This is a genomic window from Bradyrhizobium tunisiense (assembly GCF_042263385.1).
GTDB classification, from domain to species: Bacteria; Pseudomonadota; Alphaproteobacteria; order Rhizobiales; family Xanthobacteraceae; genus Bradyrhizobium; species Bradyrhizobium tunisiense.
In genome coordinates this window covers 109558-165569 of record NZ_JBHLEV010000004.1, presented here as the reverse complement: position 1 = coordinate 165569, position 56012 = coordinate 109558, and the positions used below count along the sequence as shown (strand labels likewise).

General features: G+C 64.0%; 55 protein-coding genes (2 of these 55 only partly in view). 23 read left to right on the top strand and 32 right to left on the bottom strand.

The features are described from left to right. The 3 genes in view from ACFDR6_RS19610 to ACFDR6_RS19600 are tightly spaced (each overlapping or abutting the next) and all read right to left on the bottom strand, a layout consistent with a single transcriptional unit that may run on beyond the window. Positions 1-75, bottom strand: the start of a protein-coding gene (locus ACFDR6_RS19610) for a xanthine dehydrogenase family protein molybdopterin-binding subunit (RefSeq protein ID WP_375859213.1). The gene continues 2301 nt to the left of window position 1, outside the view; only the first 75 of its 2376 coding nucleotides appear in the window; its start codon is at positions 73-75; its stop codon lies beyond the left edge, outside the window. After that, positions 72-596 carry a (2Fe-2S)-binding protein gene (locus tag ACFDR6_RS19605; RefSeq protein WP_375859212.1) on the bottom strand — a complete coding sequence of 175 codons (525 nt, stop codon included), beginning with the start codon at positions 594-596 and terminating at the stop codon, positions 72-74. The genes ACFDR6_RS19610 and ACFDR6_RS19605 overlap by 4 nt, the downstream gene beginning before the upstream one ends. After that, positions 593-1453, bottom strand: coding sequence for an FAD binding domain-containing protein (locus ACFDR6_RS19600; RefSeq protein ID WP_212080973.1), 861 nt, complete (start codon positions 1451-1453; stop codon positions 593-595). The genes ACFDR6_RS19605 and ACFDR6_RS19600 overlap by 4 nt, the downstream gene beginning before the upstream one ends. Positions 1454-1709: 256 nt before the next feature. Here ACFDR6_RS19600 and ACFDR6_RS19595 point away from each other — a divergent pair, with 256 nt between their 5' ends. After that, positions 1710-2330: a TetR/AcrR family transcriptional regulator gene (locus tag ACFDR6_RS19595; RefSeq protein WP_212080972.1), complete on the top strand. Its 621-nt coding sequence runs from the start codon at positions 1710-1712 to the stop codon at positions 2328-2330. Between the two features lie 5 nt (positions 2331-2335). Here the strand turns inward: ACFDR6_RS19595 and hutU are convergent, their stop codons facing one another. The 3 genes from hutU to hutI are packed head-to-tail and all read right to left on the bottom strand — an operon-like array spanning position 2336 to position 6786. Beyond that, positions 2336-4006, bottom strand: coding sequence for a urocanate hydratase (hutU, locus tag ACFDR6_RS19590; RefSeq protein WP_375859211.1), 1671 nt, complete (start codon positions 4004-4006; stop codon positions 2336-2338). A gap of 9 nt (positions 4007-4015) precedes the next feature. Beyond that, positions 4016-5575 carry a histidine ammonia-lyase gene (gene hutH / locus ACFDR6_RS19585; protein ID WP_375859210.1) on the bottom strand — a complete coding sequence of 520 codons (1560 nt, stop codon included), beginning with the start codon at positions 5573-5575 and terminating at the stop codon, positions 4016-4018. Next, positions 5572-6786: an imidazolonepropionase gene (gene hutI / locus ACFDR6_RS19580; RefSeq protein ID WP_375859209.1), complete on the bottom strand. Its 1215-nt coding sequence runs from the start codon at positions 6784-6786 to the stop codon at positions 5572-5574. Before hutI ends, hutH begins: the two co-directional genes overlap by 4 nt. An 84-nt stretch (positions 6787-6870) precedes the next feature. Here hutI and ACFDR6_RS19575 point away from each other — a divergent pair, with 84 nt between their 5' ends. The 6 genes from ACFDR6_RS19575 to ACFDR6_RS19550 all read left to right on the top strand — a co-directional run bounded on the left by ACFDR6_RS19575 (position 6871) and on the right by ACFDR6_RS19550 (position 12838). Continuing rightward, on the top strand, positions 6871-8229 hold the full coding sequence (locus ACFDR6_RS19575) for a formimidoylglutamate deiminase (RefSeq protein ID WP_375859208.1): 1359 nt from the start codon (positions 6871-6873) through the stop codon (positions 8227-8229). Then, positions 8226-8954, top strand: coding sequence for a histidine utilization transcriptional repressor HutC (hutC, locus tag ACFDR6_RS19570; RefSeq protein WP_375859207.1), 729 nt, complete (start codon positions 8226-8228; stop codon positions 8952-8954). Before ACFDR6_RS19575 ends, hutC begins: the two co-directional genes overlap by 4 nt. An 85-nt stretch (positions 8955-9039) precedes the next feature. Then, positions 9040-9984 (top strand): ABC transporter substrate-binding protein, encoded by a 945-nt coding sequence (locus ACFDR6_RS19565; RefSeq protein ID WP_212080966.1) that lies wholly within the window; start codon positions 9040-9042, stop codon positions 9982-9984. A 73-nt stretch (positions 9985-10057) separates the two neighbouring features. Continuing rightward, complete coding sequence (locus ACFDR6_RS19560) at positions 10058-10831, top strand: ABC transporter permease (RefSeq protein WP_212080965.1); 774 nt, start codon at positions 10058-10060, stop codon at positions 10829-10831. Beyond that, positions 10828-11613 (top strand): ABC transporter ATP-binding protein, encoded by a 786-nt coding sequence (locus ACFDR6_RS19555; protein ID WP_212080964.1) that lies wholly within the window; start codon positions 10828-10830, stop codon positions 11611-11613. Before ACFDR6_RS19560 ends, ACFDR6_RS19555 begins: the two co-directional genes overlap by 4 nt. Then, complete coding sequence (locus ACFDR6_RS19550; protein WP_212080963.1) at positions 11606-12838, top strand: Zn-dependent hydrolase; 1233 nt, start codon at positions 11606-11608, stop codon at positions 12836-12838. The genes ACFDR6_RS19555 and ACFDR6_RS19550 overlap by 8 nt, the downstream gene beginning before the upstream one ends. A 65-nt stretch (positions 12839-12903) precedes the next feature. Here ACFDR6_RS19550 and ACFDR6_RS19545 read toward each other — a convergent pair whose 3' ends face one another. The 3 genes from ACFDR6_RS19545 to ACFDR6_RS19535 all read right to left on the bottom strand — a co-directional run bounded on the left by ACFDR6_RS19545 (position 12904) and on the right by ACFDR6_RS19535 (position 15593). After that, entirely contained in the window at positions 12904-13836 is a 933-nt protein-coding gene (locus ACFDR6_RS19545; protein ID WP_375859206.1) for a helix-turn-helix domain-containing protein, read from the bottom strand. A 116-nt stretch (positions 13837-13952) separates the two neighbouring features. Continuing rightward, complete coding sequence (locus tag ACFDR6_RS19540) at positions 13953-14219, bottom strand: hypothetical protein (protein WP_212080961.1); 267 nt, start codon at positions 14217-14219, stop codon at positions 13953-13955. Positions 14220-14258: 39 nt separating this feature from the next. Continuing rightward, entirely contained in the window at positions 14259-15593 is a 1335-nt protein-coding gene (locus ACFDR6_RS19535) for a PQQ-dependent sugar dehydrogenase (RefSeq protein ID WP_212080960.1), read from the bottom strand. 207 nt (positions 15594-15800) lie between these two features. Between ACFDR6_RS19535 and ACFDR6_RS19530 the strand changes: the two genes are divergently transcribed. Both ACFDR6_RS19530 and ACFDR6_RS19525 read left to right on the top strand, forming a co-directional pair. Further along, positions 15801-16991 carry a urate hydroxylase PuuD gene (locus ACFDR6_RS19530; RefSeq protein ID WP_375859205.1) on the top strand — a complete coding sequence of 397 codons (1191 nt, stop codon included), beginning with the start codon at positions 15801-15803 and terminating at the stop codon, positions 16989-16991. Positions 16992-17142: 151 nt separating this feature from the next. Next, positions 17143-18000, top strand: coding sequence for a VOC family protein (locus tag ACFDR6_RS19525; RefSeq protein ID WP_375859204.1), 858 nt, complete (start codon positions 17143-17145; stop codon positions 17998-18000). 14 nt (positions 18001-18014) lie between these two features. Here the strand turns inward: ACFDR6_RS19525 and ACFDR6_RS19520 are convergent, their stop codons facing one another. Further along, complete coding sequence (locus ACFDR6_RS19520; protein ID WP_375859203.1) at positions 18015-19052, bottom strand: L,D-transpeptidase family protein; 1038 nt, start codon at positions 19050-19052, stop codon at positions 18015-18017. A gap of 175 nt (positions 19053-19227) precedes the next feature. On the opposite strand from ACFDR6_RS19520, the gene ACFDR6_RS19515 reads away from it, so the two are divergent. Next, a complete protein-coding gene (locus tag ACFDR6_RS19515) occupies positions 19228-20205 on the top strand; it encodes a lytic transglycosylase domain-containing protein (RefSeq protein ID WP_375859202.1) in 978 nt (325 codons plus the stop codon). A gap of 42 nt (positions 20206-20247) precedes the next feature. Here ACFDR6_RS19515 and ACFDR6_RS19510 read toward each other — a convergent pair whose 3' ends face one another. Then, complete coding sequence (locus tag ACFDR6_RS19510; RefSeq protein ID WP_375859201.1) at positions 20248-21369, bottom strand: DUF1236 domain-containing protein; 1122 nt, start codon at positions 21367-21369, stop codon at positions 20248-20250. A gap of 194 nt (positions 21370-21563) precedes the next feature. Further along, positions 21564-22547: a Bug family tripartite tricarboxylate transporter substrate binding protein gene (locus ACFDR6_RS19505; RefSeq protein WP_375859200.1), complete on the bottom strand. Its 984-nt coding sequence runs from the start codon at positions 22545-22547 to the stop codon at positions 21564-21566. Between the two features lie 246 nt (positions 22548-22793). Between ACFDR6_RS19505 and ACFDR6_RS19500 the strand changes: the two genes are divergently transcribed. From ACFDR6_RS19500 to ACFDR6_RS19490, 3 genes are all read left to right on the top strand, one after another. After that, a complete protein-coding gene (locus ACFDR6_RS19500; RefSeq protein WP_375859199.1) occupies positions 22794-23651 on the top strand; it encodes a hypothetical protein in 858 nt (285 codons plus the stop codon). Then, positions 23648-23944, top strand: coding sequence for an HGGxSTG domain-containing protein (locus tag ACFDR6_RS19495; protein WP_317240614.1), 297 nt, complete (start codon positions 23648-23650; stop codon positions 23942-23944). Before ACFDR6_RS19500 ends, ACFDR6_RS19495 begins: the two co-directional genes overlap by 4 nt. 307 nt (positions 23945-24251) lie before the next feature. After that, complete coding sequence (locus tag ACFDR6_RS19490) at positions 24252-25499, top strand: MFS transporter (protein WP_375859198.1); 1248 nt, start codon at positions 24252-24254, stop codon at positions 25497-25499. A 268-nt stretch (positions 25500-25767) separates the two neighbouring features. Here ACFDR6_RS19490 and ACFDR6_RS19485 read toward each other — a convergent pair whose 3' ends face one another. Together ACFDR6_RS19485 and ACFDR6_RS19480 are read right to left on the bottom strand one after the other, a co-directional pair. Further along, positions 25768-26112 (bottom strand): hypothetical protein, encoded by a 345-nt coding sequence (locus tag ACFDR6_RS19485; RefSeq protein ID WP_375859197.1) that lies wholly within the window; start codon positions 26110-26112, stop codon positions 25768-25770. An 821-nt stretch (positions 26113-26933) separates the two neighbouring features. Then, the gene (locus ACFDR6_RS19480) at positions 26934-27398 is read right to left on the bottom strand and encodes a hypothetical protein (protein WP_317240617.1); all 465 of its coding nucleotides are present in this window, start codon (positions 27396-27398) and stop codon (positions 26934-26936) included. Positions 27399-27576: 178 nt separating this feature from the next. Between ACFDR6_RS19480 and ACFDR6_RS19475 the strand changes: the two genes are divergently transcribed. The 4 genes from ACFDR6_RS19475 (at position 27577) to ACFDR6_RS19460 (ending at position 32781) form a co-directional block, all read left to right on the top strand. Then, entirely contained in the window at positions 27577-28782 is a 1206-nt protein-coding gene (locus tag ACFDR6_RS19475; protein ID WP_375859196.1) for a M20/M25/M40 family metallo-hydrolase, read from the top strand. Between the two features lie 267 nt (positions 28783-29049). Next, positions 29050-30252, top strand: coding sequence for a calcium-binding protein (locus ACFDR6_RS19470; protein WP_375859195.1), 1203 nt, complete (start codon positions 29050-29052; stop codon positions 30250-30252). 148 nt (positions 30253-30400) lie between these two features. After that, positions 30401-31486 carry a mandelate racemase/muconate lactonizing enzyme family protein gene (locus tag ACFDR6_RS19465; protein WP_375859194.1) on the top strand — a complete coding sequence of 362 codons (1086 nt, stop codon included), beginning with the start codon at positions 30401-30403 and terminating at the stop codon, positions 31484-31486. 146 nt (positions 31487-31632) lie between these two features. Further along, on the top strand, positions 31633-32781 hold the full coding sequence (locus tag ACFDR6_RS19460; protein ID WP_375859193.1) for an amidohydrolase: 1149 nt from the start codon (positions 31633-31635) through the stop codon (positions 32779-32781). A 1-nt stretch (position 32782) separates the two neighbouring features. On the opposite strand, the gene ACFDR6_RS19455 is transcribed toward ACFDR6_RS19460, so the two are convergent. Continuing rightward, positions 32783-32998 (bottom strand): hypothetical protein, encoded by a 216-nt coding sequence (locus ACFDR6_RS19455; RefSeq protein WP_247529554.1) that lies wholly within the window; start codon positions 32996-32998, stop codon positions 32783-32785. A 92-nt stretch (positions 32999-33090) separates the two neighbouring features. Here ACFDR6_RS19455 and ACFDR6_RS19450 point away from each other — a divergent pair, with 92 nt between their 5' ends. Continuing rightward, on the top strand, positions 33091-33813 hold the full coding sequence (locus tag ACFDR6_RS19450) for a DUF72 domain-containing protein (protein WP_375859191.1): 723 nt from the start codon (positions 33091-33093) through the stop codon (positions 33811-33813). On the opposite strand, the gene ACFDR6_RS19445 is transcribed toward ACFDR6_RS19450, so the two are convergent. Further along, positions 33810-34997, bottom strand: coding sequence for a CaiB/BaiF CoA transferase family protein (locus tag ACFDR6_RS19445; RefSeq protein WP_375859190.1), 1188 nt, complete (start codon positions 34995-34997; stop codon positions 33810-33812). The genes ACFDR6_RS19450 and ACFDR6_RS19445 overlap by 4 nt on opposite strands. A gap of 162 nt (positions 34998-35159) precedes the next feature. Here ACFDR6_RS19445 and ACFDR6_RS19440 point away from each other — a divergent pair, with 162 nt between their 5' ends. Beyond that, positions 35160-36047: a hypothetical protein gene (locus ACFDR6_RS19440; RefSeq protein ID WP_212080944.1), complete on the top strand. Its 888-nt coding sequence runs from the start codon at positions 35160-35162 to the stop codon at positions 36045-36047. Between the two features lie 4 nt (positions 36048-36051). On the opposite strand, the gene ACFDR6_RS19435 is transcribed toward ACFDR6_RS19440, so the two are convergent. From ACFDR6_RS19435 to ACFDR6_RS19385, 11 genes are all read right to left on the bottom strand, one after another. Further along, on the bottom strand, positions 36052-36231 hold the full coding sequence (locus tag ACFDR6_RS19435; RefSeq protein WP_212080943.1) for a hypothetical protein: 180 nt from the start codon (positions 36229-36231) through the stop codon (positions 36052-36054). Continuing rightward, positions 36228-36452, bottom strand: coding sequence for a hypothetical protein (locus ACFDR6_RS19430; protein WP_212080942.1), 225 nt, complete (start codon positions 36450-36452; stop codon positions 36228-36230). The genes ACFDR6_RS19435 and ACFDR6_RS19430 overlap by 4 nt, the downstream gene beginning before the upstream one ends. A gap of 280 nt (positions 36453-36732) precedes the next feature. Continuing rightward, positions 36733-37179 carry a hypothetical protein gene (locus ACFDR6_RS19425; RefSeq protein WP_375859189.1) on the bottom strand — a complete coding sequence of 149 codons (447 nt, stop codon included), beginning with the start codon at positions 37177-37179 and terminating at the stop codon, positions 36733-36735. Between the two features lie 7 nt (positions 37180-37186). Next, on the bottom strand, positions 37187-38104 hold the full coding sequence (locus tag ACFDR6_RS19420) for a DUF2950 domain-containing protein (RefSeq protein WP_375859188.1): 918 nt from the start codon (positions 38102-38104) through the stop codon (positions 37187-37189). Beyond that, positions 38101-39759, bottom strand: coding sequence for a DUF3300 domain-containing protein (locus ACFDR6_RS19415; RefSeq protein WP_375859187.1), 1659 nt, complete (start codon positions 39757-39759; stop codon positions 38101-38103). Before ACFDR6_RS19415 ends, ACFDR6_RS19420 begins: the two co-directional genes overlap by 4 nt. Before the next feature lie 113 nt (positions 39760-39872). Further along, positions 39873-41777: an ATP-binding protein gene (locus ACFDR6_RS19410; RefSeq protein ID WP_375859186.1), complete on the bottom strand. Its 1905-nt coding sequence runs from the start codon at positions 41775-41777 to the stop codon at positions 39873-39875. A 93-nt stretch (positions 41778-41870) separates the two neighbouring features. Continuing rightward, entirely contained in the window at positions 41871-42158 is a 288-nt protein-coding gene (locus ACFDR6_RS19405; RefSeq protein ID WP_212080937.1) for a hypothetical protein, read from the bottom strand. Beyond that, complete coding sequence (locus tag ACFDR6_RS19400) at positions 42155-42943, bottom strand: DUF2092 domain-containing protein (protein ID WP_375859185.1); 789 nt, start codon at positions 42941-42943, stop codon at positions 42155-42157. Before ACFDR6_RS19400 ends, ACFDR6_RS19405 begins: the two co-directional genes overlap by 4 nt. An 81-nt stretch (positions 42944-43024) precedes the next feature. After that, a complete protein-coding gene (locus tag ACFDR6_RS19395) occupies positions 43025-43438 on the bottom strand; it encodes a hypothetical protein (protein WP_375847635.1) in 414 nt (137 codons plus the stop codon). Positions 43439-43460: 22 nt separating this feature from the next. After that, positions 43461-44693 carry an HlyD family secretion protein gene (locus ACFDR6_RS19390; protein WP_317240631.1) on the bottom strand — a complete coding sequence of 411 codons (1233 nt, stop codon included), beginning with the start codon at positions 44691-44693 and terminating at the stop codon, positions 43461-43463. Beyond that, positions 44686-45096 (bottom strand): hypothetical protein, encoded by a 411-nt coding sequence (locus ACFDR6_RS19385; RefSeq protein ID WP_375859559.1) that lies wholly within the window; start codon positions 45094-45096, stop codon positions 44686-44688. The genes ACFDR6_RS19390 and ACFDR6_RS19385 overlap by 8 nt, the downstream gene beginning before the upstream one ends. 185 nt (positions 45097-45281) lie before the next feature. Between ACFDR6_RS19385 and ACFDR6_RS19380 the strand changes: the two genes are divergently transcribed. Together ACFDR6_RS19380 and ppk2 are read left to right on the top strand one after the other, a co-directional pair. Continuing rightward, the gene (locus tag ACFDR6_RS19380; RefSeq protein WP_212080932.1) at positions 45282-45734 is read left to right on the top strand and encodes a hypothetical protein; all 453 of its coding nucleotides are present in this window, start codon (positions 45282-45284) and stop codon (positions 45732-45734) included. 28 nt (positions 45735-45762) lie between these two features. Continuing rightward, a complete protein-coding gene (gene ppk2 / locus ACFDR6_RS19375; RefSeq protein ID WP_212080931.1) occupies positions 45763-46563 on the top strand; it encodes a polyphosphate kinase 2 in 801 nt (266 codons plus the stop codon). Between the two features lie 71 nt (positions 46564-46634). Here the strand turns inward: ppk2 and ACFDR6_RS19370 are convergent, their stop codons facing one another. The 5 genes from ACFDR6_RS19370 to ACFDR6_RS19350 all read right to left on the bottom strand — a co-directional run bounded on the left by ACFDR6_RS19370 (position 46635) and on the right by ACFDR6_RS19350 (position 54102). Continuing rightward, positions 46635-47069: a hypothetical protein gene (locus ACFDR6_RS19370; RefSeq protein ID WP_126259941.1), complete on the bottom strand. Its 435-nt coding sequence runs from the start codon at positions 47067-47069 to the stop codon at positions 46635-46637. 33 nt (positions 47070-47102) lie between these two features. Next, positions 47103-48803, bottom strand: a complete 1701-nt coding sequence (locus ACFDR6_RS19365) for an aspartate:alanine exchanger family transporter (protein ID WP_375859184.1) — start codon at positions 48801-48803, stop codon at positions 47103-47105. A gap of 19 nt (positions 48804-48822) precedes the next feature. Then, entirely contained in the window at positions 48823-51576 is a 2754-nt protein-coding gene (locus ACFDR6_RS19360; RefSeq protein ID WP_375859183.1) for a decarboxylase, read from the bottom strand. Positions 51577-51721: 145 nt separating this feature from the next. Next, complete coding sequence (locus ACFDR6_RS19355) at positions 51722-53425, bottom strand: SulP family inorganic anion transporter (protein WP_375859182.1); 1704 nt, start codon at positions 53423-53425, stop codon at positions 51722-51724. Further along, positions 53425-54102, bottom strand: a complete 678-nt coding sequence (locus ACFDR6_RS19350; RefSeq protein WP_212080927.1) for a YoaK family protein — start codon at positions 54100-54102, stop codon at positions 53425-53427. Before ACFDR6_RS19350 ends, ACFDR6_RS19355 begins: the two co-directional genes overlap by 1 nt. A 135-nt stretch (positions 54103-54237) precedes the next feature. On the opposite strand from ACFDR6_RS19350, the gene ACFDR6_RS19345 reads away from it, so the two are divergent. Both ACFDR6_RS19345 and ACFDR6_RS19340 read left to right on the top strand, forming a co-directional pair. Then, positions 54238-55926: an aspartate-alanine antiporter-like transporter gene (locus ACFDR6_RS19345; protein ID WP_375859181.1), complete on the top strand. Its 1689-nt coding sequence runs from the start codon at positions 54238-54240 to the stop codon at positions 55924-55926. Positions 55927-55936: 10 nt separating this feature from the next. After that, positions 55937-56012 carry the start of an alpha/beta hydrolase family protein gene (locus ACFDR6_RS19340; protein WP_375859180.1) on the top strand. Its footprint extends 812 nt past the window's final position, so only the first 76 of its 888 coding nucleotides appear in the window; it begins with the start codon at positions 55937-55939; the stop codon falls past the right edge of the window.

Below are 56012 nucleotides of genomic sequence, written 5' to 3'. Positions count from 1 at the left end.
CTTTGCGTTGGGCCGCGGCACAGAGCGGCCGATATAGGAGTTCGGGCGGTCGATCGAGGTCAGCGGCGCACTCATGTCGCGCCTCCGCTTTCGCGGCGCGCTTTCGCCACAGCATCGATGGCGTCGATGATCGCCTCATAGCCGGTGCAGCGGCAGTAATTGCCCGAAAGTGCGTCGCGGATGTCCTCCCGGCTCGGCTGCGTCGCTTGCGAGAGCAGCTCCTGGGCATTGACCAACATGCCCGGCGTGCAGAAGCCGCATTGCAGCGCATTGCGGCGGTGGAACTCAGCCTGGAGGTCGGCGATCACTCCGCTCTCGGTCAGACCTTCGATCGTCTCAATCCTGGCGCCGTCGGCTTGCACCGCAAAGATCAAGCAGGAATGCGCGGCACGGCCGTCAATCTGCACCAGACAGGCGCCGCAGGCTCCCATCTCGCAGCCCGCATGCGTACCGGTCAGCTCCAGCTTGTCGCGCAGACAATCGACCAGCGTCTCGCGCGGCGCGACCTCACACGCGATCTTGCGGCCGTTGACGACCAGGCGAATGCGCACCGTCTCGTCGGCCTCGTCCAGCAGAGTTTCATCGAAGCCACTCATGCGCCCTCTCCGAGACGTCCGAGCAGGCGTCCCAGCAACACGCGCGCGAGATGCAGGCGCATCGCCGGAGGCACCTCGTCACTGTCGGGCGGCGCGAGATCGCCTTCGAGCGCTCCTTGCGCGGCGGCGATGCGTTCCGCATCCAGCCTCGCGCCGATCAATGTGGCCTCAACCCCCTTCACCCGCGTTGGTGTATTTCCGACCGAGAAGAAAGAGATGCGGATGTCGTCGATACGCTCGTCGGTGCAGGTTGCGAGCATGCCGCACCCGACCAGCGCGTAATCCCCGCGCCGCCGCGCCAGCTCGTCGAAGGCAAAGCGCTGACCGACCTTGAACAGCGGAACGTAGATTGCGGTGATCAGTTCGCCAGCCTGCAACGCGGTCTCGAACAGGTCGATGAAGAAATCGTCGGCCTTGACGCGCCGGCGGCCGGAAGGGCCGGCGATCTCGACCTCGGCATCGAGCGCCAGCGTCATCGCCGGAAATTCGGAGGCGGGATCGGCGAGGGCAATGCTGCCCCCGAACGTGCCGCGGTTGCGGATGGCCGGATGCGCGACGAACGGCGCCGCCGCGTGCAGCAGCGGCGCAAACTCGGCGATCAACGGCTCACTCAGCATCTCGCAATGGCGCGTCAGCGCGCCGATGCGCAAAGCATCGCCTTCGCGCCTGACACCGCGCAGTTCGTCAATGTGGGTGATGTCGATCAGCAGCCGCGTCGCCTGCAGCCGCAGCGACAGCGCCGGCACCAGGCTCTGGCCGCCGGCGATGAAACGCGCATCGTCCCCGGCACGCGCGTGAGCGTCGAGCGCCTGGTCGATCGTCGCAGCACGAAAATAGCTGAAAGCCCTCGCCTTCACTGCCGTTTCCTCGAGATGCCTCGGCCCATCGGCCGCGGACGCCAGATTTGTAACCATCTGGTCTCAAAATCCTGACACGCCCCTCAGGGGCCGTCAACAGGAAATGACCATTTGGTCACAAAAGCACCTTGGGCTATGAAGGAAGCAAGGCGTGCGATTCAGCGACGAAATGGCCCGAAAAGCGCAGAGAACGGCGAAGCGACCGCCCCGCAAGGGGACCGAGACAGGCAGCAAGTCTGCGCCAAAGCGCCGCAACATGCGTGCCGCTGACCGCGAGCGCGCGATCGTGGACGAGGCGATCCGCTTCTTCGCCGAGCGCGGCTTCGAGGGTCAGACCCGCGAGCTCGCCAAGCGCATGGGCATCACGCATTCGGCGATCTATCGCCACTTCCCGAGCAAGGAAGCACTGATCGAGCGGGTCTATCAGGAGGTCTATCTCAGCCGCTGGTCGCCCGATTGGGGACCGATGATCCGCGATCGTTCGTTGTCGCTGGAAGCGAGGCTGACACGCTTCTATCTCGACTATGTCGACCGCGTGTTCGAGTACAATTGGGTGCGGATCTTCGTGTTCTCCGGCATGAAGTCGTTCGGCATCACCAGCCGCTATCTCGACATCGTCAGACGCGAGATCATCGAGCCCGCGGCCGCCGAGCTGCGCCACGAGCTGAAGCTACCCGACGCAAAGGCTCACGCATTGAGTGAACGCGAGACCGAGCTGTTCTGGGGCCTGCACGGCCGCATCTTCTATCTGGCTATCCGCAAGTTCATCTACGAGACGCCGATTCCATCAGACCTCGACGCGATCGTCCGCGACGCCGTCCAGACATTCATGGACGGCGCGAAGACGACGATGCCGAGGCTTCTGGAGAGCGACTGAAGGCGTTACGTGGAAAGGCTCGGCAGATCGAGCCCCTTCTCGCGCGCGCAGTCGATCGCGAAGTCGTAGCCCGCGTCGGCATGGCGCATCACACCGCTCGCAGGATCGTTCCAGAGCACACGTTCGATCCGCTTGGCCGCTTCCGGGGTGCCGTCAGCAACGATCACCATGCCGGCGTGCTGCGAATAGCCGATGCCGACGCCGCCGCCATGGTGCAGCGAGACCCAGGTCGCGCCGCTTGCGCAATTGAGCAGCGCGTTCAGCAGCGGCCAGTCGGACACCGCATCCGATCCGTCCTTCATCGCCTCGGTCTCTCGGTTGGGACTTGCCACCGAGCCGCTGTCGAGATGATCGCGGCCGATCACGATCGGGGCTTTCAACTCGCCGCGCGCCACCATCTCGTTGAAGGCAAGGCCGAGCCGGTGACGATCGCCAAGGCCGACCCAGCAGATCCGTGCCGGCAGGCCCTGGAATTTGATGCGCGCCTTCGCCATGTCGAGCCAATTGTGCAGATGCTTGTCGTCAGGCATCAGCTCCTTCACCTTCGCGTCGGTCCTGAAGATGTCCTCAGGGTCGCCCGAGAGCGCGGCCCAGCGGAACGGGCCGACCCCGCGGCAGAACAGAGGGCGGATATAGGCGGGCACGAAGCCCGGGAAATCGAACGCGTTCTTGAGGCCCATGTCCTGCGCCATCTGGCGGATGTTGTTGCCGTAGTCGAGCGTCGGAATGCCCTGCGCGTGGAAGTCCAGCATGGCCTGGACGTGCTCGACCATCGAGGTCTTGGAGGCGCGCTCGACCGCCTTCGGATCGGAGTCCCGCCTGGATTCCCACTCGGCGAGCGTCCAGCCCTTCGGCAAGTATCCGTTGACCGGATCATGCGCGCTGGTCTGGTCGGTGACGATGTCGGGCTTGACACCGCGGCGCACCAGCTCAGGAAAAATCTCCGCGGCGTTGCCGAGCAGGCCGACCGAAACCGCCTGCTTCGTTTTCGCGGCGTCCGCCATGATCGCCAGCGCTTCATCGAGCGTCGCAGCCTGCTGGTCGAGATAACCGGTGCGCAGCCGCATCTCGATGCGGCTCGGCTGACATTCGACCGCGAGCATCGAGGCGCCGGCCATGGTCGCCGCTAGCGGCTGCGCACCGCCCATGCCACCAAGGCCGGCGGTGAGGATCCATTTGCCGGCGAGGCTGCCGCCGTAATGGCGACGTCCGACCTCGACGAAGGTCTCGTAGGTGCCCTGCACGATGCCCTGGCTGCCGATATAGATCCAGGAGCCGGCCGTCATCTGACCGTACATCATCAGGCCCTTGCGATCGAGCTCGTTGAAATGATCGAGCGTCGCCCAGTGCGGCACGATGTTGGAGTTCGCGATCAGCACGCGCGGCGCGTCAGCGTGGGTGCGGAACACGCCGACCGGCTTGCCGGACTGGACCAGCAGCGTCTGGTCGGCTTCGAGTGAGCGCAAGGCCGCGACGATCCGGTCGAAGCTGTCCCAGTCGCGTGCGGCGCGGCCGATGCCGCCATAGACGACGAGCTCGCTCGGGCGCTCCGCGACGTCGGGATCGAGGTTGTTCATCAGCATGCGCAGCGGCGCTTCCGTCAGCCAGCTCTTGGCGCTGATATCGCTGCCGCGGGGAGCGCGGATGGTGCGGTCATTGTCCAGTCGGCGGTTCATGCGGACCTCTTAATCAAGTCTCGGAAACGGATCTGATGAAAGTGCCGCGATCGCCGCGGCCGGAAGTGCATCGGCCTCGACCAGCGCGGCGGCCTTGGCGAGATCGCCGGCCATGTAGCGATCAGCGCCGAGCGCGGGCACCTGCTCGCGCAGCGCGGCGATGACGGCAATGAGCGGCACGCTGGTCGCATGCGGCGCGCGCAGCGTGATGCCTTGCGCGGCGACCAGCAGCTCGATGCCGAGGATGGCGGCGAGATTGTCGGCCATGTCGGACAGGCGCCGCGCGGCATGCGCCGCCATCGAGACGTGATCTTCCTGATTAGCGCTGGTCGGGGTCGAGTCGATCGAACAGGCAGAAGCGCGCTGCTTGTTCTCGGCATAGAGCGCCGCCGCCGTCACCTCGGCGATCATGAAGCCGGAATTGATGCCGGGGTCTGGCGTGAGGAACGGCGGCAGGCCGAAATTGAGCGCGGGATCGACCAGCGTTGCGATGCGCCGCTCGCTGATCGCGCCGATCTCGGACAGGGCAAGCGCGATCGCGTCGGCGGCAAAGGCCACCGGCTCGGCGTGGAAATTGCCGCCGGAGACGATCTCGCCGCTCTCGACCAGCACCAGCGGATTGTCGGTGACGGCGTTGGCCTCGACGATCAGCGTTCGCGCGGCCTGCGTGATCAGGTCGAGCGCCGCGCCTGCGACCTGCGGCTGGCAGCGCAGGCAATACGGATCCTGCACGCGCTCGTCGCCTTCGAGATGCGACAGGCGGATGTCACTGCCATCCAGCAGCGCCATCAGCGTCGCCGCCGCGGCGATCTGCCCGGCATGGCCGCGCAGCGCCTGGATCTCGGGGCGGAACGGCGCGGTCGAGGCCATTGCCGCATCCACCGACAATGCGCCGGTCACGAGTGCGGCCCGCGCCAGGCGGAATGCACGCAGCACGCCGGAGATCGCATAAGCCGTCGAAAACTGCGTGCCGTTGATCAGCGCGAGACCTTCCTTGGGGCCGAGCGTCAACCGCGCAAGGCCGGCGGCGGCGAGCGCCTCGCTGCCGGACACGGTCTTGCCATCAACGATCGCCTGCCCCTCACCGATCATCACGGCAGTCATATGCGCCAGCGGGGCAAGATCGCCGGAGGCGCCGACAGAACCCTGCTGCGGCACCAAAGGAAAGACACCCCGCGCCAGCATGTGTTGCAACTGCTCGATCACCTCGCGGCGTACGCCGGAGGCGCCGCGCCCGAGCGAGACGATCTTCAGCGCCATCATCAGACGAACGATCGGCTCGGGTGTTGCGGGGCCGACGCCGCAGCAATGCGACACGATCAAATTGCGCTGGAGCAGCTCGGTCTGGTCTGGCGGAATGCGCTTCGACGCCAGCTTCCCGAAGCCCGTGTTGATGCCGTAGACGGGGGCTTCGGCTCGCGCGGCCTTCGCGACAATCTCCGCAGCCGCCTCCACGCGCGGCCAGAACGAGGGATCGAGCACAACAGGCGCGCCTGCAAGCACGCGCGTGAGATCGTCGAGGCTGACCGTTCCCGGCGTGACGACGATCGCTGCCCCCTGCTCCGTCACTGCCCCCTCCAAACTCTGCGATGCAGCGGATTGAATCCGATGCGGTAGACCAGCTCGGCGGGCCGCTCGATGTCCCAGATCGCGAGATCGCACCATTTGCCGGCTTCCAGCGTGCCCGCTTCATCGAGCACGCCGAGCGCCCGCGCGCCTTCACGGGTGACACCCGCAAGGCACTCGGCCACGTTCATACGGAACAGCGTCGCGGCCATGTTCATGGTGAGCAGCAACGAGGTCAGTGGCGAGCTGCCGGGATTGCAGTCGGTCGCGAGCGCCATGTGGATGCCGTGCCGGCGAAAGATCTCGACGGGCGGCTTTTGCGTCTCGCGGATGAAGTAGAATGCGCCGGGCAGCAGCACGGCGACCGTTCCGGCCTTTGCCATCGCGGCGGCGCCGGCCTCGTCGGTGTGCTCGAGGTGATCGGCGGACAACGCTGAGAATTTCGCAGCGAGCGCAGCGCCGCCGAGGTTCGAGAGCTGGTCGGCATGAAGCTTGACCGGCAGGCCGAGTCCCGCCGCCGCCTCGAACACCCGCGCCGTCTGCTCGGCGGAGAACGCGATGCCCTCCATGAAGGCGTCGACGGCATCTGCAAGGCCAGCCTTTGCAACAGCCGGCAGCATCTCCTTGCAGACGAGATTGATGTAACGATCCTTGTCGCCGTCGGCTTCCACCGGCAGCGCGTGCGCGCCGAGGAAGGACGTGCGGATCGCAACCGGCCGTTGACGACTGATGCTGCGCGCCGCGGCGAGCTGGCGCATTTCGGTTGCGGTATCGAGGCCATAGCCGGATTTGACCTCGACGGTGGTGGCGCCCTCGCCGATCAGCGCATCAAGCCGCGGCAACGCGCTTGCAACGAGCTCGGCCTCACTCGCCTTGCGCGTGGCGGCGACCGTCGAGACGATGCCGCCGCCGGCGCGCGCGATCTCCTCGTAGCTTGCACCCTTCAAGCGCAGCTCGAATTCGTGGGCGCGGTTGCCGCCGTAGACCAGATGGGTGTGGCAGTCGACGAGCCCCGGCGTGATCCAGCGCCCCTGGCAATCGATCCGCTCGACGGCGTCCACATCCGCCGGGAAATCTGCTTCTGCACCGGCGTAAACGATACGGCCGCCGCGCGCTGCGATCACGCCACGCTCGATCTCGCCGAGTTCGGGACGGTCCGCCCGCATCGTGGCGAGCCGGGCATTGTGCCAGATCCTGTCGAAGCGCTCTGCCATGCAACGGTCCCTTCACGTGGGATGCTTGACTTATATGTCTAGACATATAATCGTGGGGCGGTTCTGTCCAGCCGGCGTGTAATCATGACCCGACTGCATTTCGCTTCCGCGCTCCTGCCCTCGGGCTGGGCCAATGACGTGCGGGTGGTGATCACCGCCGGCGCGATCGCGGAGGTGACGCCGGGCGTGACGCCGGCTGCCGGTGATGAGCGCCACGCCATCGCGCTACCGGGGCTGGCGAGCCTGCACAGCCACGCCTTCCAGCGCGGCATGGCCGGGCTCGCGGAGCTGCGCGGTGACAGCACCGACACGTTCTGGACCTGGCGCGAGACGATGTATCGCTTCGCCCTCGCCATGACGCCTGATGACGTCGCCTCTGTCGCGACGCTGCTTTATGTCGAGATGCTGGAGCAGGGTTTTACCCGTGTCGGCGAATTCCACTATCTACACCACGACCGCGACGGCTCTCTCTATGCCGATATTGCCGAGATGGCTGCGCGGATTGCGCAAGCTGCCGAGGCCTCCGGCATTGCTCTGACGCTGCTGCCGAGTTTCTATGCGCATGGCTCGTTCGGCGGCGCGGCGCCGCATGCTGGCCAGCGCCGGTTCATTTGCTCGGTCGATCAGTTCGCGGCATTGATATCAGCATCGCGCAAGGCGATCAGCGCATTGCCGGGCGCCAATATCGGCATCGCACCGCACAGCCTGCGTGCGGTCACGCCGGACGAGCTTGCGGCGATCATTCCACTGGCCGACGGCGGGCCGGTGCATATCCATGCCGCCGAGCAGGTCCGGGAAGTCGAGGATTGCCTGGCCTGGTCGGGTCGTCGCCCGGTGCAATGGCTGCTGGCGCACGCGCCCGTCGATCGGCGCTGGTGCCTCATTCACGCGACTCATACGACGGACGAGGAAGTCGCCGCCTTCGCGGGGACCGGCGCTGTCGCCGGCCTCTGCCCCATCACCGAGGCGAGCCTTGGCGACGGCATCTTTCCCGCGCGCGAATTCCTCGATGCCGGCGGCGCGTTCGGTATCGGCACAGATTCAAACGTGCTGGTCGGCGTCACCGACGAATTGCGCCAGCTCGAATACGGCCAGCGGCTGAAGCACCGCGCGCGCAACGTGCTCTCCGCCGGTGCAGGCCGCTCGACGGGACGCACGTTGTTCGACCACGCTCTTGCGGGCGGCGCGCAGGCGCTGGCGCAGCCGACAGTCGGCCTCGCAGCCGGCGCGCGCGCCGACATCGTCACCCTCGAAACGACGCATCCTTCGCTGGCGGGGCGCGCCGGCGACGCGGCGATCGACGGCTGGGTCTTTGCCGCAGGGACTGGCGCGATCGATTGCGTCTGGGCCGGCGGCCACAAGGTCGTGGAAGGCGGCCGGCACAGATTGCGCCAGGCCGCGCGCGAACGCTTCAACGCGACAGTGCGGAGGCTCGTCGCATGAGTCTCGCGACCGATACCGCCGACAAGCCGACGCTCTACAAGCGCATCCGTGCCGACATCGAGAAACGTATCCTGACCGGCGAATGGCCGCCCGGACATCGCATCCCGTTCGAGCACGAGCTGGTGGCACGTTACGGCTGCTCGCGCATGACGGTGAACAAGGCGCTGTCGGAGCTCGCGCAAGCCGATTTGATCGAGCGGCGGCGGCGTGCTGGCTCCTTCGTGCGCCGGCCGCAGCATCAGTCGGCGGTGCTGAAGATCGCCGACATCCGCGCCGAGATCACCGCGCTGGGGCGCGCATACGGCTATGAGCTGATTCATCGCAAGCTGCGCACCGCGACTACCGCCGACCGCGATCGCCTCGGCGTGAAGAAGGCCGGCAAGGTGGTCGCGATCACCTGCCGGCACAGCGCCGACAACGTGCCGTTCGCCGTCGAGGACAGGCTGATCGATCTGTCGTCCGTGCCGGATGCCGCGACCGCGGACTTCTCCCGCGAGCCGCCCGGCTCGTGGCTGCTCCATCACGTCCCATGGACGGAGGCCGAGCACACGATCAGCGCCGTCGTCGCGGACGATCACACGGCGGGCGCACTCGCGATCGCCGTCGGCGCGCCCTGTCTCGTGATCGACCGTTACACCTGGCGCAGCGCGCGCACGATCACCGCCGTGCGCCTGCTCTATCCCGGTGACTCTCACCGCCTTGTCGCGCGATTCAAGGGAGGCTGAGTGGCTATGTCGGCACAAATCGTGCAACGCTTCATGAAGAGACCAACAGGACGTCAATCCATCGATCGGCAAGAGGACGACAATCATGCGTAATTCGACGATATTTGCGACAATCATTGCTCTGGCGGCCTCCACTCCCGTGCTCGCCGACGACGTCAAGGTCGGCGTCGGCATCTCCGGATGGACCGGCTTTGCGCCGCTGACGCTGGCGAAGGAGGCCGGCATCTTCAAGAAGAACGGCCTCGACGTCACGATCAAGAAAATCCCGCAGAAAGACCGCCATCTCGCCATCGCCTCCGGCGATATCCAGTGCGCGGCAACCACGGTCGAGACCTGGATCTCCTGGAACGCCAATGGCGTTGCGACCAAGCAGATCTTCCAGCTCGACAAGAGCTTCGGCGCCGACGGCATGGCCGTGCGCAACGACGTCAGCGCGATCAAGGACCTGAAGGGCAAGACCGTCGCGGCCTCCGCGCCCGGCACCTCGCCCTATTTCGCGCTGGCCTGGATGCTGAAGAAGAACGGCCTTTCGGTGAAGGACGTCACTGTCGTCAACCTCGAGCCGGCTGCCGCTGCACAGGCCTTCGTCTCCGGCCAGAACGATGCAGCGATGACCTATGAGCCGTATCTTTCGACGGTGCGCGCCGCGCCCGACAAGGGCAAGATCATCGCCACCACGCTGGACTATCCAATGGTCATGGACACCTTCGGCTGCACGCCGAAGTTCCTCACCGACAATCCCAAGGCCGCCAAGGCGCTCGCCGACAGCTACTTCGAGGCGCTCGAGATGATCGCCAAGGACCAGGCCAAGGCTTACGAAATCATGGGCGCCGACGTGAAGCAGACGGGCGAGCAGTTCGGCAACTCGGCGAAATATCTGCGCTGGCAGGACAAGGCCGCGAACCAGAAGTTCTTTGCCGGCGACTTCCTGACGTTCAACAAGGAGGCGGCCGACCTGCTGCTCGAAATCGGCATCATCAAGGCCGCGCCGAAGGTCGAGGACCTCTTCGACGCGAGCTACATCAAGTAAACCCCTCGAGAGCCGCCGGCCCCGTCTCGCGGCAGGGCCGGCAAATCTGTTCAGCGCCCGGATAGACAGTTTGATGCGTCCCCTGGACCCTGTTACATCGAAGCAGCGCGTGGCCTACGGCCTCGCGTTCTTCGTGCTTTTCGTTGCCCTCTGGTCGTGGGCGACGCTCGGCGGCCATGTGTCGAAAACCTTTCTCGCAAACCCCTTGACCATGGTGCAGGAGGGTTATGACCTCTTGGCCAAACAGGGATTCGCCTACGACATCGGCATGACGATCTGGCGGGTCGTCGGAGGCTTCGCGCTCGCGGCCATCATCGCAGTCCCGCTCGGCGTGCTGATGGGCGCCTACAAGCCGGTCGAAGCCTTCCTCGAACCGTTCGTCTCCTTCGCGCGCTATCTGCCCGCCTCCGCCTTCATCCCGCTCCTGATCCTGTGGGCCGGTATCGGTGAATTGCAGAAGCTGCTCGTCATTTTCATCGGCTCGGTATTCCAGGTCATCCTGATGGTCGCGGTGACGGTAGGCGCCACCCGGCGCGATCTGGTCGAGGCGGCCTATACGCTCGGGGCCAACGACCGCGGCATCATCCGCCGCGTACTGCTGCCCTCCTCCGCCCCCGAGATCGCGGAAATCCTGCGGCTGGTGCTGGGCTGGGCCTGGACCTACGTCATCGTCGCCGAACTGATCGGCTCGTCCTCGGGCATCGGCCACATGATCACCGACAGTCAGGCGCTGCTCAACACCGGCCAGATCATCTTCGGCATCATCGTGATCGGCCTGATCGGTCTCCTCTCGGATTTCATGTTCAAGGCGTTCAACGCCTGGCTGTTTCCGTGGAGGCTCGCATGACGATCCTCAAGATCGAACAGGTCTCGCGCACATTCCCGGCACGCCACGGCAACGCGCCGACCAAGGCGCTGGAGCCGACCGACCTCACCATCGGCAACAACGACTTTGTCACCATCCTCGGCCCTTCCGGCTGCGGCAAGTCCACGCTGCTCCGCATCGTCGCCGGCCTCGATCGCCCGACCGGCGGTCGCGTCACGCTCGATGGGCGCGAGGTCACCGGGCCGGGCGCCGATCGCGGCATGGTTTTCCAGTCTTACACGCTGTTTCCCTGGCTCAGCGTGCGCGAGAATATCGCCTTCGGCCTGCGCGAGCGCGGTGTGGCGCAGGACGAGCGCAACAAGATCGCCGACGCCTTCATCCGCCAGGTCGGGCTGTCCGGATTCGAGAACCATTGGCCCAAGCAACTCTCCGGCGGCATGCAGCAGCGCACGGCGATCGCCCGCGCGCTCGCCAACGATCCGAAAATCCTGCTGCTCGACGAGCCGTTCGGTGCGCTCGACAACCAGACCCGCGCTCTGATGCAGGAGATGCTGCTCGGGATCTGGGAGCGCGACCAGAAGACCGTGCTGTTCGTGACCCACGACATCGAGGAGGCCATTTTCCTCGGTAGCCGCGTCATCGTCATGAGCGCGCGCCCCGGCCGGATCAAGGCCGAGATCAATGTGGAGCTGCCGCATCCGCGCTCCTACAAGATCAAGACGACGCCGGAGTTCGTCCAGCTCAAGGAGCGGCTGGTCGAGGAGATCCGCACCGAGGCGCTGAAGGTTGCCGAACATGCCTGACACAAATCCGCGCGCCAATGGTCAGCGCGTTCTTGCCGATCTTAGTGCGCTCCGTGCCATCGGCGCTTACAAGACCGGCGTGCACAAGCCGACCTTCTCCGAGCCGCACAAGCTTTCGCTCGAATGGCTGGTGCGCGAACTGCCCGCGGCGGGTCTCTCCGCTTCGATCGACGGCATCGGCAACGTCTTCGGCACCAGCGCCAGGCCCGGGCCGAAGCTGCTGGCCGGCTCGCACCTGGAAAGCCAGAATTATGCCGGCTGGCTCGATGGCCCGCTCGGCGTCGTGTACGCACTCGAAGCTGCCCGCGTGCTCAATGCCGATCCTTCCGTCAAAGGCGCGGTCGAAGTCGCCGCCTGGTGCGACGAGGAAGGACATTTCGGCCATTTCCTCGGCTCGCGCTCCTATGTCGGGCAAGTGACGGAAGCCGACATCGATGCCGCGCGCGACCGCACCAGCGGCCGCACCATGCGCGACGCGCTCGCCGATATGGGGCTCGCCAACTGCCCGCGCGTCAGCGTCGAGCCGGGCCGCCACGTCGGATATCTCGAGGCGCATATCGAGCAGGGCGACACGCTCGAAAGCGGCAAGCTCGCGGTCGGGGTCGTGACCTCCATCGTCGGCATCTGGCAATACCAGATCAATTTCACCGGCGAGCAGAATCACGCGGGCACCACGCGGATGCCCGTGCGCAGGGATGCAGGCCTGGCGTTGGCAAAATTCTGCGTCGCGCTCGACGAGCGTTTTCCGGCCGCCTGCGGCCCACGCACGGTTTGGACAACCGGCCGCATCACGCTCGATCCGGGCGCACCGAGCATCATTCCGGGCGGAGCCGAAATGCTGTTCCAGATTCGCGACGAGGATCCAGCCGTCATCGCCCGGCTCGAGCAGCTGCTCCGGACCATGGCGGACGAGGCCAGTGCAAGCGGTCCCTGCACCGTCGCCGTGACGAAGCTGCGCACCGGCGCGCCCGCCATGATGAACGCCGGCTTCCAGGATGCGATCGAAGCCGCAAGCAAGGCGCTCGCCAATGGGCGATCCGTTCGCATGCCCAGTGGCGCCGGTCACGATGCGCAGATGCTGGCAACGGTCATGCCCGCCGGCATGCTGTTCGTGCCGTCGATCGGCGGCATCAGTCATCACTGGACTGAGAACACCGCCGACGCCGATATCGTCACCGGTGCAGAGGTCTTCGTCGACGCTTGCCGGCGGATCCTCGGCGGCTGACATGACGACAATCGATTGCGCGATCCGGAGCGGATGCTGCGGCAGGCGTCCCGCATCACCGGGGTTCACGCGTTTGTGCCTGAGGTGCGAGGCATCTGTCGGCGCCACACCGCCGGGCTGACGCCGACAATTGAGGAAAACACCCGCGTGAAGTGACTCTGGTTGGCAAATCCGGCCGAGATCGCGATCTCCGAGAGAGGCAGGCCGCGAACGCTCATCAACTGCTGGGCGGCCTTCACGCGCTGATGAAGCAGCCATTGGTGCGGCGGCAAACCGACGGAGATTCGAAATGCGCGGGAAAAATGGCTGACCGAAAGGTCGAGCTCGGTCGCGATCTTCTGCAACGAGAGCTTGCCGCCGAGATCCGCCCCGAGAACCTCGCAGGCGCGCCTGGCTTGCCACGACGCGAGCCCCCCGCGGGCCGGCTCCGTCCTGCGCTGAAGTCCGCCATAAGTCTGGGCAACATGCGTGGTCAGGCCGAGCATCATGTGATCGATGAAAAGCTGGTTGGCTTCGTGCGGCCGGCGCAGCCCGTGCTGCAGTGCTGATCCGATGTGACGGATGACCTCGTCGTCGTGGCCGACGCCAATTCGACAGTCGAGCTGATCGATACGTTTCGCACCGCATTGCTCGGCGACGCCATCGAGGGCCGAGCGTGGAAGGTAGAAGAAGAGCGAATGGAACGGCTTGTCGATCACATAGCGCGGATCGAGCTTGAGGTCGTAGAGATAGGTCGCGCCGGCGCGAACGTCTGCCTTCATGAGGAATTTGCCGCGCTGCCAGAGCTCGCAATCCGGGTAATCGCGAAGCTTCAGGCTGACGAGAAACGCGTCTTCCGTGGTGAGCGAGCCTGACAGACCCGTCAGCGGACGATCATTCCGCGTTTCGGTGACCGCAAGCTCGGCGCTGCGCAGCGAGCGCGTGACCAGGGAGGGCGGCGCTTCCTTCAAACGCAGGAATTTCCCGAGCTTCTCTCCGTAGGCGCCTGCCTGGGTCATCGGATTAGCCCTTCTGTGGAAGTCCGCGCGCAGGCCACAGTGTCCCGCCATTTCAGGAGCGCATTACAATATTTGACAGCAATTGTCCACGTGCGCGAAGCGAGCTTCACAGGCTTTCACAAGCGCACGATCAGATGGCGCGACGTGGTTTCATACGACACCGGGCTTGTTGTGGCGCGACGAGCCAGCGACGTGCCGTTGCCGACCCTGAACTCCTGGACGACTTCATATTTGCCCTCTTCCGAAGCTCCGCCGACAAGCCGCTGCACCCGCAATGGCGGTGCTGTCGATCCCGTCATCCCCCGCACGACCGCGACGCGGCTATCGCTGGAGGCGCGAGGCGACACGTAGATGGTTGGCACGCTGGCGCTTTGCTCACCCAACGACCTCCGAGCTTGTGACACACAGATGCCCGTGAAGCGTCATCGCGGCACGCTCATCACACGCCAGATCGTGCCGTTGCCGTCCTCCGACACCAGCAGGGATCCGTCCTTCGCAACCGCCACTCCCACCGGCCTTCCCCAAACTTCTGTGTCGCTCACGACGAACCCCGTGACGAAATCCTCGTACTCGCCCGTCGGCGTGCCGTCCTTCATCCTGATGCGGATCACCTTGTAGCCGGTGCGCTTCGACCGGTTCCACGAGCCGTGCTCGGCGGCGAAGGCGTCGCCCTGGTACTCGGACGGAAACTGCATCCCTTGATAGAACGTCATGCCGAGCGACGCCGAATGCGGCTGGATCAGCACGTCCGGCACCGTCACTTTGTCCTTGAGGTCCGGCCGCGCTCCGGCGTGGCGCGGGTCTTCATTGTTGCCGATATAGAACCACGGCCAGCCGTAGAAAGCGCCCTCCTTCACCCTGGTCACGTAATCGGGCACGAGGTCGTCGCCGAGGCCGTCGCGTTCGTTGTTCGAGCACCAGGGCAGGCCGGTCTGCGGCTGGATCGCGAGGCCGACGCAATTGCGGATCCCGGTGGCGTAGATCTTGCGCTCCTTGCCGTCTGGATTGAAGGCCAGCACGGCGGCGCGCTCGGTCTCGCTCGCCCATGTCGCGCCAAGCGGTTGGGCTTTCGACCAGGCCTCCAGTCCCCCCGGCGGCGTGCCCATGCCTTCGGCGACGTTGCTGAGCGAGCCGACCGACACCAGCATGCGCTTGTTGTCGGGCGTAAAGACGATGTCGCGGGTGGAATGGCCGCCATCATGCGGCAGGCTCGCCACGATCGTCTCTGCCTTGCCGCGCGCCTTGAGATCGCCGGCCTGATAGGGAAAGCGAACGACGCTGTCGGTATTGGCGACATAGACCCATTGCGGATTGTCGCCGTTCGGAAAGAAGGCGATGCCGAATGGCTGCCTCAATCCGGCTGCAAACACCTCGCTGGTCGCGACCTTGCCGCCCTCGCCTGCGCGCAGGACGCGGACGCTGCCGGCCCGCGTCTCCGCGACGAATACATCGCCGTTCGGCGCGACGCGAATGATGCGCGGCGCGCGCAAGCCTTCGGCGAACAGCTCGATCTTGAATCCCGCCGGCACCTGAAGCTCCGCCTCTGACGGACGTGGCACCACGCGCGATGAGCTCGCCACCGACCGCGTTGCACCGGGCCTGACCAGATCCTGGGGCCGGATCAGCCTGACCGTACCGGGCTTGTCGGCGCGCCAATCGCCATAGGCGTCCTTGCCCTGCAACACCGGCTCGGCCTGCGCGGCAGTCGCAGCCAGCAGCCCTGCGGATATTGCTGCGGATACAATTCTGCTCTTCACCTTGTCCTCCCGGCCTGCGATCTCGACATCGACCCGATCGCGGCAGGTCGAAGCCCTGCCGCATACCAGGTCAACCGATGCCCGCACGATGTGCATCAGATGCACCCATCGTACTGGAAAACGCCGCGGATAGGTGCGACACATTGTAAGAGCAGGGGCCGCGGTCATCAAAGCTGCGGCATCGCTGTCGCGACTGATGGGAAGATCATGTGGGGATCCATCATATCGGAATGGGCGAGCCTGCTGCTCCGCTGGCTGCACGTGGTCGCCGCAATCGCCTGGATCGGAAGTTCCTTTTATTTCATAGCCCTCGATCTCAGCCTCAAGCCGAAGGCTGGGCTGCCTGACGGCGTGCAGGGCGAGGCCTGGCAGGTCCATGGCGGCGGCTTCTACCGGATCATGAAATATCTGGTGGCGCCGAGCCAAATGCCGGACGAGCTGACCTGGTTCAAATGGGAGGCCTACACCACCTGGCTGTCCGGATTCGCGTTGATGGTGGTGGTCTATTATCTCGAGGCCGATCTGTTCCTGGTCGACAAGTCGATCCTCGACCTCACGCCATTCCAGGCCGGCCTGTTCAGCTTTTGCAGCCTCGCTCTCGCCTGGCTGCTTTATGAAGCCGCATGCCGCAGCGGACTTGCGCAGCGCGAGCTGCCCTTTGCGGTCGGTGGCTATCTGTTCCTGGTCGTGCTGACCTACGCCTTCACCCATGTGCTGAGCGGCCGCGGCGCCTTCAACCAGATCGGCGCGATCATCGGCACGATCATGGTCGCCAACGTCTTCGCGCTGATCATCCCGAACCAGAAGAAGATCGTGGCCAGCCTAATCGCGGGGCAAGCACCCGATCCAAAGCTGGGCAAGGCCAGCAAGGAGCGTTCGGTCCACAACAACTATCTGACCCTGCCGGTCGTCGTGTTGATGATCAGCAACCACTATCCCCTGCTCTACGCCACGCGCTTCAACTGGATCATCGTCGCGATCATCCTGGCCCTCGGCCCCGTGATCCGCCATTTCTTCAACGAGCGCCATGCCGGACGCAAATCGCCGTGGTGGGTCTGGGGTGTCGCGGCTATCGGCGTGATCGCGATCCTCCTCCTCTCCGCGGCCGGCCCGCGCGAGGTGAAGACAGGCGCGCTGTCGTCTCAGCCGACGCTCGCCAATGTCGAGGAGATCGTGATGTCCCGTTGCAGCATGTGCCACGCGGCCGAGCCGGTCTGGGCCGGCATCGTGACCGCGCCGAAAGGCATTTTGCTTGATGCGCCCGAGCACATCCATCGCAATATCCGCCTGATCGGGCGTGTCGCGGCCTGGTCCAGCGCGATGCCGCCGGGCAACATCACCGAGATGACCAGCGAGGAGCGCGCGATCCTTGCCGCCTACATCGAGCAGGCGCGCTGACGCCACCCCGCGCGTCGATGCTGCATTTCGCGGAATGAAATTCCATATCGCCCGTCGATTAGAAAATGACTTGACCGCTTATCCGGCGTAGACAAGACCTTGCGGTCGCCGGCGCGGCCTGAAGTCAGTTTGCATTCTCGGGGAAAGAACAGTGGCCCTCAACAACGTCATCGGGATCGACCACGCCGTGGTCATGGTGCAGGACCTCGACGCGGCCGCCGAGAACTACCGGCGGCTCGGTTTCACCGTCTCCCCGCGCGGCACCCACAGCGCCCATATGGGCACCGGCAACTACACCATCATGTTCGACCCCGACTATATGGAGCTGCTCGGCGTGCTCGCTGCGACCGAGCACAACGCGCCGGCGCGCGCGTTCCTGGACAAGCGCGGCGAAGGCATCGAGCGCATTGCCTTCACCGCCGTCGATTCAGCCGCAGGCGCGGAGGAGATCCGCGCGCGTGGCCTGACGCCGATCGGTCCGACCGATTTCGAGCGGCCGGTGACGCTGCCTGATGGCACGGTCTCGGCGGCAAAGTTCCGCACCTTCATGTGGCCGACCGCGGAAGCGCCCGGCGGCGTGCGCATTTTCGCGTGCCAGCACAAGACGCGCGAGACGGTGTGGATTCCGGAGTTGATGAAGCACGCCAACGCGGCGAAGCGGATCAAGCAGATTCTGATCGCAACGCCCGAGCCGGCGCAGGAAGCCGCGCATCTCGGACGGCTGATTGACCGCGAGCCGAAGGCCGAGACCGACGGCGCCGTGACCGTTCCCTCCGGCGGCGACCGCGCCGATTTCGTCTATCTCACGCTGGAGCAACTCGGAAAGCGTTATCCCGGCGTACCGCTCGCCGGCCTCGCCGAGCGTGGCGGCGCGGCGCTGGTGCTCGTCAGTGGTGATCTCGCCGCGACGGAGAAGGCGCTGGGTTCGGCTGCCGTGCGCAGCGGGCACGCGATCTGCGTGCCGCCGGCCAAAGCCAACGGCACCCTGCTCGCCTTCGTTGCCGGCTGATTTGAACGAATTCTCTAACGCGTATTGGCGGCGCGCTTGCCGGCCGCCTTGCCCTGCTGCTTCGAGGACGCTTCCGTCGGCGCATCGAGGAAGACGACGGGTGTGCCGCGCTTGACGTTCTCGCCGAGCACGCGCGCGTCCCAATTGGTCAGCCGGACGCAGCCGTGGGACGCCGACTTGCTGACCCTGTCGGGCTCCGCGGTTCCATGAATGCCGTAGCCCTGCGCCGACAGGCCGATCCAATATGCGCCCACGGGGTTGTTTGGCCCCGGCTTGATGTTGAAGGGCTTCCTCGATTTCACGCTCTTGAACCTGTATTCCGGATTGTAGCGATAGGTCGGCTGCTCATGGCTAGAGGTGACCTTCAGCGTTCCTGTCGGCGTCGGGCGATCCGGACTGCCGATTGACGCCGGATAAAACGCGCTCAGGCGACCGGTCTCATCGAACGCCTTGAGCGTTTCGCTCGCCTTGTCGATCTCGATCCGTGCGATGCGCGGGATCTCTCTCCGCGTCGGCACATTGGCCACGACGACCGTCTCGCCGGCTTTGTCGAAGGCCTTCCCCGGATTGAGTGCCTTCAACAGCTCTTCGCTCATGTGGAATTTTTCCGCGAGCCCTTCGAGCGGAGTGGTGTAGCTCAGCGCCTCCAGCGCCTTCATGTCATCGAGCCTGGCCGGCAGCTTCTTGAGAAACGGTCCCTTCACATCTGCGTCGGTGATCTTGTAGTCGATGAGGACAGCACCTTCGCTCGCTGCGTTCAGCTTGTCCCAGAGTTCAGGGGCGATGGTTTTGTCGAAGCCGACACCGTTCTGCTCGGCAAACGCCTTCAGCGCCTTCTGCGCGTTTTCGCCGAGCTTGCCGTCGATCTGGCCGGGGGAGAATTGCGCGCGGTCGAGCAGAATCTGAAGCTTCGTCACCGGCGCGGTGATCTTGTCGCCGGCCGGCTGTTTTTCCGGACGCGCGGCGTCATTCACCGCTTTCGCATCGAGATTGCCTGCGAGCGCAGGGCAGATGAACGACAGCGACATCACCGCGGCAAGCATCCATCGCATCTTGATCGTCCCGAAAATGACCCGCAAAATCGCGGGCAGTTTCTCTTTGGGAACACCGTAGTAACACCGAAGGAACCGGTGAGATCGCAGCTTTGCCGCAATCGGAAGGTTAAGAACTTCCTATCGCCGGCGCATCGCTGGCCGTTCACCCCACAGTTCGAGGTTGCCCCAGCAAATGCGATTTGTCGTCGCGGCTTGCGCCGCGTTTCTGATTCTGATGTGCGATCTCGATCCGTCGGCGTCGCGGCAAACATCGACTATCAACACTACCGTTCTCAAGAACGATCATGCCTCACCACTTGTTCCAGTGGTCGAGCTCTTCCTCGCCAGCGTGCAGGCCATCGACGTCGCCAATGCGCGCGCGGCGCATGAGGAAACAATCGAACCGCCGCGCGCGGCCGAGCCTGCTTCGGACGAGCCTGTCGCGGACCAGCCGATTTCACCGACGGAAAAATTCTGCCATGCGCTCCGCGAGGCCGCCGAGGCCAGCGGCATTCCGGTGCCGTTCTTCGCGCGTTTGATCTGGCAGGAGAGCCGCTTCAAATCGAACGAAGTCAGCCACGCCGGCGCGCAGGGCGTCGCGCAGTTCATGCCGGCGACGGCCGCCGAGGTCGGGCTCGATGATCCCTTCGATCCCATGAAGGCGCTGCCGGCATCGGCGAAATTCCTGCGCAAGCTGCGCGACGATTTCGGCAATCTCGGCCTCGCCGCGGCCGCCTATAATGCCGGCCCGGGCCGCATCCAGAAGTGGCTTGCCAGAGAGAGCCAGCTGCCACGCGAGACGCGCGACTATGTCCGCATCATCACCGGCACCAAGGCCGAAGACTGGACCGAGCGCTCCGAGGCGCTTGCGATCCGGATCGACCTGCCGCGTGAAGCGCCCTGCGAAGGTTTCGGCAGTCTCTCGAAGGCCAAGGACGTCGCCTGGGTTCCGGTCAACCTGACCCCTTCGGTCACGACCATCATTCGCAAGGCCGAGCAGCTTGCCGCGCGCCAAAAGACGAACCATGCGCGCAAGCGGTTCGCAATCATGCTTCAGAAGAATGCCACGGCTCACGGCAAGGCACGCAGCATGATTGCGGCACGCGCGGCCGGCAAGAGCGCGAAGGCCCGCGCCGTTCGCTTCGCCTCACGCGAACGGCCATCCGGTTAGTGTTCGGAGCCACCCGCTCGAGTGGCTCCGACATTTACCCCGCTAATCGATCTCCTCGATCACGCGGCGCTCACGCGGCTCGATGAGATAGGTCCGCGTGTCGCGGTGGATGTAGCGGTATTCCCGCAGATCCGGCGCGTCCCGATAGACCGTGCTCGGGAATTCCTCCACCTCGACGCTCTCGGGGAGACGGTCACCGACACGAATCTCCGTGCGTGCGGTGCTCCCGGTGGTGCGCGCCTCGGTCCGCCCTTCGGTGCGGGTCTTCGCATGCTTGCGGATCGCATCACGATCGCGATCGGAGAATTTGCTGGCGCTGCGCTCGCGCGTGGTCGTCGTCGTGGTCGCGGTGGACTGCCCCGAATACGGCAGCAGCGTCACGATCTTGTAGGTCGCCGGATCGACCACGACGATCTGATCCTTGACCAGCGCGAAGCTGTAGCCGCGATATTGCGGCACGATCTCGACGACGTCAGGCGGCAGTATCGAGAGATGTACGTCGCGCGGCACCACCGTGCCGACATTCAGCGAGAAATTGACGCTGGTCACGGGCCGAACGTTCAGGCGCGAGATCGAGGTGCTGATCCTGGTCTCCTGCTGCCGGTTGAGATTGACGTCGGTCTGCGCGGTCGCCTGTGTACCGGTGTTGGACTGCCCGCCCTGGGCCTGATTGCCGGCTGGCGCATTCGGCGCCTGCTGAGCCTGGTTGGTCCCTGATGCGGCAGGCGCCTGCTGGGCCTGATTGCTGTTGGCCGGCGGCGGATTGGAACGATCCTGCGCCTGGTTGGTGTTCGCAGGCGGCGGGTTGGCGCTCTGCTGGGTCGCGGGCGGATTGCCGGTCGTATTCGAGCTTGCCGTGCCGCTCTGCGGCCGCGAGGTGTCCGTGCTGTTCGCGGCATTGTTGGATGTGCCGGCGCCGGAATTGGCAGCCCCGGATGACGGCGCGGGGCTCTGCGTGGTCTGCGTCGAGTTTCCTGTCGCCGGTGATTGCTGCGGCTGCGACGTCGTTTGCTGCGTTCCGGATGGCGGGTTGGTCGAGGGCGCCGTGGAATTTGATTGGGACGGCGGGCTCTGATCGGACTTCGTCGTCGTGCCGGGCGATTGCGCAAAGGCGGCGTTCGCCAGCACCAGCCCCAATGCGGTGGTTGCCAGCAGGCGGATCATGATTTCACTCCCGTTTATCAAATGAACGTTCGCTACTAACCTGCGTTAGAACGACCTGTTCCACTTTTTCCCGAGAGAAGGGTGAGCCGTTTCCGCACGGAACCTCCGATGCCATCGAAGCGTGCCGGGATCATCGTCAAGCGCCGGCCGCTGGAGGTTCGCCTCGTTCATCCCGGCACGCGCCGACCCACGTCCTACTCAGCCTTGATGTTGGCGGCCGTCACGACGTCGGCGAGCTCTTTCGTCTCCTTGGCGATCTTGGCGGCGTACTCGGCCGGGCTGAGCACGGACACGACGCCTTGCGAGCCGAGCTTCTCCGCGACCGCCGGGTCCCTGGCAGCTGCGACGATCTCCCGGTGCAGCGTCTCGAGGATCGGCGCCGGCGTCGACTTCGGCATGAAGAACCCGACCCAGAACGAGATGTCGAAGCCGGGATAGCCTGCTTCCGCAACGGTCGGCACATCGGGCAGCGCCGGCAGCCGTTCGGCTGACGACACCGCGAGCGCGCGCAGCTTGCCGGCCTTGACCAGCGGCACGGCGGAGAGCGGATCGAACACCGCAAGCACCTCCTGCGCGAGGATGCCGACCTCGGCGGCCGAACCTCCGCGATAAGGCACGTGGATCATCTTGATTCCGGCCTTCTGGCTGAGCAACTCCATGGCGAGGTGGGCAAGGTTGCCGTTGCCGCCCGAGCCGTAAGCCAGTGCGCCGGGCGCGGCCTTCGCCACTGCGACGAGATCGGCCACGGTCTTGATATCAGCCGTCTTGGGGTTCTCCGGATTGACTACGAGCACGAGCGGCGCCGACACGATGGTGGTGAGCGGCGCGAAGTCGCCTTGCGGGTCGTAGCGGATGTCCCTGAACAACGTCTTGTTGAGCGTGATGGTGGAGGAGTTGCAGGCGAGCATCGTGTAGCCGTCCGCCTCCGCACGCGCAACGCCTTCGGCGGCGATCATGCCGTTGGCGCCGGCGCGGTTTTCGACCACGAAGGGCTGCCCGAGCTTGCTGCTCAAGCGATCGCCGACGATGCGGGCGGCGACATCGACCGGACCGCCCGCGCTGAAGCCGACCATGACCTTGACCGGGCGCACCGGATATTTCTGCGCGACGGCCTGCGTCGACAGCGCAGAGGCGCACAATCCGGCGATGACTGCCAGCAGGCGGGCGGTTCGTTGCATCGGTTCTCTCCCCAGACTTCACCAGCGCCGCTTGTGCATGCTTGTTGGTGCGACGCATCCGGAGATCATGAATAGCGGTCGCGCCGGATTTCGCAATCGCGTTCGGACGCCGGCATTCCGCCGCACGGCAGGTGCGCACCGCCTCGCAACAAAAAATGCGAAAACAACCCCATGCACAGTAGACGCCCCCTGTCGAAACAAGGACTTAGGCGGGACGACAAATCTTCGGATGTTACGAAATCGAATTTGACTCGTCGGGCAAAACAGGAGCATGATGGCATCATCGCGATCCGCGTAAGCGAGCTGCCTCCACAGCCATGTGGGCCTCGCTTCGATCGTGCACAAGCCCTGCATCGACATCTGAAAACACAACCGCCGCACGGCAACTGCGCGGGTGGGCTTCGCACCAGCGGGCCTGCTCGCACCTGCCGTGGGCCCAAAGGACATATCGACTTGAAAACAGCCATGACACGCAACAACACGACCGCCGTTCCCAAGTACGGCAGCAGGCCCACCCCCGGGGTCAAGCTCGCTGGACAACGAATCGCAATTCAGCACCCCGACGCCGAGACCGGCGAACGCCTGATGGCCGAGGCGCTCGGCGCCGTCGATCGCGACGCGCTGCACGGCATCCTCAAGCAATTGATGAAAGCCAGTGTAGTCCTTCAGCAGCCCGATGAGGCCAATCTCGCGTTCATGATCTCGATGATGAAGAGCGTCGCGCCACGGGATTCCCTCGAGGCCATGCTGACGGCACAGATGGTGTCCGTCCACGTCGCGACCATGCGCTTTGCCTGCCGCCTCGCCTTTGCGGAAGGCATCCCTCAGCAAGAAGGCATTTCGCGCGCCTTGACCCGGTTGGCCCGCACCTTTGCAGCCCAGATGGAGGCCCTGAACCGTCATCGCGGCAACGGCGAACATCAGATCACCGTGCAGAATTTGTCGGTGCAGGATGGCGGCAGCGCAATCGTGGGGAATGTCGCGCAGCATGCGCACCTGACCGTTGCCGAGCCCGGCACCTCGATCGAGGCGGGACCGGCTGCGCCGCGCGACGGCAAACGCGAACACCACGGGGCCGCAGCGATGCAAGGCGCCGGCGCATGAGTGTCGACCGCGTCAGCAACACGAGCGCGATGTCGGCAAGCCCCCGCTGCGGCGCCGGCACGCGCAGCGGTCTCGCCTGCCGCGCGCCGGCCGTGCGCGGCGGGCTGCGCTGCCGCATGCACGGCGGTGCCCCGGGATCGGGCGCACCGTGGGGAAACCGCAATGCGCGCAAGCACGGTGCCTTCACACCGGAGCGGATCGCAGAGCGAAGGGCGATCCGGGAACTGCTGGACGAAGCGGCGAAGCTGCTGGGCGAAATGAAATCATGCCCGGCTGACGCATCGTCGGACTGAACAGCTTCAAGGAATGAATGGGCCGGCTACGAGGAGCGGCACGGCCGCGCGGCGAACTGATCCGCGCGGCCAGATCCGATCCCGGCGTCATGGCGCCCCCTTGCGCTCCTCGTCGTAGGCCCGCTCGTTGAGACGGAGCGACGAGATGACGGACTGAAGCAGGACGCGAGATCCTGCGCGACGCCATCGCGCCGAAAGCCCTGACATGAGATCCCGTCGCCCCTGCGCGAACGCTGCAACTCTCGCCATTGGCAGCCTCTCCCCGATCGTGTAACCCGGCAAAAAGCCTTGCCGGGACGAAACGCTCATGACCGCCGCCACCAATGACGACACGCGCGATGGCACCCGCGCGCTGATCTTTGCGCTGCTTGCGCTGGCGTTCGGCCACATGCTCTCGACCTTGCTGCGCACCATTCCGGCGGTCAGCCTCGATCTGATGGCGGCGGATTTCCGTATCGAGCCGCAGGCGCTCGCCAGCCTCACCTCGGTCTACCCCTTCGCCTTTGCCGCCGCGCAGATCCCGGTCGGCGCGGCGATGGATCGGTTCGGCGTGCGGCCGGTGTCGCTCAGCCTGCTCGCGGGAACCGTGATCGGCGCCATCGCGTCGGGGTTTGCGACCGGAGCTGCCAGCTTTGCGGTCGGGCAGGTGCTGCTGGGCGTTGCCACCTCCGGCATGCTGATGTGCCCGATGACGCTGGCGGCCAAGCAATTGTCGGCGGCGCGGTTCGGCCTGTGGTCGGGTGCGATCCTCTCGATCGGCAATATCGGCATGCTGCTGTCGTCGAGCCCGCTCGCCTTCGTGGTCGACAATTGGGGTTGGCGCGCCGGGTTCTGGATGTCCGCTATCGGCGGCGTCGCCGTCGCGCTCGCCGTGTTCGTGCTGGTGCCGCACCAGTCGGCCGAGCACAAGGACGAATCCTCGCCGCTGTCGCAGATGATCGAGGTGCTCAGGCTCGGCCTGTCGCGGCCGCTGCGCGGCCTGATCGCGCTGGCGCTGGTGTCGCTGGCGACGTCGCTGGTGCTGCGCGGCCTGTGGGGCGGGCCGTGGCTGATGCAGGTCAAGGATCTGTCGCGGGTCGAGGCCGGCAACCAGCTCGGCGCGTTCACGCTGGCGATGATCGTAGGTCCGCTGCTCATCGGCATGATCGACCGCAGGCTGGGTCATCGCCGCGCGCTGGTGGCGGGCACGCATATGGTCGGGGCGCTGCTGCTGGCGCTGATGGCGCTGGGCGCGCCGGGTTACGCCGTCTCCATGCTGTTCGGCCTCTCGGTCATGCCGCCGCAATACGACCTCGTGCTGTTCGTTCTCATTGGCCTTGCGACTTCCGCCCAGCCGCTGATCTTCGGCATGTCCCGGCAGCTGGTCGATGCGCAGACCGCGGGCAAGGCGCTCGCGGCGGTCAATCTCGCCTTCTTCCTCGGCGCGGCCCTGATGCAGTCGGTGACCGGTGCGGTGGCGGCGGTGGCGGGATTGCCGGCGGTGCTGCTGTTCATGGCTGCCATGCTGGCGCTCGGCGTGCTGATCTTCTTGGCTTACACCTCGCAGGGCCCATAGGATGGCGCGCCGCCCCCGCTAGGGGAATCACCCACGCTTTTCGACACCGCTGCCGCCATCGATCGCCTCATCCGCTCCAATGCCGAATGCACAAACAAGTCACTCTACTCGGCAAGGCTTCAGGATCGATATCCGTGCTAATGGCGACCATAGCATCACATCGCTCTCCCTACGCAAGAGGGCGTCACGTCCGCTAGAATGACGGGCAGTTCGATGTCTCGCTGGCAGCGACAGTGCTGGTTGATCGGGTGCCATGCAGAGCCTCAGCTCACTGATCATCATTACTGTAGTCGTATACTTCGACGTAGCCAACTCTCGCCGAGACGAAATGGACGCCTAGCATGCTAGCGATGTAGTCTCGACACGCATCCATCAGCTTGGCATCGATTGAGTCCTTCTTCTCGTAGTCCAGCCGATCAAGGCGCTCAATAATTGGAGCACTGCCGTCGCGAGGTGCGTTTCCAAACCATGCGTCTGCGATACTCAATATGACATGATACTTCTCGACCTGTTCATGTCGTTTTCCGACATTAATCTGCAAAACATATTGCTCCCACTTTCCCTGCAGCTGCCTACAAAATGAAGCGCTGTTTGCCCCGATAACAGCCTTCATTGCCTGTGTCCTCAAAGCACATGGCGTAGCGTGAAGTGTTAAGAGCCGGTGAGAACCGAGGCTTCCTGGTCCAACGATAGATGGTGTTAGCGCCCGCGCTGAAGCGTATCAGCGCGCCTTCCTTCTCTTTCATTTCCTCAAGTCTTATTTCGCGTCCTTTGCTGTCAAGTAGTGTTATTGCACGGCTGTCTCTACGATATGTCCCTCTTAGAAGCGGCGCAATGTCGTCGTCACCCGCCACCCCGTCGCCGAGGCCTCCATAAGGATCCTTGCGCAAAAGAAACCAGTCCCCCGAACTAGCCTTCACCCCCCTCAGAAGTAGAAGGCCGGGCTGATTGAATACTATCCCGGCCCATACCTCTCCTTTCGAACGGTCTCCCCAAACCTCTCGCAAATCGGACGACGTACTGGATGCTGGGGATGAGCGATAACTGAAAACAAGCGTGTCGTCGCGATAACCAATGGTTCTGCACAATGTGTCTCGTTGCGGAGCTTTGCCTTGTAACGTCACGGCTCGTTGATCATCAGCGACATGCCCGCTCACACTATATTTGATGGGACCGCAGTTAGAAGAAAACAGCACCGCATTCCCTACATAGGTATTTGCCTGCTTTTGTCCTTCGAAAAGCAAATCCCCACTTTTCGCAGGAAGCCCCGATCTGGGTTCGACATAGTAAAAGCGCCGGGTTGTGCCAGCCGCGTCTAGTCTGACCGTAGATCCGTTATGATCCCAAAGGCTTTGAGCTTGGGATGGGTTTATCCCCAAGCCCACAGAAACGAACGAAGCGAGGATGACCAAAGATAGTACCGCGCAAAGCGTCCTAAGTGCGTTCATCCTTAGATCCTCCAAATAGAGTATCAATAATGAGGCCTAGGAATGCTCCAAAGGAAGTCTCGCTAATGGCGAGATATGTTTTCAACTCTTCTGGGCTTCCGATGACGCGCATCGAGAATAGAACCAGGCCGGACAGCATAAACAGCAAGAAGGACCACGTAACAAGGATGGCCATTGCACAAAATGAGCCATTCAACCTGGCATCATCTCTTAGAGCTCCGCGCTCCTCAACAAAGCTCCTAACAATCGAAAGCGAAAAAACAAAAAAGATCGGAGAAATGATAAGGGCGATGTCCACCCGGCGCCCCATCTGTAAGTCCAGAAAGAATAGCAGAATGGTAAATATCGCCGCCAAATGAACAATAACAACTGAAAAACCAATGACGTTGCGAAGGGATGTGGTGGTCATAGCCGGCCGGAAAGATGCAGGTTGAAAATTGTATGCTGCCATAGGTTGAGTACTCCAGGCAAATGGGTAGTGATATTCATAGAAAGCTCACTGCGGCATCAATTTCCTTACAGAAAACCGAATTTTCTCGCTGTCGTGAGGGCCGGCATGTAGCACCAGGGGGTTGCGCCGCAGTGCTTCACGAACGATGCTTAGGCGCCACTCGCCGTAAGGACTGCTCATGCCTGTCGATACCAAAGCCGCCACCGACCGCCTCATGCGCTTCCTCGCCGTCGAGGGCGTCACCGGACAGGAGGCTGCCATCGGGCGGGAGCTCATGGCCGCGCTGAAGGAGAGCGGCGTACCGGCGAAGGCGATCCGGCTCGACGATGCCAACACGCGCATTCCGGTGCCGACCGAGACCGGCAACCTCATCGTCGACCTGCCCGGCCGCGGCGCGCTGCACAACCAGCCGCGCATCATGTTCATGACCCACATGGACACCGTGCCGCTCTGCGCCGGTGCCAAGCCGAAGAAATCCGGACGCAAGATCGTCAACGAAGCCAGGACCGCGCTCGGCGGCGACAATCGCTGCGGCTGCGGCGTGCTGGTGACGCTGGCCGCAGAGCTCGAAAAGCAGAAGCTCGACCATCCGCCGATCACGCTGTTGTTCTGCGTGCGCGAGGAGAGCGGGCTCTATGGCGCGCGCCACGTCAAGCTCGACGAACTCGGCTCCCCCGCGATGGCGTTTAACTATGACGGCGGCTCTGCCTCCAACGTCGTCATCGGCGCGGTCGGCGCCGACCGCTGGACCGTCGAGATCTTCGGCCGCGCCTCGCATGCCGGCGTCGCGCCGGAGCGCGGCATCTCCTCGACCATGATCATGGCCCTCGCCCTTGCGGAAGTGAAAGCCGGCGGCTGGTTCGGCAAGGTGGTGAAGGGCAAGGGCGCGAGCGCGCGGATGGGCACCAGCAATGTCGGCCCGGTGACCGGCGGCGAAGGGCGCCCCGCGGGCGATGCCACCAATGTCGTCACCGACTACGTGCATGTGCGCGGCGAGAGCCGCAGCCATGACGGAAAGTTCTTCAAGGAGATCACGAAAGCCTACAAGGCCGCTTTCGAGAAGGCGGCCAAGAAGGTGACCAACGCGCAAGGCAAGTCCGGCAAGGTCAAGTTCAAGGCCGAGACCGACTATTATCCGTTCCGCATGAAGGACAGCCAACCCGTGATCAAGCGCGCGGTCGAGGCCGTATCCGCGGTCGGCGGCACGCCGAACGTCCGCACCGCCAATGGCGGGCTGGATGCCAATTGGATGGTTCGTCACGGCATTCCGACCGTGACCTTCGGCGCCGGGCAGAACGAGGCACACACGATCGACGAGTGGATCAATCTCGACGAGTACGATCGGGCCTGTGCGCTGGCGGTTCAGCTCGCGACGATGCGGTGAGATGGCAAACGGCACGTCATAGCGCTTTAACACCGCTCTGATCTAACGGATCGATCGCGGCTTCCGTGAAGTCCGCGCATGTCCCGTGCTGCCATCGATGGCGAGCACTGTCACGCGGTTCCTCGGCCGCAATCAAATCGAGTTAGAAGCAAACCTCCGCCATCAACTCCAAGTAGATTCAGATTCAAGCGTGACCGCAGTGCGTCTCGCCGAGACCTCCGCTGTTTTCGGAGTCACGCGACTGACATGAAATGGGAGTGATGCGCCATGCGCACGATGCCGAACGACACCCTGATCCTCACCTTTCCGGACTTCAGCCAAACCGCGACCATCGTCGGAGATCCCAACTTCCCGATCGATGGCTGGGGCGGGAACGACACGGTGACGGCAACCATCCTCAACGCGGACGTGTTCGTTACGCTGATCGGCGAAGACACGGTCATGCAGGGCAATTCCCACGGCGGCAACGACACGCTCACGGCGAACGTGGACTATCCCTTCAGCGGCGCCACCATTATGGGCGACGCCGAGACCATGTTGGGCAATGCTGCAGGCGGCAACGACACGCTCTCCGCCGACGCCGGCGGCAATTTCCGCTCCAACATCTCCATTTACGGAGATGCCGGAGGCGACATGTCGGGCAGCACGCAGGGCGGCAATGACACGCTGACGGCCCTGACTGGAGGACGGGCCTTCGAGAACGTGTTCAGCGGCGATGCCGGTGGATCCATGAGCGACAACGCGCATGGCGGCAACGACACGCTGAACGTGTTCGAATATGCGTTCGAAAGCACGGCTACCCTCAGCGGGGATGCCGTCGGTGCCATGACCGGCAACGCAATTGGCGGAAGTGACAACCTCACCCTGGGCATCAGCAGCGACATGGCGATCGGAGGCGGAAGCCTGGCCGGGGATTCGCTCACATCCTTGGATGACAACGCGCAAGGTGGAAACGACACCTTGAGCTTCGTCACGAACGGTGGCGAGCAGCCCCCGGCCGTCTACGGCTCCCAGTTGGTTGGTGACGCCCCGAACATGTCCGGCAACGCGCGCGGCGGCAACGACACTCTCAACGGCGGAGAGTTCACCGATCATCTCTACGGCGATGCGCGGACTTATGCGCCATCTACCCCTGGCTCCATCACCGGCGGCACGGACACGCTGAACGGCGGCGCGGGCAATGATCAGCTGTGGGGCGGGCCGAACAACGATGTCTTCGTCTTCACGGCCAGCTCCGGCAACGACGTCATCAACGACTTCAATCAAGGCAACACCGCCGTCGGCAGCACCGCGCCGGAACTCGACGTGATCAACCTGCACGACTACGGTTTTGCGGATTGGGCGGCTGTGTCCAGTCTCATCAGCGATGACAGCTCGGGGAATGCGGTGATTCACCTCTCCGCCAATGACACCATCACTTTGAGCGGGGTTCATGCGGCCTCGCTGGAGGCGACGGACTTCATCATCTAGGCGCTAGCGGCATCGGCGCGACGACAAATCGCAGCGGTGCGGCGCGGATTCGGCGAGGAAAGTGCCGGATCCGCTCACCGCCGTCGTTGCCGAAGATTGTACGCGCCGCACGATCGGCTTAACCTGAACTAAAAAACAGGAAGGAATCATGCCGCGCATCGCAACGACCGATACCGGACTCTACCGGATCCCCCTCCCCGTCACGCTCTCCGACTCCACGCATGGGGATATGACGGCGTTCGAGCTGATCACCTGCCGCATCCGCGATGCCGATGGCGCAGAGGGCGTCGGCTACACCTACACAGTGGGTCGCAACGGCGGCGCTGTGGCCGACATTCTCAGACGCGAGATCTCCGCGCTGGTCGAAGGCCGCGAGGCCGACGACACTGAAGCGATTTGGCATCATGTCTGGTGGGGGCTGCATTATGGCGGCCGCGGCGGGCCGGTGGTGCTGGCGCTGTCCGCGCTCGACATCGCGCTGTGGGATCTGAAGGCGCGGCGCGCGGGCTTGCCGCTGTATCGCCTGCTCGGCGGTTTCGACGCGCATGTGCCGTGCTATGCCGGCGGCATCGACCTCGATCTCTCCGTCGATGAGCTGCTCAAGCAGACCGACGGCAATCTCGCCAAGGGATTTCGCGCGATCAAGATGAAGGTCGGCCGGCCCGAGCTGAAAATCGACGTCGCGAAGGTCTCCGCAATGCGGCAGCATCTCGGCGACGGCTTTCCGCTGATGGCGGACGCCAACATGAAATGGACTGTCGAAGAGGCGATCCGTGCCGCCCGGGCCTTCGGTCCCTACGACCTCACCTGGCTCGAGGAGCCGATCATTCCCGATGACGTCGCAGGCCATGCGCGCATCATGCAGGAGGGCGGCGTGCCGATCGCGGCTGGCGAGAATTTGCGCTCGCTGTGGGAGTTCAAGAACTACATCGCCAGTGGCGCGGTGTCCTATCCCGAGCCCGACGTCACCAATTGCGGCGGCGTCAGCGCCTTCATGAAGATCGCGCGGCTGGCCGAGGCGTTCAACCTGCCCGTGACCAGCCACGGCGCGCACGACATCACCGTGCACCTGCTCGCGGCCTGCCCGAACCGCTCCTATCTGGAGGCGCACGGTTTCGGCCTGGACAAGTACATCGAGCACCCGCTGGTGCTTCAGGACGGCAAGGCGCTGGCGCCTGACAGGCCGGGCCACGGCATCAGTTTTGATTGGGGCGGACTCGCGAAGCTGGCATGATATCAATTGGGGCGCGGCGAAGGCGCGCCCCGGAATGACGTGGAAGCGGCTTGCGTTACTGCACGCGAGGCATTCCAACGTGCCGGATGCAGCGCGCGGATAATCCGCTATGGTGCGGCAACCGACACTTTGCGAAAGACCCCATCTTGCCCCCCGAGCTGCACCAGAAACTGACCGCGTGGCGCCGGCACCTTCATGCGCACCCCGAGCTTTCGCTCCAGGAGAAGGAGACCGCCGCCTTCGTGCAGGACAAGCTCACCGAGCTCGGCATTCCCTTCGTGGCAGGCGTCGGCGGGCATGGCGTCGTCGCGACATTGACGCGCGGGCATGCGCAGAGGCGGATCGGCCTGCGCGCCGACATGGATGCGCTGCCGATCACCGAGGACACCGGCCTGCCCTACGCCTCCAAAACACCAGGCGTCATGCATGCGTGCGGCCATGACGGCCACACCGCCTCATTGCTCGGCGCTGCCGCCCTGCTCACCAGCGATACCGATTGGAGCGGCACGGTCGACTTCATCTTCCAGCCGGCCGAGGAAGGCTTTGGCGGCTCACGCGCGATGGTGGCGGACGGTCTGTTCGACCGCTTTCCGATGGAGCGGGTGTTCGGTTTTCACAATTGGCCCGGCCTTGCCGCCGGCACCATCGCCGTGCATGACGGCGTCGTCATGGCCTCCGGCGGACGCGTCACCATCACCATCGAGGGCCATGCGGGCCACGCCGGCATGCCGCATTTGACACGCGATCCGGTGATGGCGGCCGGCCATCTGATCGTGGCGCTGCAATCGATCACCTCGCGCAGCGTCGATCCGCTCGACACCGCCGTGCTCTCGCTCTGCACCATCGAAGGCGGCACCGCGCCGAACCAGATCGCCGGACGCGTGACCATCCGCGGCACGCTGCGGTACCACCGCGACGCCGTCAAGGACGTCATCCTCGACGGGATCGAGCGCACCTGCGCCGGGATCGCGACGAGCTTTGGCGTCAAGATGACGCCCGAGATCGTCATGGGCGTCGGTGTCGTGATCAACACGCCTGATGAGGCGGGCCTGGCCCGGATCGCCGCTGCGAAGGTGCGGGCCGAGCTGCGGCGCGACCTCGCGCCCAGCATGGCCGGCGAGGATTTTGCCCATTATCTCCAGCAGCGGCCGGGCGCCTTCGTCTGGATCGGCAATGGCGAGCTCCGCGACGGCGCCGAGCTGCACGGCCCGCGCTACGATTTCAACGACGCGATCCTGCCGATGGCATCGAGCTGGATGGCCGAAGTGGCCAAGGCGGCGCTGGCGTCGAACTAGCTCACGAGATCTCGCGTGGCAGCTTCCAGCCGGGCCGGGGCTCGAAGGCCTCCTCGACGCGCGCGACGTGATATCCCTCCGGGAGAAGCCGGCCGCCCTCCTCGTCCGCCACGGGAACGTCGGTCACCAGCCCCTCGATCAGGGCGGCCTCCCACACCTCTTTCTCGGTGGGAAAGGGATCGCCGATCTGCTTGTTGCCTTCGAACAGCGCGTACATCGGTTCCGGTCCTGCGTTGATCAAGCCCGTGAGAAACGTATCGACGGCATGGACGTTCCTTCCGGCAAACGGCAACGGATGGCACGTGAAACATGGCGCGCGTTCTGATCGGCACCTCCGGCTGGCACTACGATTCCTGGCGCGGCCCGTTCTTTCCCGAGGGCGTGACGCTGAAGGAACAGTTGCGCTACTACGCCGGACAGTTCGACACCACGGAGCTGAACGGCGTGTTCTACCGCACGCCGACGCCCGAAGCGGTGAAAGGCTGGCGCGAGCAGACCGGCGGGGATTTCATCTTCGCCTGGAAGGCGTCGAAATTCATCACGCACTGGAAGCGCCTGTCGGAGCGCTCCGACAACAGCCTCGCGCTGCTGGAGGACCGCATCTCCCGCCTCGGCGGCAAGGCCGGCCCGATCCTGTTCCAGCTGCCGCCGCAGTTCGAGGCGAATGCCGACCGGCTCGCGTCTTTCTTCAAGCTGTTGTCGCGCAAGCGACGTTACAGTTTCGAATTCCGTCATCCGAGCTGGTATCAGCCGCGCATCTTGCGCATGCTGGCGGACGAGAACATGTCGCTGTGCCTGTCCGACCATCACGATGCGCCGGCGCCATGGAAGCGCACGGCGGATTTCGTCTATGTGCGCGGACACGGGCCGAGCGGGCGTTATCACGGGCACTATACCAAGGCGACGCTGGCGCAATGGGCAAAGCGCATCAAGTCCTGGAAGCGGCAGGGCTGCGACGTCTATGTCTATTTCGACAACGACCAGAAGAGCGCGGCACCAGCTGACGCACAGGCGTTGAAGCAATTGCTCTAGATGACACCATCCTGCCGGAGCGCCGCGATCGCCGCCGCATCATAGCCGAGCTCGGCGAGGACGAGATCGGTGTGCTCGCCGAGCGTCGGCGGGCGCGTTGCGATCTCGCCCGGCGTTTCCGACAACCGGACCGCAGCACGCGTTACCGGCGCGGGCTTCGGCAAGCCTGGATAGTCGACGTCCTGCATGAAACCGGCCGCGCGGATGTGCGGATGATCCAGCGCCTGTTGCGGTGAGAGCACGGGCCCGGTCGGAATCATCGCCTTGCCCAACGCATCGACGGCCTCCTGCGTGGTGCGCTCGGCGCACCAGCGCGCCATCCGCTCGCTGATCACGGGGCCGTTGTTGCCCCGGCTGATGTCGTCGGCAAAGCGCGGATCGTTCAGCCACAATTCCTCCTCGCCCATCAGCCGCGCCCAGCGCTTGAACAGCGGATGTCCGGTGACCTGGCAAAGCACCCAGCCGTCCCGGGTCCGGTAGATGTCGGCCGGCGCAGCGGTCTGGCCGAGATTGCCCGTCGGGACGCGGTTCACGTTGATCACCGCCTGCTCGATCAGCGTAGCATTGGTGAAGGACAGCGCGGTTGCGAGCAGCGCGCCTTCGACGATTTGCCCACGCCCGGATTTGCCGCGCTCGATCAGCGCGGCGAGCGTGCCGAACGCGCAATGCAGCGCGGTGCCGAAATCGACCCAGTTCACCGCGGCGCGATACGGCGGATCCCCGGTGCCCGTCATGTACACCGCCCCCGACATGACCTGCCCGACGCCGTCGAAACCGACGCGGTCGGACCACGGCCCCGGCCCGCCGAATGCAGTTGCCGTCGTCAGGATGATGTCGGGCTTGATGGCCTTCAAGGACTCGTAGTCGAGCTTCATCGCGCGCAGGGTCTGCGGCGGCAGATTGGCGACGACGACGTCCGCGGTCCCAATCAGGCGGCGCATCACCTCCTGCCCCTCCACCTTCATCGGATCGAGCGTGATGCACTTCTTGTTGCGATTAATCTGGAGGAACAGCGCGCCTTCGCCGCCTTCCCCGACCGGCGCCACGAAGCGATCCTCGCTGCCGTCGCGCTTCTCGACACGGATGACCTCAGCCCCGAACTCGGCCAGCAGGGTCGCGCAATAGGGGCCCGCAATGTAGCGCCCGAAATCGAGGACGCGCACGCCCTCCAGAACTCCTCCCATCGATCCCTTCCCTGATGTTTTGGAGAGCTTACAGGGAACAGCTGCTACGGCAAGGTGGCAACGGGCATCGTGCGCTGCCCCGATATTTGATCGGCGCCCCGTTTCGGCGGACGGAAATTCTGCTCTAATATGCACTCCAGCCCCCAGCCAGAGTGCCCATCCATGCCGCAACAATTCGACCGATCCGCAGAAGATCTCGGCAATGCCATCCATTTCGAGCACGTCAACATCCAGGTTCCGGATCAGCGCCTCGCCACCCTGTTCTACGTCGCGGGGCTCGGACTGACCCGCGATCCCTTTCTGATGGTGTCGGACACCAACATGTGGATCAACGCCGGACGAAGCCAGTTTCACCTGCCGAGCGGCAAGCCGCAGGTGCTGCGGGGCCATATCGGGCTCGTCATCGCGGGCCGCGAGGCGCTGCTGGGGCGGCTGGCGTCAGTCGCGAAGAAGCTCGAGGGCACTGCCTTCGCCTTCGCCGAGCGCAACGACCACGTCGAGGCGATCTGTCCGTGGGGCAACCGCCTGCGCTGCTACGAGCCCGACGCCGCGCGCTTCGGGCGCATCGCGCTCGGCATTCCCTATGTCGAGCTCGACGTGCCCGTGGGATCGGCGCGCGGCATCTGCGCCTTCTACCCCGAGATCATGGGCATGCCATCGGAGCTGTGGAATGGCGACGGCACGGTCGCCGCCGTGAAGACGGGCCGCAACCAGCATCTGCTGTTCCGCGAGACCGATCAGCCGCAGCGCGACTATGATGGGCATCATTTGCAGATGTACATCACCGACTTCTCCGGCCCGTATCGAAAGCTCCTGGCGCGCAAGCTGGTCTCCCGCGAGGACAATCAATACCAGTACCGGTTCTGCGACATCGTCGACCTCGACAGCGGCAAGCCGCTGTTCACGGTCGAGCACGAGGTGCGCAGCGCCACCCATCCGATGTTCATGCGGCCGATGGTCAATCGCAATCCCGCGCTCAATAACCGGAATTACGCGTACGGCCACGACCAGTCGCTCTGGGCGATGGGACCGGACCAATACGAGGGGTAGCTCCTCACGCCGCCGATCGATCCACCAAGCCGTGTTGGAGCGAATCGAGCAAGCGCTGCTCGCGCTCGATCCGGGCGCGATAGAGCTCGCGTTCGCTCTCGCTTCTGGCACCGGCCAGCAACATGCGGTAGTGCCCGATCACCTTTTCGCTGCCGCGGATGAGGAGGTTGCGGACGTCACTCATCGTTCCGCTCCCGCAGCAGTGGAAACCGATGGCATGTTCGGAAGGCTGAAGGCGACCGGGAAGACGTCGGCGGCGAGAGCCTCGAGCGCGGCCTGCTCCTCGGCGAGACGTCGTTCGATAAACTGGCGCTCAATGTCCGACAGCCTGGTCTTCAGCAGGCGTCGATAACGAGACAAATTATTGCGGTGCGCGCGGATGCGGGCGAAATCCTGATCGAGCATCGTCGTCACTCCTGACGGTCTTTCACGGGTCCTTTTCGATTTTGCGGTGCAGGAAGAAACATCTTCCGGCGCAAAAAATATTCAGGCGCGCGCCCCTGTCAAGGCGCTGCTTCGCCGCCCCTTCGACCGCGCCGGCGCCCCCTCGAAAAACTTCTCGCGACCCCTCTTGCAAGGTCCTTGCGCTGCTCCAATTCGTTTTTCGCCGCGAGAGCGGTGCGCCGGATGCCCAGTCCGGGTCCGGCGCGCGGAGCGCCCTTCGCAAGCCCAATCTCCGTACACCTCATCTGAAGCTTATGGTAATCGCGCTGATGTTGGCCGCGAGTTCGAGGCCTGCTTTTGGTCCCCGCAGAACCATGCTCACGCCCTTCTCGTTGCGGAGCTGGACGCCGTTGGCGCCGCCGACAAGGGCAAAGCCGCCGCCGACAGAACTGTAAGTGCCGGCGAAATCACTGACGTCGCGGATGCCTGAGGCCCAGCCGTCGAGCCGGCCAATGGTGGCTCCGGCGGTGATGCCGAAGCTCATGCCGATGATCTTGAACGGATAGGTCTTGCCGCGATAGGTCAGCACGCCGCTGCCGGCACCGCCGCCGACCAGGAGGCCGGCCTTGACGATCCTGGCGTGGACGTGACCGGCGGCCTGCGCGAAGGATTGCGTACACGGCGCGACAAGGGCGAGCACCAGCACGAACATCGCGACGAGGGGCGATGCGCGCCCTCGCAGCATCATTCGCCGTTCAAGGTTTGGCGGCATCGACCTTTTTCCAGGTCTGATCGGGATTGAACAGCGTAGTACGCGAGGCGACGAAATCGGTGCGGTTGCCAAGATCCTTCTCGTAGACGGTGCCGGTATGGTTGACCAGGAAGGTCTTCACGCCGGAATTGCCGTACTCCGCAGGCCACGCAATCAACGCGAAACCGCCGATCATCTTGCCTTTGACGACATAATTGAGCGCGCCGCCGGGCGCGTCAGGGCCTTGTCCCTTCAAGATGTGGAAATAGTAGCCATGATACGGTGCAGGACCGGCATCGCCGCCGCGATAGCCCTCCTTCGAAGCCTCGGCCACGAGCGCGCCGAGCGGGCTCGGATCGCTGTCGTCACGCCAGAACAGGCCGTCCTTCTTGCCGGGTGAAGAAACGATGCGCTGCGCGTAGACGCCGGCGCCCTCGCCCCGGTCCTTGTCGGCATACTCGTTCTGGGCATCGACAAAAGCCAGCGCGGTCTGGATCGCATCGAGCTCGTTGCGGCCGATGCGGCGGCGAAGCACCTCGATCCGTCCCTCGTCGGTGTCGAACTCCCAGCCGGTCTTGGTGTTGACCAGCGGAATCGGGAACGGGAAATCGTCCTGCCCCAGCATCAGGGTCGCGGTCTTGTTGCCCTCGGCCTTGATGCCGTGCTTGGCATCATACATCGACAGGAAGCGCTGGCGTATGTTGTCGTCGGCAACCTCATCGCCGGAGAAGACGATGTCCTCGGCCGCCTTGCCGAGCACCTTCAGGATATCGCGCGGTCCGCTCTTGACCGCGGCTGCAAGTGCCGTAGCTGCGTCCTCCGGTGTCTTGTAGGACTGCTGTGCCTGTGCTGCGGAGCCAAGCAGCGCCAGGGCCATGATGCCCGGCAACAAGGCGCGACGAAACGATGTCAGGCCTATCATGGCGTCACCTCCGCAGGAATCCTCGCACCGCCGTCGATCCAGTCGCGGTAAGTGCTGAATTTCAGACCAAGCTTCTCGTAATGAACCCGCAGATACCCGTCGCTGCCGCGCGTCACGGCGTTCGGCGCAACTTGTTCGACCTCCTGCGCCATGACGCCGACATAGGCCTTGTCGCTCCCGATATAGCTGAAGCGATAATAGCCGAGCCCACTGCCGAGATGGCCGAGCAGGACGACATCATGCTTCAGCGCGATGTCCGAGCGCCGCCCACCGCCGCCACCGCGGCCGCCTCCTCCGCCACCGCGGAATCCGCCACCACCGCCCATCGACATTCCGCCGCCGCCACGGCCGGCCATGCTCGGTCCGCCACCGCCGCGCGGCATGCTCGCCATGCTGGATCGTCCACGCGTCGACGCCGCAGCCGCGGAGCGGCCGGACGAGACGTTCATCGCGCCGCCGCGATTTCCGCCGCCGCCGCGGTTGGCCGCACCGCCGCCCGCGCGATTTGCAGCCTTCGCACGATCGCCGCCGCCCTTGGCCCGGTTGCCGGCACCCTTGGCGCGATCACTCGCAGCGGCTCGATCGCCGCCGCCCGGCCGGTCTCGCGTACCCGCACCGGCGCGATCACCTGCTCCCGGACGATCGCCGCGGTCTCCAGCGCGGTCTCCGGCCCGGTCACCCGCGCGATCTCCCGCACCCTGGCTCGGACGCAGCACCTGATTGCCGTCACGGCCTCGGAAATCCATTCGATCCGACGCGCCGGCTTTCAGATTGTTGTTGCCGAAACGCTGCTGAACGTTGGTGTTGTTGTAGCGCACGCCCTGACGATGTGCCGGATTGTGCTGCCAGCCGTTGCCGATGTTGGTGGTGCGATGATTGACGTAGACGTTCCGGTTGCCCCAATTGCAGCCGCCGCCCCAGTAATTGCCCCAGCGTCCGATCGCCCAGGCGGTGCCGAAGGCAATGCCGGCCGCCACCATGCCGGCGCCAATATAGGACGGGTAGCCCCAGTAATAGGGCGGGTACTCCGCATAGGGCCAGCCGCCGTAGACCGTCGCGGGATCGTAATACGGCACGTACATCGCCGAGGGATCGGCCTGCTGGATGACGACGACCTGCTTGCCCTCCTGAGACTGGACGCTGACCTTCTGCTGCTTCGTCGTGACCAGCTTCTTGTTGTCGTAGGCCTTGTTGCGCAGGCGTTGGATCGCGTCCATCACGTCCGCCTGCTGCGCGAGGAAGGCGTCACCGAGCTTCTTGGTCCATTCGAGCTGGTCGCTCATCATGGTCAGGACGTCGGCGGTGCTGCTGAGCGCCTTGACGCTGTCGTCCCAGGCCTGCTTGTCCACCTGGGTCTTCAACGCATCGCCCTTCAGGGCCTTGTGCTGCTTCAACCAGCGGTCCGCTTGCACAACCTCGAGCGGATAGGTCGCGGCCGCCAGCACGTTGGCGAGCAGTTCGTCGGGATAGAGGGCGATCGGCGCGACCAGCGCCTCAAGCTGCTCAGGCTTCAACAGGTCTACGGTCGGAGCTGGCGGAACGGCGGGCTGGGCCTGTGTGCTCGGCAGCACCGGCGCTGGGGTCTGCGCCGTCGCTGCAACGGGAACCGCAACGACCAATGCAAGCGCCATAAAAGTCTTACAGCAGCGAAACATTACTCCCTCCATCGCACGTTCGATCGGGAGGATCGGGCTGGCCGTCGGACGTTTGTTGATCGAGATCAATGAAATGGCGTCCCGCTTTCGGCGCGCCACGATGATGGTTTCAGCTACCTGCGCACGATCGGGAGCCGGATCGTGAAAAGCGCCCCACCTGAGGATCGGTTCGCGGCAGAGATTGTGCCGCCATGGGCCTCGACGATGGTCCTTGCGATCGCAAGCCCGATGCCCATCCCTTGCGGCTTGGTGGTGAAAAACGGATCGAAGACCTTTGCGAGATCGGAGGCCGCGATTCCCGGCCCGGTGTCGGCGACTGTGATCTCGGCGTGGGCGCCGGCCTGTACGGTGCTCACGCTGACCTCGCGTTTGACCGTTTCCGCATCCGAAATCGCGTCCATCGCATTGATGATCAGATTGAGGATGACCTGCTGGAGCTGGACGGGGTCGCCCTTGACGTGGAGATCAAAAACGGCCGGCATGTAGGTCAATGCGATCCTCCGTCCGTTGGCGAGGGCAACGACAAGCCCAATCGCGTCGCGCACTGTCGCGTTGAGCTCGATATCCCGGACCTCGAACGGCGTCTTCCTCAAAACGCTGCGCAACCTGCGGATCACCTCGCTCGCCCGCTGATCGTCGCGCCTGATATCGGCGAGGATCTCGCCGATCTCCTCCAGGTTGGGCGAGGCGCCCTTCAGCATGAGCTCTGCGGTTTCGGCATTTGTGAGGATCGAGCCGAGTGGTTGGTTCAGCTCGTGCGCGATCGAGGCCGTCAGCTCGCCGGCGGCCGCATAACGGTTGACGTGGGCAAGCTCGGCAAGTCGCTGGCGTGATTCGATCTCGGCATGTTGGCGGCGCCTGCGCTCGTGCAGCAGACCACCGATCAGGCCGGTCTGCACCAGGATCACGCTCGCCAACAGCAGGACCTGCCACCTGTACCTTTCCCAGAAAGTCGGCTCGCGGAAAAGGATTTCGCTGCCAGGCGGCAAATTGCTTTCACTGATGCGCCAGCGCTGAAGCTCCCGCCAATCGTATTTCGGCGGCGCAAATCCGATCGGCGGATAGGTGATGTTGGCCGGCTTCTCGCCGCCGAGGATCTTCATCACGGCGTTGACGGTCTTTGAAGTCGTTTCGGAGACCGAATGCATCGGACCTCCGACCGTGCTGCTGCCGAAGAACGGCTCCTGGTAGGAAAAGATCGGCGCATTCGCGACGGCATGAAGGCTCTGCAGGGCGATGTCGCCTTCGTGCATGATGCCCGCGGCGTCCACCGACATCAGCCCCCAGAACAAGACGGTATGCTCTGGTAGCGTCGACGCACGCTTGAGGATATTGTCGAATGGCAGGTCGGAGTACCAAACGAGGTCGATCCGGCCCTCCAACGGCTTCAATTCTCGCTTCACCTCCTCGATCCAGAACCTCTCCAGCGGCGAGGCACCGATCACGACGGCCACCGTCGTGGTATTGGGAAGGAGCTGGAGAATGTTGTTGAACGCGGCCACGAAATCGTTGCGGACTGCAACGACGACGTCGCGGTCGGTGAGATCAACAGGATTTACCAGCCGCTGCTCGACGACCGCCACCACGGTCGGTGTGTCGGGAAACAGCTTCCCTCTATACTGCTGCACGAACCGCGCGGCAGGTGCGCCGACGCTCACCACGATGTCGGGCAGCGCCCCCTGATAGAGCGAGCTGAGATACTCGACGAAAGGCGCTTCCGGACCTGGATTGTTGAAGCGTGCCGTGAGCAACGTGTGCTCCTGGATGTCGAGCGGCCAAGGCGATTGCCGTTCGAGCTCGGCCTTGATGCTCCGCGCATACTCGCTCCAGGGGCGGAATTCCCGCCCGAAGGAATGCAGCAGCAGCACGCGCTTCAGCTCGCGATAGCGAGGTTCGCCAAGCTGAACGGCACCGGCCGGCCCAGACGGAATGCATGAAGCCAGGATCAGGCCGAACCACAGCAAGATCGCCGTGGCCCGCCCGAATTTGACGGCCCGATTGGTCCCGCTCGCGCTCATCATCATTCCCGCGCGGGCTCGAACGCCGCTCTCCGGTGGAGTTCTAGCGGAAATTGCATAGTGCCACCAGGGTCCGCGCGACTGCAACTCGTCTCAGCAGCGCGTGACGACGCGTCCGTAAGCATCGACGACCTGAACGCAGGACGATCCGTAGTAGGCTCCGGCCGCGCCCGCCGCGACGCCAGCCCCAACCACCGCCCGCCGCGTCGTCCGCCGGGCCACACCGGCATAGCTCATCGGTGTCAGCGGCCGGCCCACCCTGGCCTGAGCCTCCGCAAGGAAGCCGCGGTCGAAGACGGGGCCTGTGTCATTCCAGAACAGGCCGGCAGCAAAGGCGGTTGCCGCCGAAGTGCCGATCAACAGTTTCCGCAACATGATCATTTCTTGGCTCCTGGAGGTGTGCCGGGGGGAAGTTCGTCGAATTCGGTCATCGCCACCGAATCCAGTGTCACCTTGGTCGCCCCCACGGGCGCCTTGAAGACGAACGTGTCGGGATCGGCGAAGGCGTCGGTCTTCCAATCCTTGATGCGCAGCGTGTATTGGGGCGCCCCTGTCAGCGTCTTGCTGGTGATCACGTATTTGCGGGGCACCGGACTGGCGCCGATCTCGATCCAGATCTGCCAATCGGTGTCGGCTGTACGGAATGCCAGATGTTCGCACTCGACGCCGTCAACCACGCCGTGGCCGATATGCTTGCCCTCCATCGCGGTCTGCACCAGTTCTTCGTAGGCATTGGAGAGCAACAGATCGGTGCCTGGCATGGCTGCGCCCGACGAGGCCTGAAGCGTGTCGATCACCTTGTCCACCGTGTCGGGCGCATCTGCCTGCATGTAGGACTTGGCGCCGTTTCCGTAGAGCGACACCGTCTTGCCGTCATAGACCAGCTCGACGTCGGCGTAACCGCCGGTGCGCCTGACCCGCAACTTGTCGGGCCTGCTCAGCTTGAATTGGCCGGAGCTCGCGAACTGGATCTTCTGAAGCTCAGGTGTAATGATCTCAATATCGCTGTCGAACGAAGCCGACAGGGTTTTCTGGCCCGCCAGATAGTCGGTCATCGACTTGAGGATCTTCGCCGGATCATCAGCGCGGGCCGGTGAAATGGCGGCGAGCAGCAGGGCCGTGCCGACTGCTCCAATTGCGGTTCGTCTGGTTGCTGCTTGGCTCATGCAATCCTCCCGAGGTGACGGAATTCAACGCATCCTGTGCGCCTCATTGCTTGACATGAATCAAGCGAAGCGAACTTGTCGCTATCTGGCAGGGCAACGTTGATAGCGAATTTCCATGTCTTCCATGCCCGGGAAGAGGCGAGCGAGACTGTTCGCATCCAGCTCTTTCAAACTGAATTGAATACTTGAAAGCATCATGTCGGTGGCGCAGGTCGCGATCAGGTTGACGTTCGCTCCGCTGTCCTTCCTTGTCTTGATCCGGCAGCGCGCAAACTTGCCGATGATCTGGTCACCGTCGATGATGAAGCCGCCGCCATAGGCATCCGACATGTCGGTAAAGCCAAGCTGCGCACCCTTGCGTTCAAACACCTTGGCGCAATTGTCGGCGTCGCTGACCCACGCCCCATTAAGGTCCAAGGCATCAGAGCGACCAGACATGAGAGGCAGCGAGAGCAAAAATGTCGCGCCGAGCAACATTAAATAATGTGAGCTCATTCGATTGGCCTTTCTTGCGCCCTCAATGGCCGCTGAACACCAGGGTCTGGATCGGAAGCAGTAACGCCTGGATGCGCAGCAAGAGCGCGTGGACCAGGCCGACGCCGTCGACGACATGTAGCGCGATCTTCCGGCTGGTCGACGTATCCTTGGCCGAGATTTCCTCGTGATTGCTGGTGTAGGCATTGACGATGCAGCTACTGCCCGGCGTTACGCCCTCGAGCCCGCCCTTGTAGAGCGGCTCGAGGAACACCAAAATCGTGCCGGGTCGAACGTTGTTCTGAGCCTCGATCAACTGCTCGCCGGACCGAAACTGTCCGGCGGCGATATAATCCTGCACGGTCGTGATCACGAGTGGGATGATGACCCAAGGCTTCGAGATGCAGGTTGCTTCCGCCACCATACCTTCCTTCATCACTTGCGCTTCGATCTGGCCGAAACCGGCCTGCAACGCCTTGCGACCGGCGCCCTCCGGAACGAGCACCCCCGCCGGCCGCATCAGCTGGTTGACGACGTCGCCGGAGCGAATGAGGAACTGCTCGACCCTTCCGTCCACGCCGGCGCGCACGAAGGTCTTGTCGAGATCGACCTGGGCCTGATCGAGCGCGGCTTCCGCACTGGCTTTCTGCGCCGGCAACAAGGTGGATACCTGCAGCGAGGCGGATTGCCGCGCTGCCGTGGCCGCGTCCAGGCTGAACTGGCGCTGATCGAGCAGCACCTGGAGCTTCTCGATGTCGCGCTGCGGAACGATTCCGGGATTGCGGCGCTGCAGCTCGGTCTTGACGTCGAGCTCGTCCTTGGCCTGCTGATAATTGGCCTTCGCCTCACCGATCTGCGCGTCGGCCTTGACGACCTCCGACTGCGCCGCCTGCACGGCTGCATCGACCTCCGCGATCTTTCGCTTCGCAGTCTCGTACGCGGCCTGCTGCTTCGAACTATCGAGCGTGAACAGGACGTCGCCCTTCTTCACGGGAGCGCTGAAGCCCACCTTCACGTCAGCCACGCGGCCCGAGCCCTCGGGTAGGATCGGCACTGTGCGAAAATACAGCGTTGCCGACGACGTCGCCGGGTGGAAGTAGAAGATCATCGTGATCAGCGACACCGTCAGCATCAGGCAGCCGGTGATGCCCCAACGGAGCTCGTACCAGATCGAGAAGAAGGTGATCTCCTTGCCGAAGCGCTTGCCCTGGGCGTAGCGGCGGTAGAGATAGTCGGGCAGGATGGTGACGAGGGAGCAAATCATGAGCTCAAGCATGATCGCGCTCCTTCTCCCGCTCGGGACTGACCACCGGTGGGCGCGTCGGACGTGGTTGCTCAGGCTCCTCTTCATCAGGCGCCGCGTCGGCGATCTTCTCGACGGAATTGGCGATGCTGCGCAACGGCGTGCCGAAATCTGGAATATCGATCATCGCGAGCAACAGCCCAGCAATCCAGAAGACGTGCATGTGCGTGAACAGCGAAATGATTCCCAGCACCGCGACAATTTCGAATTGCAGCTTCTGCGACTTGTGCGCCATACGCTCCGGCAGGCTGTGTAGGCGCCAGTAGAGCGTGCCGACCCACATCACGGTGCCGATCAGGAACACGCCCATCACGACCATCAGCGTGTCGGTTCCGCTTGCCGGTGCGACGTAGAAGGGAAGATGATGCGGGGCCATCGGATGAAGCTGCTCGCCCAATATAATCTCCCACAAGCGACCGAGCCGACCGCGGCCCTTTCCGGTCACGATCATTCGCTGGCAGAGGGCACCTCTTGATCTGGATCAAGGGAGCGTCTCCACCGGGACCTAGCCTTCGGTCAGCGCATAAGTGGACACACGCCCAAAGCAGGGAGCCGTCAGTCATGCCTGGCCTCGATGATCTCATTCCCAATGCCACTCAGATTCGGAAGGAAGCTGCCCTCAAGGAGGCCGAGAAGGCCGACGCCTACGCGCGCGCCGCTGCGGCCGCCGAGGCGGAGAAGCGCGCACTGATTGAACGGCTCAGCAAGCCCTCCGGCAAGACCGAGGAGGAGAAAATCAAGCTGGCCTCGACCATCATCCAGCGTGCGGTACGGAACGGCCTGACCGAGGTCCAGGTCTATCGCTTCCCCAACTCGCTGTGCACCGACAAGGGCCGGGCCATCAACCAGATGGAAAAGGGCTGGGAGAACACGCTCACCGGCATTCCCAAGGAGATATTCCAGCTCTGGACCGACTACCTCAAGCCGCGCGGCTATCGCATCGCGTATCAGATCATCGACTTTCCCGGCGGCGTGCCGGGCGATATCGGTGTCGTCATCTCCTGGGGGGATTGAGTGCCACTCGAACTGATGAGAGGACCGGATGGCAAAGGACGAGCCCGCGGAGCGAATGAAGCGGAAGGACTATGAGAAGCAACTGGAGAAGCTCCAGATCGAGCTTTGCCATCTTCAGGAATGGGTCAAGGCCCAGAAACTAAAGGTGATCATCATCTTTGAAGGCCGCGACGCCGCTGGCAAGGGCGGAACGATCAAGGCATTGACCGAGAAGGTGAGCCCCCGCGTGTTCCGCGTTTGCGCCCTGCCCGCGCCCTCCGACCGGCAGAAGTCCCAGCTCTTCATGCAACGCTATATCGAACAATTTCCGGCCGGAGGCGAAATCGTAATCTTCGACCGCAGCTGGTACAACCGCGCCGGCGTTGAATATGTCATGGGCTTCTGCTCGCCCACCGAGCACAAGCGTTTCCTGGAATTGTGCCCTCTGGTCGAGAAATTTGCGGTCGACGCCGGCATCGTCCTAATCAAGCTGTGGCTGGAGGTCGGGATGGAGGAACAGGAGCTTCGCTTCCAGGCGCGCATCGAGGATCCGCTGCGACAATGGAAGCTGAGCCCGATGGATACCGAGTCGTTCGGCCGCTGGTACGACTATTCCCGCGCGCGCGACATGATGTTCGAGGCAACCGACACCAAGCATGCGCCGTGGCGACTGATCCGCTCCGACGACAAGCGGCGCGCGCGCCTCAACGCTATCTCGCACATCCTGCAAACCATTCCCTACAAGAAGATCAAAAGGGAGAAGGTCAACCTGCCTTCGCGGTCGCATAAGGGACGCTATAACGACCAGGCCAGTCTGCGTGGACTGAAATTCGTTGAAGAGCGATATTGACGCGTATGGCTCCCGAGATGAAACGGGCTGCGGTGACGCAGCCCGTTTTGTCGTGAGCCCGTTTGCTCTGCCTACTTCAGACGGATCGTGACGCCGCCGACCGCAGCCGAGACTTCCGCCCCGATTTTCGGACCACTGAGTTGAAGAATCACGCCATTGGCGTTCTGAAGCTGCACGGCGCCTGCACCCGCTGCGACAGCCCCGCCTGCTCCGCCCACGGCGTAGGAACCTTCAATCGATGCCGGCCCCCTGAGATTGAGGGCCCGACCCACGAACTTGGTCGTGGAGGCACCGATTGTGAAGCCCACGCTCATGCCCGAGACAGTGAACGGATACTTCTTGCCCCGGTACAGCAACACGCCCTCGCCGCCACCGACGCCGACGATGAAGCCGCCCTTGGTGAACACGACGGCGACCTGGCCAGTGTCGGCACGCGATGGCGTGCTGAAACCGGCAACGACCGCGAGCGAGGTAGCCAGGACGGCGCCGATAGCAAGCTTTCTCATGATGTCACTTCCCCTTTTTGGTTGTCGCGCCGTTCATTGAGCCAGGATCATTGCGAAGTAGCCGAACACAGTGAGCAGGATGCCCGAGACGGCATAGGCGACCGGGAATCCGATCCAGGGTACCGTGCTCTGGATTTCTACCGCCGCTTCACGACATGGCCCGGAATGCGACCGAGCGCCGGCAACGCCGCCCATCAGCACGGCCGGGTTGATCTTGAAGACATGGAAGCCGATCGCCCAGACGATGAACGGAGGGATCGTGCAGGCGATGAAGCCGGCGATGAATATCTTCAAGGCAATCGCGCCGGTGAGTTGCGCCAGGAGTCCGGCACCGGCATTGATGCCGACGATGGACACGAAGACGACGAGCCCGAGATCCTCCAGCACGTTGCGCGCCGCGTTCGGCGTGTTGCCGAAGAAGCGTAACCGCGACACGATCGAAGATACGATCACGCCGGACAGCAACAGGCCACCGGCATTGCCGAGGCCGATCTTGGCACCGAACGCAGGGAATTCGATCCTGCCGATCAGGAATCCGAGGATCATGCCCACGGCCAGCGTCAACAGGTCGGTCGACGTGTTGGTCCGCGCAATGCGTCCCCACATTTCGCCGAGCTCATTGACGGCCGACTTGAGGCCGACCACCGAGACGATGTCCATCCGTTGCAGCTCGGTCTTGAGACCGGCGGCTAGAGGCACACCGCCACGCTCGACCTTGGTGACCTGCAACTGGCCGGCGATCGCCGTGTCGCGGAAGGATTCAAAGGTCCGTCCGACCATCTCCTTGTTGGTGACAAGAATATCCGCCTGGTCCATGGGAATGCCGAGCGCTGCGGTATCGGCCACCTCGGGCCCGATCAGGCCCATCTTGTCGGTGAGATGCTCGGTCGAGCCGCCGAGTGCGACGACGTCGCCCTTTTGCAGCACCAGATCGGGATCGGCTCCCTGCGGCTCGCCGCCGCGCACCACGTTGACGATGCGGTATTCCGGGTGGATCGAGCGGAATTTGGCGATGCTCATGCCGACCTGCGCCGGATTTTCCAGTCGATAGGCACGCAGACCGAACTGCCGATAACCGGTCAGGCCGCCGCCCTCCAGATCCTTGACGCCGAAGTCCTTCTCGTACTTTTTCGCCGCCGCCTTGGCATCGATGCCCCACCAGCGCGGCAAGTATTTGCAAATCAGGATGATGCCGACGGTACCCCAGATGTAGGTGATACCGTAGGATAGCGCGATCATGCCCGTTGCATCCTCGGGCTTCATGCCTTCAGGCAGCTTGACGACACCCGAGGTGATGGCCTGTTCAGCCGAGCCGATCGCAGCCGACATGGTCTGCGATCCTGCCAACATGCCGCCGGCGGCGCCGGTCGGGAGATCGAAAAGCTTGGCGAAGATGACGACCAGCGCGAGGCCGGCAACGCTCGACACCACCGCCAGGAACACGAACTTGATGCCGTCTCCCCTCAAACTGTTGAGGAAGGAAGGCCCGACCCGCAAGCCGACACCGTACATGAAGAGATAGTAGAACAAGCTCTTGGTGAAATTGTTCAGCTCGAGCTTCACGCCGTAGCTCGAAGACCAGACCGCAAGCCCGGCGCCCACGACGATGGCACCGGCGACCATACCGAGGCCATAGCCCTTGATGCTGGCCCGGCCGATATAAACGGCGAGCCCGACGACGAAGAACAGCAACAGATACGGATTCTGCTGCAAGAATGTAAAGAACGCCTGCATGTTCGTCCCCTCTAACGGCTTATGACGCGGCCTTCAGCTTCGGCGTTGCGGTCGGCTTTGGCCGGCCGAGCTTCGCCAAGGCCTCGGTGCGCACCAGCTTGAGCCCCTCCTTGGCGTCGTAGCCATGGATCTCCTTCACATCGAGCTTGCGCATGAAGTCGATCGTCTCCTGGGTGATGACCTGCCCCGGCACCATGATCGGGAAGCCCGGGGGATAGGGAATCACGAAATTGGCGGAGACGAGTTCGGGCCCGGACTTCAGCCGCCGGTCGATCTCGGGATCGTTGAGGCGGATGTGCTCACAGCCCGCCACGTCATAGGCGGCATAGAAGCCGCTGCGGATGTCGCCTTCATTGGTCTTGGTGCCGGCATCGCCGCGGAAGCTCGGATGGAAATGCGAGAAGTTCGGCAAGTCAGGCACGTCGGTCATCAAGCTCTTGACCCGGGCTTCGAACGTCTTCTTCGCGTTGGCGCCGCCTTGCGCGAGTCCGCGATCGACCTCGCCCGCGATCTCGGCAAGGACGCGGATCAGATGCGCGACGTCGCTGCGGGTGTTGTTGATGTTGGACTGCACCAGCACCGAGTTGCGTGAGGTCTTGTTGACCTGAATGTTGTACTCGTTGGCGAGGATGCCCTTGAACTGCGTGCCGTCGTAGCCGGCCGTGCCGCACACCAGCGTCATCCGGGTTGGATCGAGGCAGAACTCGTCCTCGTCCAGACTTTTCAGCGTATTCGCCCAGTTGACGCCCGGTGCGAGATAATCGGTGAAACCGCTCTGGCGGTATTGCGTCGGCACCATGACATCGGCGCCAAGAATGCGGAAATACTTCGAGAGCAGCGGGTTGTTGTTGACGGCGTGGCGGATGGCGAGCGCGATCTCCATCGCATTGGCGACCAGGCCATACCCTTCCAGCTCCATCTGACGCCGCGAGATGTCGAGGCTGGCGATGAGCTGCTGGTTCGGGCTTGTCGAGGCGTGAGTAAAGACGGCCTCCTTGAACTGCTGCTCGACCGTGTGGAATTCGACGTCCTTGACCGAGAGCATGGAACCCTGCCGGATCGCCGACATCGATTTGTGGGTCGAGTTGGTCTGATAGACACGCAACCGGATCTGGCGCGGATCGGGAATCAGCCGCGTCTTGAGCAGCACTTCATCCGACGGATTCTTGCCGAGCTCGGCCTGCTGCTTCTCATAGGCCGCGACCGACTTCGGATCGTGCATCCAGGCCTCGATCTCGTTGGCGGCCCCCATGGCTGTGCGCCGGCGCAGGAAAGGCGAGAAGCGCGCGAAGCCGAACCAGGCTTCATCCCACAAGAAGATCAGGTCGGGCTTGATGGCGAGGCATTCCTCCATCACCCGGCGGGTGTTGTAGATGTGGCCGTCGAAGGTGCAGTTGGTGAGGTCCAGCATCTTGACCCGCTCGAGCCGGCCGTCGGCCTTGGCGCTGAGCAGCGCCTGCTTGATCGTCTTCAACGGCACGGCGCCATACATCGAATATTCGGTCATCGGGAAGGCTTCGACGTAGAGCGGCTGGGCGCCGGCGAGAACCATGCCGTAGTGATGCGACTTGTGGCAGTTGCGGTCGACAATCGCGATGTCACCCGGCGCAAGCAGCGCCTGCACCGCCATCTTGTTCGAGGTCGAGGTGCCGTTGGTCACGAAGAAGACACGATCAGCGCCGAGCGCGCGCGCTGCCTTCTCCTGCGCCTTTTTGATGTTGCCGGTCGGCTCCAGCATGCTGTCGAGGCCGCCCGTGGTCGCGCTGCTCTCGGCCAGGAACAGGTTCGGGCCGTAGAATTCGCCCATGTCGCGGATCCAGTCCGACTTGAAGATGGATTTGCCACGGGCAATCGGCAGCGCGTGGAACGTCCCGATTGGGCGCTGCGCGTACTTCTTCAGATTGTCGAAGAACGGCGTATCGTAGCGATCCTGGATGCCTTCGAGGATCGACAGATGCAGCTCCAGCAGTTCCTCAACCGAATAGAAGATGCGGCGAACCACGCTGGCTTCGGGGTTGCCGGCGAGCTCCTCGACGTCACGATTCGAGATCATGTAGAGATCGAGCTCGGGCCTGACGCGCTTGATGATCTGGGCAAGCCGCAGCGCGGATGCGTCGGACTCGTCGTTGAGGCCTGCCGTGGCCGTGATCGAGCGGAGCACCGGAGCGTTATGCCGCGAGCGCAGTCCAAAACCCTCGTTGATGATGACCGCGCCTATGTTGGGATTGAGCATCGTCGCACAGAAGGCGTCTTCGAGGCTACCGACGATGACCGGCTCATAGATGAAGGCATCGACCGGGCGGCGGAGCTTGCGCCATTCGGCGGCGAGCGCAGGCCATTGGCCGGGAGATACCCCGGTGACGATCAGGGTCTCGAAATAGGGCCTGCGTGTCGTATGCGCGCCGAAGGTCGGGGGAACCAGCTCGGGTGCATCGCCATTGCCATCGTCCTTCGCGCTCCAGTCGCCGGCATGCTGGCGGAAGGATCGCGTCGCCAACGCCTGGGTGATCCGGGTCGCAAGGGCAAGCGATGTTGCCCCATCGCCGGCGGACGCCGCTTCACGCAGCGCCGCCATCAATTGCAGGCCGGGATAGCCGTGAAACTCCTCAGTGACCGAGAGATCTACCAGTGCTGCATCGTATTTTGCCCGGTCGCCGCCGCGAGCCCACGCCTTCGCAGCATCGACAAGATCACGCCAATCGTCAGCCCGTGCTCCCGGGCCCGAAAAGAACTGATCAATGCGCTTCTGTGTGGGCTTGGCGTCTTTGGACATGCGTTTCTCCCGATCCCTGAGGCGAAGGTTGATGAGAGGATCGTGGGTGCGGCGCAGGATGCACCATTGATCCAAGTCAACGGTCGCGCGCATTCTGGGCGGGCCGCGATCGCTGCGATGCCAGTTGCATCGCAACACGGTGTCGCTATGGCGTTCGCCTGCTCGAAGCGTGCTGGTGGTCGCCCAAGACGGCATCCAGCGATCGCAGCCATTGGCCGCTGTCGGTCTTCTCAGCCAATCCTTCCGCCCGCAGCAGGTCCCGCAGTTGTGCATGCGCGCCGACGATGCAGAAGCTGGCGTGGCGGAGCGCGAGCTCATCGTTGAGGTCGCGCAGCATGCGCGCGCCAGCAAGGTCAATGTAGGGCGACGCCGAGAGGTCGCAGACTACGAGCTGGAGGCGCGGCGAGTTCCGCAGTGCGACCAGCACCGTCTCCAGGATCGTCTCGGCATTGATGTAGAGCAACGAGGCTTCCGGGCGAAACGCAATGACACCGACCAGCGGCTCGACATCATCGTGCCGCGCACTGTCGGAGTAACGACCGCTTCCCGGCAGCCGGCCGAGGAATGCCACGTTCGGCCGCGAGGCTCGCGCGAGCAGCAGGAAGATCGACGCAATCGAGGCCAGCAATACGCCCTGGAGGATGCCGAGCAGCAGCACCGACACCAGGGCAATGGCAGCGGCATAGAAGTCGATCCGGCTGACTTGCCACATCCGCAGCAGCGCGCGGAGGTCGACAAGCCTGTAGACGGCCGCAAAGACGATGGCCGCCAGCACCGCCTTCGGCAGGTTGGTCAACAGCCCGGTGAAGAACAGAAGGCATAGCCCGAGCGCCACCGAGCAGATCACCAGCGCCAGCGGCGTTCGCGCGCCGGCATTGTCGTTGACGGCCGATTGCGACAGTCCGCCGGCGACGGGGTAGCTATGGCCGAAGGCGGTCGCGAGGTTCGCGGCGCCCAGCCCCAGGAACTCCTGCCGGACGTCGAGGGAATAGCCGTGCTTGGCGGCAAAGCTGCGGGCGGCAGAGACACCTTCTATGTAAGCCAGCAAGACGCATCCGGCGGCGAGCGGAAACAACTCATCGAACTGCAGAAGCCCGAATGCCGGCACCCCCAACCCTGGCAAGCCCTCCGGGATCTTTCCGGTGACGGGCACACCAAGCGCCGGCAGGCCAAGCAGCGTTGCCACGACGATCGCGAGCGCCACGATCGTGATGCCGACCGGCTTGCCCGGCAGCAGCCGCTCGCCGAGCAGAAGCAGCAGTAGCGCGACTGCACCGATTGCCAGCACGAGTGCATCGACCTGACCGAGCTGCCCCGACAGCTTTATGGCGCGGTCGAAGAAATTGTGCCCGCCGCCGGCGACGCCAAGCAGGCTCGGCAGCTGGCTCATGATGATGGTGAGCCCGGCACCGGCCTTGAACCCGATCAGGATGCTGTCGCTGACGAGGCGAACCAGCACGCTGAGCCTGAACAGCCACGCGATGAAGCACAGTACCGCCACAGCGAAAGCTGCGAGGCTTGCGATCTGCGCATAGCGCGCCGCATCTCCGCCGGCGAGGGTGCCGACGCTGGCGGCAATCATCAGAGAGATCGCAGACGTCGGACCAATCGCAAGTTGCCGTGACGACCCAAACAGAGCGTAGCCGATGCCGCCGAGCATATAGCCGTAGACACCGATCTGGGGCGGCAAGCCGGCCAGCGCGGCATAGGCAAGCGAGACGGGAATCGCATAAGCGGCGAGCGTGATGCCGGCGACTGCGTCGGATGTCAGCCACTCGCGTCGATAGGCGGTGAGCCACTCCGCCGGCGGAAAGAGCCGCGTCCAACCCCGGTCTGGCGAGGCCTTCATCACGTCGCCTCGCGCTGCGGCGTCTCGCACCGCAACAGAACGACCAGCAGCGCGACCACGGGAATGCCGAGCGCGAGATCGGGAATGCCCTTGGTGGCAAAGGCGCCGACGGCAGCGCCAAAGCCGAACACGGCGCATAGGGCGAAGAAGATACCGGACCGGCGCAACGTCCCGGGCGCCGCGCCTCCGGTCGCGACCGCAAAAATCGTCTCGATCGCCTGGCGCATGTTGCCGGTGATCATCACCGTGCTGCAAATGGTGCCCTCGACTTTGGTAAAGGAAGCGGCCTGCATGGCGGCAACGAGTGATATGCCGAGCGTGCCGGCGAGATCCGGCAGCCGATTGTGCAGGATGCCTATCGCGATCAGCATCAGGATCTCGAGCAAGGTGCTGATCGCGCCGGCTCGCTCGCCGACGATGCGGCGCAGCCATGCCGCGATCACGATTCCGACCGCAAACGCCAGGATCGGAGGCACGAAGTGAAGTGCCTTCGGCCAGTCGCCTGCGGTCGCATAGACCCAGAGGAAAATCAGGTTGGCGGTCTGGGCGTTCGCCATCACGCCGTGGATGATCCAGGTATAAGCGTCGATATAGCCGCCGGCAAAGGCGAGCAGCAGAACGATCTCGACCGTCTCGTCGCGGCGGATCGCGCCAGAGGCGACCTCCATCATACTCATGGCGGCAATGCGGGCTGGGGCAGGTTTCCCATGACTTGATTGGCCGCGCCTTGCCGCCGGCAAGGCTTGATCTGGATCAAGAAACCATCCGCGGTCACGAATCAAATCGGTGGCTGCTGCCGGGGGAACGCGATCATGGATACCGTCAGGTGGATCATCACCGCCGCACCGGAAATCTTTCTGTTGCTGGCCATCGCAATCGGCACCCTGCTCGGGCGGATCAGGTTGCGCGGTTTCGCGATCGGCACCACGGCCTGCATTCTGATCGTCTCAGTCCTGATCGGGCAGCTCGGGACCTTCACGTTCCCGTCCCTGCTGCGCGTGATCCTGTTCAGCCTGTTTGTGTTCACGATCGGCTACCGGTCCGGACCGGAGTTTTTTGCCTCGCTCAGCATGCGTACGCTGGCGCAGGTTGCCATGGCGCTCGTGCTCGGAGGCACGGGACTTGCCATCGTGCTCGCGTTTGCCTTCAGCTTTCAGCTTGATCCTGGCACCGCGTCCGGTATCGCCGCGGGGGCACTGACCCAATCCTCGGTGATCGGAACCGCATCCGGCGCGCTGGCTCAGCTTGGCCTGCCGAGCGAGGTGTTGAAGCAGCAGGAAGCCAACATCGCCGCCGGCTATGCCGTGACCTACGTGCTCGGCTACATCTTGACCTTGCTCTTCGTACCGTTTGTCGCGCCGAAATTGATGGGGGTCGACCTGAAGGCCGAGGCGAAGAAGCTGGAGGCGGAGCTTTCAGGCGGTGAAGCGCCGCAAACCGAGAATCTCGCCTACCGAAAGTTCCAGGCGCGTGCCTATCTCGTCTCGACCGCAGCGGGCCGCACCGTCAAGTCGCTCGAGGAGGACCTCGGCAGCCGCACTGTGGTCGAGCGCATTGTCCGCCAGGGCCTCGACGTCGAGCCTCATCTGGATACGACGCTCGAAGCCGGCGACAACATCGTCATCACGGGACGAACCGCCGCCATCGTTGCAGCCAGGCCGATCATCGGCACCGAGATCGACGCGGACGAGATCCTCAAGGCGATCCCCGGCAACGTGGTCGAGGTGCTGGTCGACAACCGCCAGCTTCACGGCCGCTCCATCAAGGACGTGGCCGAGCGCGTTGGCGCCAATGCGCGCGGCGTGTTCCTGCGCGCATTGACCCGGATGGGCCGCGAGGTGCCGCTGAGCCCTGATACGCGAGTCTATGTCGGCGACGTCATGACCTTGGTCGGCAGCACGCGCAATATCGAGCGGGCTGCCGCAAATGTCGGCCAGATCCTGCGCGCCGGCGACCGCACCGATGTCGCCTTCCTTGCCACCGGGATCGCGGTTGGCCTGCTTGCGGGCCTCGTCAGCGTCAAGATCGGCAGCGTCGCACTGACGCTCGGCGGCGGCGGAGGCGCGCTGATTGCGGGTCTGGTCTGCGGGTGGCTCCGCTCGCGCCGTCCGACCATGGGCGCGCTGCCACCCGCCGCGCAGCAGATATTGAGCGATCTCGGTCTCGGCGGCTTCATCGCCGCCATTGGACTTGGCAACGGCGCCGCCGCCTGGGCCGCGATCCAGGCGCATGGGATGCTGCTGGTCGGCATGGGCCTTGTCATTACACTGGTGCCGCTGATCGTCGCGACGCTCTTCGCCCGCTACGTGCTGCGCATGAATCCGGTCGTGACCTGCGGCGCACTGGCCGGGGCCATGACCGTCGATGCCGCGGTCACTGGCGCATGCGAGGTCGCCGAGAGCCAGACGCCTGTGCTCGGGGTTGCCGTGCCTTACGCCGTCGGCAACGTGGTCCTGACCGTGCTCGGTCCAATCATTGTGGCAGCCACCTACACTGGCTGAGGGAGCGCTCATGCGTGCTATTCACCTGTTGCGCTGGCTGACCGCAGTTCTCGTGGCCGTCGCCGCGGCCCCCACGGCCCGTTCCG

Coding starts and splice junctions, on each gene's coding strand:
- ACFDR6_RS19495 (WP_317240614.1), top strand. CDS start 23,648: ATGAGTGTCGACCGCGTCAGCAACACGAGCGCGATGTCGGCAAGCCCC.
- ACFDR6_RS19360 (WP_375859183.1), bottom strand. CDS start 51,576: ATGTCCAAAGACGCCAAGCCCACACAGAAGCGCATTGATCAGTTCTTT.
- ACFDR6_RS19605 (WP_375859212.1), bottom strand. CDS start 596: ATGAGTGGCTTCGATGAAACTCTGCTGGACGAGGCCGACGAGACGGTG.
- ACFDR6_RS19475 (WP_375859196.1), top strand. CDS start 27,577: ATGCCTGTCGATACCAAAGCCGCCACCGACCGCCTCATGCGCTTCCTC.
- ACFDR6_RS19385 (WP_375859559.1), bottom strand. CDS start 45,096: ATGGCCCCGCATCATCTTCCCTTCTACGTCGCACCGGCAAGCGGAACC.
- ACFDR6_RS19465 (WP_375859194.1), top strand. CDS start 30,401: ATGCCGCGCATCGCAACGACCGATACCGGACTCTACCGGATCCCCCTC.
- ACFDR6_RS19445 (WP_375859190.1), bottom strand. CDS start 34,997: ATGGGAGGAGTTCTGGAGGGCGTGCGCGTCCTCGATTTCGGGCGCTAC.
- ACFDR6_RS19575 (WP_375859208.1), top strand. CDS start 6,871: ATGACCCGACTGCATTTCGCTTCCGCGCTCCTGCCCTCGGGCTGGGCC.
- ACFDR6_RS19440 (WP_212080944.1), top strand. CDS start 35,160: ATGCCGCAACAATTCGACCGATCCGCAGAAGATCTCGGCAATGCCATC.
- ACFDR6_RS19530 (WP_375859205.1), top strand. CDS start 15,801: ATGTGGGGATCCATCATATCGGAATGGGCGAGCCTGCTGCTCCGCTGG.
- ACFDR6_RS19490 (WP_375859198.1), top strand. CDS start 24,252: ATGACCGCCGCCACCAATGACGACACGCGCGATGGCACCCGCGCGCTG.
- ACFDR6_RS19435 (WP_212080943.1), bottom strand. CDS start 36,231: ATGAGTGACGTCCGCAACCTCCTCATCCGCGGCAGCGAAAAGGTGATC.
- ACFDR6_RS19395 (WP_375847635.1), bottom strand. CDS start 43,438: ATGAGCTCACATTATTTAATGTTGCTCGGCGCGACATTTTTGCTCTCG.
- ACFDR6_RS19430 (WP_212080942.1), bottom strand. CDS start 36,452: ATGCTCGATCAGGATTTCGCCCGCATCCGCGCGCACCGCAATAATTTG.
- ACFDR6_RS19415 (WP_375859187.1), bottom strand. CDS start 39,759: ATGTTTCGCTGCTGTAAGACTTTTATGGCGCTTGCATTGGTCGTTGCG.
- ACFDR6_RS19505 (WP_375859200.1), bottom strand. CDS start 22,547: ATGCAACGAACCGCCCGCCTGCTGGCAGTCATCGCCGGATTGTGCGCC.
- ACFDR6_RS19420 (WP_375859188.1), bottom strand. CDS start 38,104: ATGATAGGCCTGACATCGTTTCGTCGCGCCTTGTTGCCGGGCATCATG.
- ACFDR6_RS19485 (WP_375859197.1), bottom strand. CDS start 26,112: ATGAAGGCTGTTATCGGGGCAAACAGCGCTTCATTTTGTAGGCAGCTG.
- ACFDR6_RS19565 (WP_212080966.1), top strand. CDS start 9,040: ATGCGTAATTCGACGATATTTGCGACAATCATTGCTCTGGCGGCCTCC.
- hutI (WP_375859209.1), bottom strand. CDS start 6,786: ATGGCAGAGCGCTTCGACAGGATCTGGCACAATGCCCGGCTCGCCACG.
- ACFDR6_RS19595 (WP_212080972.1), top strand. CDS start 1,710: ATGCGTGCCGCTGACCGCGAGCGCGCGATCGTGGACGAGGCGATCCGC.
- hutC (WP_375859207.1), top strand. CDS start 8,226: ATGAGTCTCGCGACCGATACCGCCGACAAGCCGACGCTCTACAAGCGC.
- ACFDR6_RS19470 (WP_375859195.1), top strand. CDS start 29,050: ATGCGCACGATGCCGAACGACACCCTGATCCTCACCTTTCCGGACTTC.
- ACFDR6_RS19450 (WP_375859191.1), top strand. CDS start 33,091: ATGGCGCGCGTTCTGATCGGCACCTCCGGCTGGCACTACGATTCCTGG.
- ACFDR6_RS19400 (WP_375859185.1), bottom strand. CDS start 42,943: ATGAGCCAAGCAGCAACCAGACGAACCGCAATTGGAGCAGTCGGCACG.
- ACFDR6_RS19560 (WP_212080965.1), top strand. CDS start 10,058: ATGCGTCCCCTGGACCCTGTTACATCGAAGCAGCGCGTGGCCTACGGC.
- ACFDR6_RS19550 (WP_212080963.1), top strand. CDS start 11,606: ATGCCTGACACAAATCCGCGCGCCAATGGTCAGCGCGTTCTTGCCGAT.
- ACFDR6_RS19380 (WP_212080932.1), top strand. CDS start 45,282: ATGCCTGGCCTCGATGATCTCATTCCCAATGCCACTCAGATTCGGAAG.
- ACFDR6_RS19350 (WP_212080927.1), bottom strand. CDS start 54,102: ATGAGTATGATGGAGGTCGCCTCTGGCGCGATCCGCCGCGACGAGACG.
- ACFDR6_RS19515 (WP_375859202.1), top strand. CDS start 19,228: ATGCGATTTGTCGTCGCGGCTTGCGCCGCGTTTCTGATTCTGATGTGC.
- ACFDR6_RS19390 (WP_317240631.1), bottom strand. CDS start 44,693: ATGCTTGAGCTCATGATTTGCTCCCTCGTCACCATCCTGCCCGACTAT.
- ACFDR6_RS19425 (WP_375859189.1), bottom strand. CDS start 37,179: ATGATGCTGCGAGGGCGCGCATCGCCCCTCGTCGCGATGTTCGTGCTG.
- ACFDR6_RS19555 (WP_212080964.1), top strand. CDS start 10,828: ATGACGATCCTCAAGATCGAACAGGTCTCGCGCACATTCCCGGCACGC.
- ACFDR6_RS19510 (WP_375859201.1), bottom strand. CDS start 21,369: ATGATCCGCCTGCTGGCAACCACCGCATTGGGGCTGGTGCTGGCGAAC.
- ACFDR6_RS19365 (WP_375859184.1), bottom strand. CDS start 48,803: ATGCAGGCGTTCTTTACATTCTTGCAGCAGAATCCGTATCTGTTGCTG.
- ACFDR6_RS19455 (WP_247529554.1), bottom strand. CDS start 32,998: ATGTACGCGCTGTTCGAAGGCAACAAGCAGATCGGCGATCCCTTTCCC.
- ACFDR6_RS19410 (WP_375859186.1), bottom strand. CDS start 41,777: ATGAGCGCGAGCGGGACCAATCGGGCCGTCAAATTCGGGCGGGCCACG.
- hutU (WP_375859211.1), bottom strand. CDS start 4,006: ATGAACCGCCGACTGGACAATGACCGCACCATCCGCGCTCCCCGCGGC.
- ACFDR6_RS19405 (WP_212080937.1), bottom strand. CDS start 42,158: ATGATCATGTTGCGGAAACTGTTGATCGGCACTTCGGCGGCAACCGCC.
- ACFDR6_RS19370 (WP_126259941.1), bottom strand. CDS start 47,069: ATGAGAAAGCTTGCTATCGGCGCCGTCCTGGCTACCTCGCTCGCGGTC.
- ACFDR6_RS19355 (WP_375859182.1), bottom strand. CDS start 53,425: ATGAAGGCCTCGCCAGACCGGGGTTGGACGCGGCTCTTTCCGCCGGCG.
- ACFDR6_RS19520 (WP_375859203.1), bottom strand. CDS start 19,052: ATGCGATGGATGCTTGCCGCGGTGATGTCGCTGTCGTTCATCTGCCCT.
- ACFDR6_RS19345 (WP_375859181.1), top strand. CDS start 54,238: ATGGATACCGTCAGGTGGATCATCACCGCCGCACCGGAAATCTTTCTG.
- ACFDR6_RS19480 (WP_317240617.1), bottom strand. CDS start 27,398: ATGGCAGCATACAATTTTCAACCTGCATCTTTCCGGCCGGCTATGACC.
- ppk2 (WP_212080931.1), top strand. CDS start 45,763: ATGGCAAAGGACGAGCCCGCGGAGCGAATGAAGCGGAAGGACTATGAG.
- ACFDR6_RS19545 (WP_375859206.1), bottom strand. CDS start 13,836: ATGACCCAGGCAGGCGCCTACGGAGAGAAGCTCGGGAAATTCCTGCGT.